At 72.2% G+C, this 55,397-nt stretch carries 55 protein-coding genes, 1 tRNA gene and 1 riboswitch (2 of these 57 only partly in view); of the genes, 16 read left to right on the top strand and 40 right to left on the bottom strand.

Going from position 1 to position 55,397, the window contains the following annotated elements:
• The 16 genes from IEZ24_RS13055 to IEZ24_RS12980 form a co-directional block, all read right to left on the bottom strand.
• Positions 1-564, bottom strand: partial view of a response regulator gene (locus tag IEZ24_RS13055; protein ID WP_129454273.1) — the 5' portion only. Its footprint begins 81 nt before the window's first position; only the first 564 of its 645 coding nucleotides appear in the window; it begins with the start codon at positions 562-564; the stop codon falls past the left edge of the window.
• The gene (locus IEZ24_RS22380) at positions 561-2,588 is read right to left on the bottom strand and encodes a histidine kinase (protein ID WP_129454272.1); all 2,028 of its coding nucleotides are present in this window, start codon (positions 2,586-2,588) and stop codon (positions 561-563) included. Before IEZ24_RS22380 ends, IEZ24_RS13055 begins: the two co-directional genes overlap by 4 nt.
• Positions 2,589-2,620: 32 nt before the next feature.
• Positions 2,621-3,343: a hypothetical protein gene (locus IEZ24_RS13045; protein ID WP_165356025.1), complete on the bottom strand. Its 723-nt coding sequence runs from the start codon at positions 3,341-3,343 to the stop codon at positions 2,621-2,623.
• Positions 3,344-3,817: 474 nt separating this feature from the next.
• Positions 3,818-4,507: a GAF and ANTAR domain-containing protein gene (locus IEZ24_RS13040; protein WP_129454271.1), complete on the bottom strand. Its 690-nt coding sequence runs from the start codon at positions 4,505-4,507 to the stop codon at positions 3,818-3,820.
• A 93-nt stretch (positions 4,508-4,600) separates the two neighbouring features.
• Entirely contained in the window at positions 4,601-5,233 is a 633-nt protein-coding gene (locus IEZ24_RS13035; RefSeq protein ID WP_129454270.1) for a hypothetical protein, read from the bottom strand.
• On the bottom strand, positions 5,230-5,880 hold the full coding sequence (locus IEZ24_RS13030; RefSeq protein WP_207206745.1) for a YsnF/AvaK domain-containing protein: 651 nt from the start codon (positions 5,878-5,880) through the stop codon (positions 5,230-5,232). Before IEZ24_RS13030 ends, IEZ24_RS13035 begins: the two co-directional genes overlap by 4 nt.
• A 303-nt stretch (positions 5,881-6,183) precedes the next feature.
• Complete coding sequence (locus tag IEZ24_RS13025) at positions 6,184-6,918, bottom strand: TetR/AcrR family transcriptional regulator C-terminal domain-containing protein (RefSeq protein WP_191192857.1); 735 nt, start codon at positions 6,916-6,918, stop codon at positions 6,184-6,186.
• Positions 6,919-6,946: 28 nt separating this feature from the next.
• On the bottom strand, positions 6,947-7,942 hold the full coding sequence (locus IEZ24_RS13020) for an aldo/keto reductase (RefSeq protein ID WP_129454269.1): 996 nt from the start codon (positions 7,940-7,942) through the stop codon (positions 6,947-6,949).
• A 45-nt stretch (positions 7,943-7,987) separates the two neighbouring features.
• A complete protein-coding gene (gene araD, locus IEZ24_RS13015) occupies positions 7,988-8,737 on the bottom strand; it encodes an L-ribulose-5-phosphate 4-epimerase AraD (RefSeq protein WP_129454268.1) in 750 nt (249 codons plus the stop codon).
• The gene (gene araA / locus IEZ24_RS13010; RefSeq protein WP_439116357.1) at positions 8,737-10,245 is read right to left on the bottom strand and encodes an L-arabinose isomerase; all 1,509 of its coding nucleotides are present in this window, start codon (positions 10,243-10,245) and stop codon (positions 8,737-8,739) included. The genes araD and araA overlap by 1 nt, the downstream gene beginning before the upstream one ends.
• Positions 10,242-11,981: a ribulokinase gene (locus tag IEZ24_RS13005; RefSeq protein ID WP_129454267.1), complete on the bottom strand. Its 1,740-nt coding sequence runs from the start codon at positions 11,979-11,981 to the stop codon at positions 10,242-10,244. Before IEZ24_RS13005 ends, araA begins: the two co-directional genes overlap by 4 nt.
• Positions 11,981-13,009 carry a LacI family DNA-binding transcriptional regulator gene (locus IEZ24_RS13000; RefSeq protein ID WP_207206744.1) on the bottom strand — a complete coding sequence of 343 codons (1,029 nt, stop codon included), beginning with the start codon at positions 13,007-13,009 and terminating at the stop codon, positions 11,981-11,983. The genes IEZ24_RS13005 and IEZ24_RS13000 overlap by 1 nt, the downstream gene beginning before the upstream one ends.
• A complete protein-coding gene (gene yjfF, locus IEZ24_RS12995; protein WP_129454266.1) occupies positions 13,006-14,019 on the bottom strand; it encodes a galactofuranose ABC transporter, permease protein YjfF in 1,014 nt (337 codons plus the stop codon). The genes IEZ24_RS13000 and yjfF overlap by 4 nt, the downstream gene beginning before the upstream one ends.
• Complete coding sequence (locus IEZ24_RS12990; RefSeq protein ID WP_207206743.1) at positions 14,016-15,068, bottom strand: ABC transporter permease; 1,053 nt, start codon at positions 15,066-15,068, stop codon at positions 14,016-14,018. The genes yjfF and IEZ24_RS12990 overlap by 4 nt, the downstream gene beginning before the upstream one ends.
• Positions 15,061-16,635, bottom strand: a complete 1,575-nt coding sequence (locus IEZ24_RS12985; RefSeq protein WP_224745254.1) for a sugar ABC transporter ATP-binding protein — start codon at positions 16,633-16,635, stop codon at positions 15,061-15,063. Before IEZ24_RS12985 ends, IEZ24_RS12990 begins: the two co-directional genes overlap by 8 nt.
• A 71-nt stretch (positions 16,636-16,706) precedes the next feature.
• Complete coding sequence (locus tag IEZ24_RS12980; protein ID WP_207206742.1) at positions 16,707-17,702, bottom strand: ABC transporter substrate-binding protein; 996 nt, start codon at positions 17,700-17,702, stop codon at positions 16,707-16,709.
• Between the two features lie 161 nt (positions 17,703-17,863).
• Between IEZ24_RS12980 and IEZ24_RS12975 the strand changes: the two genes are divergently transcribed.
• The gene (locus IEZ24_RS12975; protein ID WP_129454264.1) at positions 17,864-18,544 is read left to right on the top strand and encodes a helix-turn-helix domain-containing protein; all 681 of its coding nucleotides are present in this window, start codon (positions 17,864-17,866) and stop codon (positions 18,542-18,544) included.
• Here IEZ24_RS12975 and IEZ24_RS12970 read toward each other — a convergent pair.
• The 5 genes from IEZ24_RS12970 to IEZ24_RS12950 are packed head-to-tail and all read right to left on the bottom strand — an operon-like array spanning position 18,529 to position 25,189.
• Positions 18,529-19,566: a LacI family DNA-binding transcriptional regulator gene (locus IEZ24_RS12970; protein WP_129454263.1), complete on the bottom strand. Its 1,038-nt coding sequence runs from the start codon at positions 19,564-19,566 to the stop codon at positions 18,529-18,531. The two genes, IEZ24_RS12975 and IEZ24_RS12970, sit on opposite strands and share 16 nt — an antisense overlap.
• Before the next feature lie 9 nt (positions 19,567-19,575).
• Positions 19,576-20,340 carry a lipoate--protein ligase family protein gene (locus IEZ24_RS12965; protein WP_129454262.1) on the bottom strand — a complete coding sequence of 255 codons (765 nt, stop codon included), beginning with the start codon at positions 20,338-20,340 and terminating at the stop codon, positions 19,576-19,578.
• Positions 20,327-21,700 carry a dihydrolipoyl dehydrogenase gene (gene lpdA, locus IEZ24_RS12960; protein WP_129454261.1) on the bottom strand — a complete coding sequence of 458 codons (1,374 nt, stop codon included), beginning with the start codon at positions 21,698-21,700 and terminating at the stop codon, positions 20,327-20,329. Before lpdA ends, IEZ24_RS12965 begins: the two co-directional genes overlap by 14 nt.
• 20 nt (positions 21,701-21,720) lie before the next feature.
• Entirely contained in the window at positions 21,721-22,953 is a 1,233-nt protein-coding gene (locus IEZ24_RS12955; protein ID WP_129454260.1) for a dihydrolipoamide acetyltransferase family protein, read from the bottom strand.
• 58 nt (positions 22,954-23,011) lie between these two features.
• A complete protein-coding gene (locus IEZ24_RS12950) occupies positions 23,012-25,189 on the bottom strand; it encodes an alpha-ketoacid dehydrogenase subunit alpha/beta (protein ID WP_129454259.1) in 2,178 nt (725 codons plus the stop codon).
• Between the two features lie 104 nt (positions 25,190-25,293).
• On the opposite strand from IEZ24_RS12950, the gene IEZ24_RS12945 reads away from it, so the two are divergent.
• Positions 25,294-25,806 carry a VOC family protein gene (locus tag IEZ24_RS12945; RefSeq protein ID WP_129454258.1) on the top strand — a complete coding sequence of 171 codons (513 nt, stop codon included), beginning with the start codon at positions 25,294-25,296 and terminating at the stop codon, positions 25,804-25,806.
• A gap of 26 nt (positions 25,807-25,832) precedes the next feature.
• A complete protein-coding gene (locus tag IEZ24_RS12940) occupies positions 25,833-26,507 on the top strand; it encodes a GntR family transcriptional regulator (protein ID WP_129454257.1) in 675 nt (224 codons plus the stop codon).
• A gap of 3 nt (positions 26,508-26,510) precedes the next feature.
• Here IEZ24_RS12940 and IEZ24_RS12935 read toward each other — a convergent pair whose 3' ends face one another.
• The 9 genes from IEZ24_RS12935 to IEZ24_RS12895 form a co-directional block, all read right to left on the bottom strand.
• Positions 26,511-27,311, bottom strand: coding sequence for an SDR family NAD(P)-dependent oxidoreductase (locus tag IEZ24_RS12935; RefSeq protein ID WP_129454256.1), 801 nt, complete (start codon positions 27,309-27,311; stop codon positions 26,511-26,513).
• Positions 27,308-28,759 (bottom strand): NAD-dependent succinate-semialdehyde dehydrogenase, encoded by a 1,452-nt coding sequence (locus tag IEZ24_RS12930; RefSeq protein ID WP_129454255.1) that lies wholly within the window; start codon positions 28,757-28,759, stop codon positions 27,308-27,310. The genes IEZ24_RS12935 and IEZ24_RS12930 overlap by 4 nt, the downstream gene beginning before the upstream one ends.
• Positions 28,756-29,562 carry an SDR family NAD(P)-dependent oxidoreductase gene (locus IEZ24_RS12925; protein ID WP_129454254.1) on the bottom strand — a complete coding sequence of 269 codons (807 nt, stop codon included), beginning with the start codon at positions 29,560-29,562 and terminating at the stop codon, positions 28,756-28,758. The genes IEZ24_RS12930 and IEZ24_RS12925 overlap by 4 nt, the downstream gene beginning before the upstream one ends.
• 36 nt (positions 29,563-29,598) lie before the next feature.
• Positions 29,599-30,891 carry a M24 family metallopeptidase gene (locus IEZ24_RS12920; protein WP_129454253.1) on the bottom strand — a complete coding sequence of 431 codons (1,293 nt, stop codon included), beginning with the start codon at positions 30,889-30,891 and terminating at the stop codon, positions 29,599-29,601.
• Between the two features lie 82 nt (positions 30,892-30,973).
• Positions 30,974-31,957 (bottom strand): sugar ABC transporter substrate-binding protein, encoded by a 984-nt coding sequence (locus IEZ24_RS12915; protein WP_129454252.1) that lies wholly within the window; start codon positions 31,955-31,957, stop codon positions 30,974-30,976.
• A gap of 20 nt (positions 31,958-31,977) precedes the next feature.
• Positions 31,978-33,021 (bottom strand): ABC transporter permease, encoded by a 1,044-nt coding sequence (locus IEZ24_RS12910; protein WP_224745253.1) that lies wholly within the window; start codon positions 33,019-33,021, stop codon positions 31,978-31,980.
• The gene (locus IEZ24_RS12905; RefSeq protein WP_129454250.1) at positions 33,018-34,037 is read right to left on the bottom strand and encodes an ABC transporter permease; all 1,020 of its coding nucleotides are present in this window, start codon (positions 34,035-34,037) and stop codon (positions 33,018-33,020) included. Before IEZ24_RS12905 ends, IEZ24_RS12910 begins: the two co-directional genes overlap by 4 nt.
• Positions 34,034-35,563 carry a sugar ABC transporter ATP-binding protein gene (locus tag IEZ24_RS22375; protein WP_129454249.1) on the bottom strand — a complete coding sequence of 510 codons (1,530 nt, stop codon included), beginning with the start codon at positions 35,561-35,563 and terminating at the stop codon, positions 34,034-34,036. The genes IEZ24_RS12905 and IEZ24_RS22375 overlap by 4 nt, the downstream gene beginning before the upstream one ends.
• 148 nt (positions 35,564-35,711) lie before the next feature.
• Positions 35,712-36,440, bottom strand: a complete 729-nt coding sequence (locus tag IEZ24_RS12895; RefSeq protein ID WP_242498420.1) for a helix-turn-helix domain-containing protein — start codon at positions 36,438-36,440, stop codon at positions 35,712-35,714.
• 102 nt (positions 36,441-36,542) lie between these two features.
• Positions 36,543-36,652: riboswitch (TPP riboswitch) on the top strand.
• Between IEZ24_RS12895 and IEZ24_RS12890 the strand changes: the two genes are divergently transcribed.
• The 8 genes from IEZ24_RS12890 to IEZ24_RS12855 all read left to right on the top strand — a co-directional run bounded on the left by IEZ24_RS12890 (position 36,646) and on the right by IEZ24_RS12855 (position 42,917).
• Complete coding sequence (locus IEZ24_RS12890; RefSeq protein WP_129454247.1) at positions 36,646-37,239, top strand: thiamine phosphate synthase; 594 nt, start codon at positions 36,646-36,648, stop codon at positions 37,237-37,239. (Overlaps the previous riboswitch by 7 nt.)
• Positions 37,239-38,252 carry an FAD-dependent oxidoreductase gene (locus IEZ24_RS12885; protein WP_207206741.1) on the top strand — a complete coding sequence of 338 codons (1,014 nt, stop codon included), beginning with the start codon at positions 37,239-37,241 and terminating at the stop codon, positions 38,250-38,252. Before IEZ24_RS12890 ends, IEZ24_RS12885 begins: the two co-directional genes overlap by 1 nt.
• Positions 38,243-38,431: a sulfur carrier protein ThiS gene (gene thiS, locus IEZ24_RS12880; protein WP_129454246.1), complete on the top strand. Its 189-nt coding sequence runs from the start codon at positions 38,243-38,245 to the stop codon at positions 38,429-38,431. Before IEZ24_RS12885 ends, thiS begins: the two co-directional genes overlap by 10 nt.
• A complete protein-coding gene (locus IEZ24_RS12875) occupies positions 38,428-39,192 on the top strand; it encodes a thiazole synthase (protein ID WP_129454245.1) in 765 nt (254 codons plus the stop codon). The genes thiS and IEZ24_RS12875 overlap by 4 nt, the downstream gene beginning before the upstream one ends.
• On the top strand, positions 39,189-39,752 hold the full coding sequence (locus IEZ24_RS12870; protein WP_129454244.1) for a thiamine phosphate synthase: 564 nt from the start codon (positions 39,189-39,191) through the stop codon (positions 39,750-39,752). The genes IEZ24_RS12875 and IEZ24_RS12870 overlap by 4 nt, the downstream gene beginning before the upstream one ends.
• The gene (gene thiD, locus IEZ24_RS12865) at positions 39,746-40,555 is read left to right on the top strand and encodes a bifunctional hydroxymethylpyrimidine kinase/phosphomethylpyrimidine kinase (protein ID WP_165356023.1); all 810 of its coding nucleotides are present in this window, start codon (positions 39,746-39,748) and stop codon (positions 40,553-40,555) included. The genes IEZ24_RS12870 and thiD overlap by 7 nt, the downstream gene beginning before the upstream one ends.
• Complete coding sequence (gene thiC, locus IEZ24_RS12860; RefSeq protein WP_129454243.1) at positions 40,552-42,198, top strand: phosphomethylpyrimidine synthase ThiC; 1,647 nt, start codon at positions 40,552-40,554, stop codon at positions 42,196-42,198. Before thiD ends, thiC begins: the two co-directional genes overlap by 4 nt.
• 56 nt (positions 42,199-42,254) lie before the next feature.
• Positions 42,255-42,917 carry a hypothetical protein gene (locus IEZ24_RS12855; protein WP_207206740.1) on the top strand — a complete coding sequence of 221 codons (663 nt, stop codon included), beginning with the start codon at positions 42,255-42,257 and terminating at the stop codon, positions 42,915-42,917.
• 11 nt (positions 42,918-42,928) lie between these two features.
• Here the strand turns inward: IEZ24_RS12855 and IEZ24_RS12850 are convergent, their stop codons facing one another.
• From IEZ24_RS12850 to IEZ24_RS12835, 4 genes are read right to left on the bottom strand one after another with little or no spacing between them, the layout of a single operon-like run.
• Positions 42,929-43,513: a LutC/YkgG family protein gene (locus tag IEZ24_RS12850; RefSeq protein WP_129454242.1), complete on the bottom strand. Its 585-nt coding sequence runs from the start codon at positions 43,511-43,513 to the stop codon at positions 42,929-42,931.
• Entirely contained in the window at positions 43,510-44,988 is a 1,479-nt protein-coding gene (locus IEZ24_RS12845) for a lactate utilization protein B (protein ID WP_129454241.1), read from the bottom strand. Before IEZ24_RS12845 ends, IEZ24_RS12850 begins: the two co-directional genes overlap by 4 nt.
• Positions 44,985-45,752, bottom strand: coding sequence for a (Fe-S)-binding protein (locus IEZ24_RS12840; RefSeq protein ID WP_275938077.1), 768 nt, complete (start codon positions 45,750-45,752; stop codon positions 44,985-44,987). Before IEZ24_RS12840 ends, IEZ24_RS12845 begins: the two co-directional genes overlap by 4 nt.
• A gap of 21 nt (positions 45,753-45,773) precedes the next feature.
• Positions 45,774-46,235, bottom strand: coding sequence for a GbsR/MarR family transcriptional regulator (locus tag IEZ24_RS12835; RefSeq protein ID WP_129454239.1), 462 nt, complete (start codon positions 46,233-46,235; stop codon positions 45,774-45,776).
• Between the two features lie 54 nt (positions 46,236-46,289).
• Here IEZ24_RS12835 and IEZ24_RS12830 point away from each other — a divergent pair, with 54 nt between their 5' ends.
• From IEZ24_RS12830 to IEZ24_RS22555, 3 genes are read left to right on the top strand one after another with little or no spacing between them, the layout of a single operon-like run.
• A complete protein-coding gene (locus IEZ24_RS12830; protein ID WP_129454238.1) occupies positions 46,290-47,180 on the top strand; it encodes an ABC transporter ATP-binding protein in 891 nt (296 codons plus the stop codon).
• Entirely contained in the window at positions 47,177-48,793 is a 1,617-nt protein-coding gene (locus tag IEZ24_RS12825; RefSeq protein ID WP_129454237.1) for an ABC transporter permease, read from the top strand. Before IEZ24_RS12830 ends, IEZ24_RS12825 begins: the two co-directional genes overlap by 4 nt.
• 27 nt (positions 48,794-48,820) lie before the next feature.
• Positions 48,821-49,330, top strand: a complete 510-nt coding sequence (locus IEZ24_RS22555; RefSeq protein ID WP_129454290.1) for a GtrA family protein — start codon at positions 48,821-48,823, stop codon at positions 49,328-49,330.
• On the opposite strand, the gene IEZ24_RS12815 is transcribed toward IEZ24_RS22555, so the two are convergent.
• Positions 49,286-49,358 (bottom strand) — tRNA-Thr (locus IEZ24_RS12815). The genes IEZ24_RS22555 and IEZ24_RS12815 overlap by 45 nt on opposite strands.
• A gap of 137 nt (positions 49,359-49,495) precedes the next feature.
• Here IEZ24_RS12815 and IEZ24_RS12810 point away from each other — a divergent pair.
• The gene (locus IEZ24_RS12810; protein WP_129454236.1) at positions 49,496-49,939 is read left to right on the top strand and encodes an OsmC family peroxiredoxin; all 444 of its coding nucleotides are present in this window, start codon (positions 49,496-49,498) and stop codon (positions 49,937-49,939) included.
• Between the two features lie 35 nt (positions 49,940-49,974).
• On the opposite strand, the gene IEZ24_RS12805 is transcribed toward IEZ24_RS12810, so the two are convergent.
• The 4 genes from IEZ24_RS12805 to tmk are packed head-to-tail and all read right to left on the bottom strand — an operon-like array spanning position 49,975 to position 53,616.
• Entirely contained in the window at positions 49,975-50,181 is a 207-nt protein-coding gene (locus IEZ24_RS12805) for a DUF6767 domain-containing protein (RefSeq protein WP_129454235.1), read from the bottom strand.
• Between the two features lie 59 nt (positions 50,182-50,240).
• Positions 50,241-51,797, bottom strand: coding sequence for an alpha/beta hydrolase (locus IEZ24_RS12800; protein ID WP_129454234.1), 1,557 nt, complete (start codon positions 51,795-51,797; stop codon positions 50,241-50,243).
• Positions 51,797-52,981 (bottom strand): DNA polymerase III subunit delta', encoded by a 1,185-nt coding sequence (locus IEZ24_RS12795; protein WP_129454233.1) that lies wholly within the window; start codon positions 52,979-52,981, stop codon positions 51,797-51,799. The genes IEZ24_RS12800 and IEZ24_RS12795 overlap by 1 nt, the downstream gene beginning before the upstream one ends.
• Positions 52,978-53,616 carry a dTMP kinase gene (gene tmk / locus IEZ24_RS12790; RefSeq protein WP_242498419.1) on the bottom strand — a complete coding sequence of 213 codons (639 nt, stop codon included), beginning with the start codon at positions 53,614-53,616 and terminating at the stop codon, positions 52,978-52,980. Before tmk ends, IEZ24_RS12795 begins: the two co-directional genes overlap by 4 nt.
• Before the next feature lie 94 nt (positions 53,617-53,710).
• Between tmk and IEZ24_RS12785 the strand changes: the two genes are divergently transcribed.
• The gene (locus IEZ24_RS12785) at positions 53,711-54,616 is read left to right on the top strand and encodes a GNAT family N-acetyltransferase (protein WP_129454231.1); all 906 of its coding nucleotides are present in this window, start codon (positions 53,711-53,713) and stop codon (positions 54,614-54,616) included.
• Between the two features lie 17 nt (positions 54,617-54,633).
• On the opposite strand, the gene topA is transcribed toward IEZ24_RS12785, so the two are convergent.
• A protein-coding gene (gene topA, locus IEZ24_RS12780) for a type I DNA topoisomerase (protein WP_129454230.1) crosses the window boundary here: on the bottom strand, positions 54,634-55,397 show its end. Its footprint extends 1,960 nt past the window's final position; the window shows 764 of its 2,724 coding nt (coding positions 1,961-2,724); the start codon falls outside the window, past its right edge; the stop codon is at positions 54,634-54,636.

Here is a 55,397-nt window from a genome sequence, read left to right as displayed (position 1 = left end):
CACGTAGTTGCGGACCGTCTTGTCCGACAGGAACAGTCGACGGGCGATGTCGGTGTTCGACGCGCCCTCGGCGATGAGCCCCAGCACCTCGCGCTCCCGGTCCGACAGCGAGGGGAACGGCTGCGCAGAGGCGACGGCACCGCCTGCGAAGAACGTCCGGAGGCGCCGCGCGACCTCGGGGCCGTAGACGCCTTGGCCAGAGGCCACCGACGCGAGGGCACGGGAGATCTCCTCCTGCCCGGCCCCCTTGAGGAGGTAGCCCAGCGCGCCGGCCTGGATCGCCGCGAAGACGGCCTGGTCGTCCTCGACCATCGTGAGCACCAGGACCTTCACGTCGGGCATGAGGTCGGTCAGCCGTCGCGTGGCCTCCACGCCCGACACCCCGGGCATCTGGAGGTCCATGAAGACGACGTCGGGTCGGTGCTCGACGACGGCCGCGACGCCGGACTCGCCGTCGACGGCCTCGGCGAGGACGGTGACGCCCAGGTCCTCCAACAACGTCCGCAGCCCCTGCCGGAACAACGGGTGGTCGTCGACGAGCACGACTCGCAGGGCTTCGGTCATCGCTGCCCCACCTCCTGCAGGACGTCATAGGGCAGCCACGCCCGTACGGCGGTCCCGTCGGCCGTCGTCTCCACGCCGCACCACCCGCCGAGCTCGGCCGCGCGTTCACGCATCGACGCGAGTCCCACGCCCGGCGTCAGGTCGTCGGGCAGCCCGGCCCCGTCGTCGCGCACGTGCACCTCCAGACCGGCGTCGAGGGCCGCGATGCCGAGCTCGACCCGCCGCGCCCCGGCGTGGCGTACGGCGTTGGTCGCCGCCTCCGCGGCGATCCGGTAGGCCGCCACCTCGACGGCCGCGGGCAGCGCGTCCACCCTCCCCGTCGCGCGCACGTCGACCTCCGGTCCGCCGGCGGTCAACGTGGACACCAGCGCCTGCAGCGCCCCGACCAGCCCGAGGTCGTCCAGGGCCGGGGGTCGCAGGTCGGCGACCAGCCGGCGTACGTCCGTCACGGCCGAGCGCGCCTGCTCCGCCGCGGCTCCCGACAGCTCCGCCGCCCGGGCAGCGTCCCCACGGGCGAGCGCCGACCGCACGACGTCCAGCGCCATGACCACCCCGGCCAGCAGCGGGCCGAGCCCGTCGTGGAGGTCGCGGCGCAGCCGTCGGCGCTCGTCCTCGCGGGCCTGGACCAGCTGGGTACGGGACTCCTCCAGGGCACCGGAGAGACGCACGGCGTAGGCCGCCGACGCCAGCGGTCCCGCGACGGCCTGCAGGGCGCGCGCGTCCGCACCGGTGGGGGCGGTCGCGCGGGTGACCCGCAGCTCGCCGACCTGACGTCCGTGCAGCTCCAGCGGTACGGCGGCGAAGGTCGTCGCCACGTGACCCGCGCGCTCCTCCACCTCAGTGCCGTCGGGCATGCGGACCACGACGCTGACGCCTCGCAGCCGCAGCCCCGCACGCACCGCCTCGACGCCGGCGGCGAGCGCCTCCCGTGGCGCCGCGGCCTCGCGCAGGGCGCGGTCGACCTCCTGCAGCAGGGCGTACGGGTCGCCGCGCAGCCCGTGGAAGAGCCGGTCCACCAGGCGCTGCAGCCGGACCCGGGCAGGGTGGAAGGCGGTGGCGATGGCGAACGCGGCGACGAACGGCACCGCCCCCTCCGAGGTGCCCACGAGCGCGCCGACCCAGCCGACGACAGCGACGTACAGGACGGCGGCGCCGGCGACGAGCAGGGCGGCCACGATCGTGCGGTTGACGAGCAGGTCGAGGTCGTAGAGCCGGTAGCGCAGGGCGGCCACGGCGATCCCCGCCGGCACGAGCAGCACCACCAGGTTGGCCCACACCGACGGCGCGACGACGATCACGAGGACTGTGACGGCGAGGGCGTACCCCACCCAGCCGACCTGTCGCCGCTCGACTCCGTCGGCTCGGCGCACGCGGACGACGACCGAGGCGAGGGCCACGACGGTCAGTGCCGCCATGCCCAGCTGGACCGCCGGCTGGAGCACCTCGACGACCGGCTCGGCGCGCTGCGCACCGAGGGGGTTGTCGACGCCGGGGAAGAAGGCGAGCGGTCCGGGCGTGAGGGCGATGGCGGCCACACCGACCAGACCCAGGACGGCCGCACCCATGAGCGACCACCGCCAGCCCCGACCCGGAAGGGGGCGCCCGTGCGGCACCACCTGCGGGAGGACCGTGGAGACCACGAGCCAGGACGGCAGCCACGCCCAGCTCGCGACCCACGCGGTCCCGACCGCCAGGTCGGCACCCGGCGGCAGCGCGGCGGAGTCGTCACCGCCGAGGGCGTACGCCGTGCCGGAGAGGGCCGAGGTGTACACGGCCGACGCGAGGCCGACACCGAGCAGCAGCCAGCCCATCCGGCGCGCCGGCGGGTGCGCCACGAGGAGGGCGCCGGTGATCGAGAACGACGTGGCCACCACCACCTCGGGGGTCCCGAGCAGCTGCTCGAGGTAGCCGAGCCCGCTGACGAGCGGGAGCGCCACGGCGAGGGCGGCGAGGCTGACGGCGACCGCGGCGATGAGCCGGGCCGCCACCACGGCGCCCCGGCTCCCGTCGCGTCTCGCGGCCACCTGCTCACCGTAGGTGGCGCGGTCGAGGCGTGTCAGGCGTTCTTCCACGCCCGGCCACCGTCCCTCGTGACGTGGTGGGCCAGGCCCACCGCCCCGAGGAGGTACAGCCAGTGCGGGTCGACCGGGCCGACGGCGCCGATCGTGAAGTCGAGGACGATGAAGACCAGCCACACGCCCGGCACCCACCGGGGCACGCCGGCACCCTTGACGAGCAGCCCGACCGTCAGCACGAGCATGCCCAGCACGGTCCCGGCGAAGAACGGCAGGGCGAACAGCACGCCGAGGAGCGGGTCCGACTGGAGGTTCTGCATCCACGTCGCGGCGGCCAGCCCCGACTCCCCGTCGAGCAGGGCGCGGATCTGCAGCAGGCCGGTGAGCTGCAGGCCGAGGAAGCCCCACATGCCCAGGACGAGGAGCGTTCCCGCAACCCGACCCGTACGCCGGGCGCGGCGGGCCAGCAGGTGCGCGGCGGCGACGAACCCGAGCGCCATGAACGGCAGGGCGAGGGTCCCGCTGACCGACATGGCCGTCACGAGCGACGGGCTCCCGGCGGCCAGGGCCACCTGCTCCTCGATCGTCTCGGGTCGTCCGCCCAGGACCTGGGTCATGACCGCCTGGGCGGTGTTCCCCGCTGCCCCCAGCACGAGGGCGGCGGCGGCGAGGGCAGGCCCGAAGGGCCTGGGGGTGGTGCCGGCCGGAATGGTGCCGGCCGGGGTGGTGCTGGCCGACGCGGTGCCGGCGATGGTGCTCGTCATGCTGTCTCCTTGGTGTCTGCGGCGGTCGTCCGCCGGCAGGGAGACAGTCCCGCGAGCTGTGTCCTGGGCACACGGGAGCGGTGTCCTGACCTCGGTGGGACAACCGGTCGCGTCGATGCCGGACCGTGTGTGATTCTGGTGGTGCAACGGCACGTGCCGGGCGACCGCACCGAGACGGAGTGGCTGATGCTGCGTCGACACCGTCGTCAGGAAGACGACCGACACCACCCCGGGGCCCTCGAGGTGTTCGACATCCGGGTGGTGGACGAGCCGCGCCCGTCGCCCAGCCCTCCATCGCCCAGCCCTCCATCACGTGGCGCGCCGGCGCCGCTGGCGTGCCGCTGGCACCTGTGGCACCAGTGGGCGGCCGTCCGGGTGGACGCGCACACCACGTACGTCGCCTGCGCCGGGTGCGGGCGCCTGCCCACACCGACGGTCTTCGAGCCGCCTGCCCCCTAGGACCGGCTGGTGTCGTCAGGGAGCGTCGGGAAGGCGACGCGTCCGTGCGATCTCGGCAGCCACCGTCGCGACCTTCCGGTTCGAGTGGGACGAGACACGACGCAGGTAGTCGAACGCCTGGTCCGCGGTCATGTCGAGACGCTCCATGAGGATTCCCTGCGCCTGGCCGATGACGTTGCGATTGTGCAGTCCCAGTCCGAGCTGGTCGATCTGCCTCTCCGCCGCCATGATCACCGAGAGCTGGCCGGCCAGTGCCTGCGCGACGGCGACGTCGTCGGCATCGAACCGGCACCCGTCCTCGCAGTAGAGACTCAGCGCACCGAAGGACTGCTCGTCGGTGTACACCAGGAGCGACATCATGGAGTCCACGGCCAGCTCGGCGTGGACCCGCGGTGCCCAGGTCGGCCACCGCCGCTCCACGGCCAGGCTCGGGCTGACGAGCGTGTCCTGGTCCCGGCGGACATCGAGACACGGGCCCTCGGCCAGCTCCGTCTGGAGCGCGTTGGCCCGGGAGACCAGGTCGTCGCTGCTCGCCCGGGTCACCAGGCGACCGTTCTCGTTGACAGTGATCCCCGCGTGGTCACAGCGGGTCACCAGGTCCAGGGCGGCGTCCACCGCCACCTTGAGGCGAGTGCCCTCGTCGGGCGCGGCAGCCAGCGCCTGGGCCAGCTCGGAGAACCCGCCGAGCAGCTTCCTGGCGTCCATGAGCGCCTCCCCTCCGTGACCCTCATGATCGCGTTGCTTACATTGTAAACCGCCCGCCCTCCGGAGGGAGGACGGGCGGCTTCGTGAGATGCGTCAGGCCCCGAGGCCGGTGCGATCGACCTTCCGGTGGAACCGCATCCCGGCGAGTCCGCCGAGGATGGCGCCACCCAGGCTGGCGACGACCGCGGCCACGGCGGTGATGATGCCACCGGTGGCGAGGTCACCCTCGCTGATCGGCACACGGGGGAGGCTGTTCAGCTGCGAGAGCACGTTGTACTCGCTGCCCGCGACCGCGACGACGACCGCCACGACGATCGCGATGACCAGCGCCCACAACCACACGGCGATCCCCTGCTTGGCGCCGTCGAAGCGCGCCATCCGGCCCGCGACGTAGCCGCCGGCGTAGTAGGCCACGAACAGCACGACGAGCAGGGCGATCGCGCCGACGACCCCGATGGTCTCCGCGTTCTGCGTCGCCTCACGCTCGGCCTGCTGCGGTCCCGACAGTGCGCCGAGCCCGACGGCCGTGCCGATGGCGCTGAGCAGGGCGGTCACGAGGATGGCGGTGCCGGCGGCGGTGAGCCAGCCGAAGAACGCCGAGCCCCACTTGATGCCGCCGTGCTCCTCCTTCTCGCGCGCCACGACCGTGTGCCGGTCGGGTACGCCGTCGTGATCGGCGTCGCGCACGTCGTGCGCGTGTCGAGGCTGGTCCGCGTTCGTGCTCACACGGTGCCCCTGCGGTCCTGGACGTCACCCTCGGCCTCGATGTGCTCCTTGCGGACCTCTTCGTTGACGGTCTCCTCCTCGGTGACGGTCTCCTTGTCGAGGCGCACGCGCTCCACCGGCTCGGTGGTCTTGCCGACCACGGCGCGCTCCTCGTTGAGGACCACCTCGTGCTCCTCCTCCGAGATCGCCGGGCCGGACAGGGCCTGGTCGCGGTCGTCGCCGCTGATCGGCTCGGTCTCGATGACCGCGCGCTCCTTCTTGACCGGGACCGTCACCGTCTCCTGCTCCGTGGTGACGTACTTGCGCAGGCGGGCACGCCCGGCCTCCTCGCTCGTCGTGCCGACGTCGAGACGCTCCTCCGACCGGGTCATGGCGTCGTCGGTGGTGGGACCCGAGGTGTCGTGGCCCACGGTGCCGCGCGCGTCGCGCGTGTCGGTCGTGCCGCCCTCGGGCAGGCCCGAGTCGCTGGAGCGCTCCGAGTACGTCATCCCGTAGTGGTCGTACAGGCGACGCTCCTCGGACTGGTCGAGGTGACCGCTGTCGACGTCGACGTTCGGGGCGTCCTTGACCTGGTCCTTGGTGAAGGGGACACGGACGCCGTCATCGGTCACGTCCACGTCGGCGGCAGGGACCAAGGACTCGTTCATCCCGAACAGGCCCGTGTTGACGGTGAGGAACTCGGGACGGCCGGTCTCGTCGTCGAGGAAGACCTGACCGATCTTGCGATCTTGTCGTTGTCGCTGGCGTAGAGGGTCTGGCCGATCATGCGGCCGTGGTCGTTCGTGTTCATCGTGTTCTCCTCGTGGGACGGATGAGCAAGGTGACCTGGGGGCTCGGTGAGCGCTTGCGGTGAGGCCACGCGGGCTACGGGTTTACGTTGTAAGCCGTACCCAGGCCCGAAGCCGCCATACGACGCGGATCGGCGGAGGGCACCCCTGAGGAGGGGCCGGTCAGTCCGCGAGGTGCTCGTTGCGGGTGATGGTCAGACGGTCGAGGAGCGCCTCCAGCGCCTCCTCGAACTCCACGGCGGACCGGTCCTCCGACAACGGTCCGCGCAGCCGGGACACCGTCGGGTGGCGCGACGCGCCGGGCTCTCCGGTCTCGTCGTCGAGGACGTCCAGGGGTCCGAGGTCGGCACCGTGCACGGCCACCTCGAGGAGCAGGTGTCCGAGGAGGAAGCTGGTGTAGGCCCGGTACGCCTCGACGGCTGCCTCGTCGGTGAACCCCTCCTCCACCAGACCGGCGAGGAAGGTCTCGACCCAGTCGAGGCTGCGCAGGGGAGGCCTGAGCCACGGCGCCTCGGGGGGACGCGACGCGACCAGAGGGAAGGCCTTGGGATGGGTGAGAGCCGTGCGCCGCACGCCGTGGGCGAGTCGTTGCAGGAAGTCCTGCCAGCCGTCGCGGGGCGCGTCGAGGACCACGTCGTCCGCCCGGACCTGCGCGACCAGTGACTCCACGACCGCGTCGAGCAGCTCCTCCTTGCTCGGGATGTAGCGGTAGAGGGCCATGGCCTCGACGCCCAGCTGCTCGCCCAGACGTCGCATGGTCAAGCCCGGCAGCCCGTTGGCGTCGATGAACTCGAGGGCGGCGTCGACGACGCGCTCCCGGCTCAGCGGCACCCGGCTGGACGGCGGTGGCTCGTCATCGACCGCTGCGCGGTCGGCGTCCGGGTAGTCCTCGCTCATGTCGTCCCCCTCGCGACACTCACACTACTCACCAGCGGGCGTGGACGTGCTCCCGGATCCGGCGGTCGTACAGCTCGGCCACGCCCTCGAGGAACGGGGAGGGAAGCTCCCCGACCAGCCCGGCCGCGGCGTTCGCCTCGGCCTGGGAGACGTTCCGCGCCCCCGGGATCACCGTCGAGACCCCCGGTTGCTGCCAGATCCAGGCGATCGCGGCCTGGGCAGGCGTGACGTCGGAGAGACCGGACGAGGACACCAGCGCGGAGAACTCCCGCGCCGCCTCGACACCCGTGGCGTAGTCGACGCCGGAGAACGTCTCCCCCACGTCGAAGGCGCTGCCGTCGCGGTTGTAGGTCCGGTGGTCGTCCTCGGCGAAGGTCGTGTCGAGGTCGTACTTGCCGGACAGCAGGCCCGAGGCCAGCGGCACGCGGGCGATGATCCCGACCCCGGCGGCCTCGGCCGCGGGCAGGACCTCGTCGAGGGGCTTCATCCGGAAGGCGTTGAGGATGATCTGGACGCTGGCGACGTGGGGCCGGGCGATCGCGCTGAGCGCTTGGGCGCAGGTCTCGACGCTGACGCCGTACGCCGCGATGACGCCCTCGTCGACGAGGCGGTCGAGCACGTCGTACGTCGCGTCGTCGTCGATGACCTCGCTCGGCGGGCAGTGCAGTTGGACGAGATCGATCGTGTCCACCCCGAGGTTCTTCCGCGAGCGGTCCAGCCACTGGCGGAAGTTCGCCTCGACGTAGTTCGCCGGCACCTGGTCCATCCGGCGTCCCATCTTGGTGGCGACGGTGAAGCCGGCGTCCGGGTGGGCCGCGACGAAGCGGCCGACCAGCTGCTCGCTGCGGCCGTCGCCGTAGACGTCGGCGGTGTCGTAGAAGGTCACGCCGGACTCGGCGGACGCCTCCAGGACCGCGAGGGCGTCCGCCTCGCTGACGTCGCCCCAGTCGGCGCCGAGCTGCCAGGTGCCGAGGCCGACGACCGAGGCGGAGAACGGCGTACGTGGGAAGCGACGCTGCTGCATGGGGCTCCTTGGGGAGGTGGCGATCAGGGGGTCGGCCCCTCGAGCCTAGGCACGGGCCGCAGCGACCATGCGGTCCGGGTTGCCGTAGTAGGCGTCGGGCCCGTGCTTGCGGGTGAAGTGCCGCTCGAAGAGGTGGCCGGGCGACGTGGCCGCGGGGTTGAGCGCCAGCGTGTGCAGCGCCATCTGAGCGACCGCTTCGAGGATCACCGAGTGCTCGACGGCCTTGGTGGCGCTGGGGCCCCAGGTGAACGGCCCGTGGCCGGCGACGAGCGCCCCCGGCACGTCGAGCGCGTCGCCCCCTGGTCGACTGCCCATCGCCTCGACCAGCACCCGGCCGGTGTTGAGCTCGTAGTCGCGCGCGCACTCGTCGGCCGTCAGGTGGCGGGTGAGCGGCACCGGGCCGTTGAACGTGTCGGCGTGCGTGGTCCCGAGCACCGGGACAGGCCGGCCGGCCTGCGCGAAGGACACGGCGTACGTCGAGTGGGTGTGCGCGACGCCGCCCAGGCCGGCGTGCTCCAGGTAGAGCAACCGGTGCGTCTCGCTGTCGGTGGACGGCTTGAGGTCACCGGCGAGCACCCGCCCGGTCTCGACCTCGACCGGCACCAGGTGCTCGACGGCGAGCTCGTCGTAGGGCACGCCGGACGGCTTGATGACGTAGATGCCCCGCTCACGGTCCAGCCCGCTCACGTTGCCCCACGTCAGGGTGGCCAGGCCCTCGCGCGGGATGACGAGGTTGGCCTCCAGCACCTCGCGCAGCAGGTCGTCGGAGACGGGACCGCGGACGGGGCCGGCCATCACAGCCCCTCGGCGAGCCGGTGGTAGGCGGCGTTCCAGCGCAGCTCGCGCTTGAAGGTGCGCGGGGTGGTGTCGTCGTCGATGACGACCAGCTCGACGCCGGTCATCTCGGCGAAGTCCTCGAACACCTCGACGCCGACGGCCTTGGACAGCACCGTGTGGTGCGGGGCGCCCGCCATCAGCCACGCCTCGGCCGACGTCGACAGCGACGGGCGCGGCTCCCACACGGCGCACGCGACCGGGAGCAGCGGGAGGTCGGCGTCGGGCTCGACCACGTCGATGTCGTTGACCGTCAGCCGGAAGCGGTCGCCCAGGTCGGACAGGCCGGCCACGACGGCGCGGCCAGGGTCGGCGGTGAAGCGGAGGCGTACGGGGTCCTCGCGGCCACCGATCGACAGCGGGTGCACCTCGAGCGAGGGCCGGCTGGTCGTGATGGTCGGGCAGACCTCGAGCATGTGCGCGCCGAGGATCTTCTCCTGCCCGGGGACCAGGTGGTAGGTGTAGTCCTCCATGAACGACGTGCCGCCGGGGAGGCCCGCGGCCATCGTCTTGGTCGCGCGCAGCAGCACCGAGGTCTTCCAGTCGCCCTCGCCGCCGAACCCGTAGCCGTCGGCCATCAGTCTCTGGACGGCCAGGCCGGGGAGCTGGCGCAGCCCGCCGAGGTCCTCGAAGTTCGTCGTGAAGGCGCCGAAGCCCCCCGCGGTGAGGAACTCGCGCAGGCCGAGCTCGATCCGCGCGCCGTAGCGCAGCGAGTCCTCCCGCTCCGCGCCAGGCAGCAGCTCGGGCGCCACGGCGTACGTGTCGACGTACTCCTGGACCAGCTTGTCGATGTCGGCGTCGGCCACCTCGTCGACGACCGCGACGAGGTCGTTGACGCCGTAGGTGTTGACCGAGACGCCGAAGCGCAGCTGCGCCTCGACCTTGTCGCCCTCGGTGACCGCGACGTCGCGCATGTTGTCGCCGAAGCGCGCGAGCTTGAGGTGCGACAGCTCGTGGCGGCCCAGCGCGGCACGCGCCCACAGGGCCACGCGCTGGGCGACGACCGGCGAGTCGACGTGGCCGGCGACGGTCTTGCGGGCGACGCCGAGGCGCGACTGGATGTAGCCGAACTCCCGGTCGCCGTGCGCGGCCTGGTTGAGGTTCATGAAGTCCATGTCGATCGTCGACCACGGCAGCTCCATGCCGGCCTGCGTGTGCAGGTGCAGCAGCGGCTTGCGCAGCGCGTCGAGCCCGGCGATCCACATCTTCGCCGGCGAGAAGGTGTGCATCCACGCGATCACACCGACGCACGCAGGGTCGGAGTTGGCGTCGAGCATCTGCCGGTGGATCGACGCCGCGTCGAGCAGCACCGGCTTCCACACCACCGTCACGGGGAGGTCACCGTCGCCGAGCCGGTCGGCGATGGCCTGCGACTGCGACGCCACCTGGTCCAGGGTCTCCGGACCGTAGAGGCCCTGGCTGCCGGTGAGGAACCAGACCTCGGGGGTGGGGGCGGACGTCATGCTCATGCGGGTGTTCCTCCGTTGCTCGTGGTGGTGGCGTACGACCGGCGGGCCACGGCGTCGCGGCGGATCGCCTTGAGCCGCCGCATGGTCGTGGTGGCGCGGCCGAAGTGGTCGTGCAGCGCGACGTACTGCTCGAAGAGCGGGTCGTACGCCGCGGCGCGCGCCTCGTCGGGCACGAAGACGTGGCGCCGCACCTTGCCCATCTGCTTGGCCGCGGCGGGCACGTCGTCGTACGCCCCGGCGGCCACCGCGGCGTGGATGGCGGAGCCGAGCGCGGGGCCCTGCTCGGAGTCGATGACCGACAGGGGCAGCCGGGTGACGTCGGCGTAGACCTGCATCAGCAGCGCGTTCTTCTGGAGCCCGCCGGCGACGATGAACTCCTCGACCGGGACCCCGCTGTCGCGGAAGGTCTCGACGATGACGCGGGTGCCGAAGGCGGTGGCCTCGAGCAGCGCGCGGTAGACGTCCTCGGCGCGGGTGGCGAGCGTCTGCCCCACGACGAGCCCGGACAGCTCGTGGTCGACGAGCACCGAGCGGTTGCCGGAGTGCCAGTCGAGCGCGACCAGGCCGTGCTCACCGACCTCCTGCTGCGCGGCGAGGCGGGTCAGGTGCTCGTGCACCGACTCCCCCGCGGCGGCCGCGGCCTCGGCGTAGGACGCCGGCACGCCGTGCTCGACGAACCAGCCGAAGATGTCGCCCACCCCGCTCTGCCCGGCCTCGTAGCCCCAGAGCCCGTCGACGATGCCGCCGTCGACGACGCCGCACATGCCCGGCACCTCGCGCAGCACCTCGGCGTTCATCACGTGGCACGTCGAGGTGCCCATGATCGCGACCATCTGGCCCGACCCGACGGCCTGCGCCGCGGGTGCGGTGACGTGGGCGTCGACGTTGCCGACCGCGACCGCGATGCCCTCGGGCAGGCCGGTCCACGCGGCCGCCTCGGCGGTGAGCGTGCCGGCCCTCTCCCCGAGCGCGCCGATGCGGTGCTCGAGCTTGTCGGTGACGAAGTCGCCGAAGCCGGGCGAGAGCGCGGTGAGGAACTCAGGCGACGGGTACGCCCCGTCCTGGCCCTCGAACTTCTGGAACTGCCCCTTGTAGCCCGCGGTGCACGCGTTGCGGACGTAGGTCCCGCAGAGCTGCCACACGATCCAGTCGGCGGCCTCGACCCAGTGCTCCATCCGGTCGTAGAGGTCGAGGTCCTCCTCGAAGAGCTGGAGCCCCTTGGCGAACTCCCACTCCGAGGAGATCAGCCCGCCGTAGCGCGGCAGCCACGGCTCGGCGCGGTCGCGCGCGAGCTGGTTGATCCGGTCGGCCTGGGCCTGCGCGGCGTGGTGCTTCCACAGCTTGACGTAGGCGTGCGGCCGGTCGGCCAGGCCCTCGACCTCGTTGAGCGGGGTGCCGTCGGCGAGCGTCGGCACCATCGTGCACGCGGTGAAGTCGGTCGCGATGCCGATGACCTGCGCCGGGTCGATGCCGGCCGCCTCGACCGCGGCGGGCACGGCGACACGCAGCACCTCGCGGTAGTCCTCGGGCACCTGCAGCGCCCACTCGGGCGGCAGCGGACGCTCCGTGCCCGCCTCGTTGCCGGTCAGGTGCGCGGGCAGCGACCGCTCGAGCACGGCGTGCGGATAGGGGTGCACGCCGGTGCCGAGCTCGGCGCCGTCGGAGACCCGTACGACGACCGCACGGCCGGACAGCGTGCCGTAGTCGACGCCGACGACGTACTGCTCAGGTGACATCAGGAGGTCCTCTCGGTGCTGGCCCGCACGACCAGCTCGGGCTTGATGAGTCGTTCGGGGCCGGCCTCGCCGGCGAGGGCGGCGCGCAGGATCTCGATCGCGCGACGGCCCACGGCCTCGAAGTCCTGGCGGACCGTGGTCAGCGGCGGGATCAGGTACGCCGCCTCGGGGATGTCGTCGAAGCCGACGACACTGACCCCGCGGGGCCCCGTCGGCACCGCACGGCCGGCCTCGCTGAGCGCGCGCAGCAGGCCCAGCGCCATCTGGTCGTTGGCGCAGAAGACGGCCGTGACGTCCTCGCGCTCCGCGATGCCGCGGCCGAGCTCGAACCCGCTGGCGGCCGACCAGTCCCCGGTCACGTGCTGCGAGGGCCGCAGCCCCGCGGCGTACATCGCGTCCTGCCAGCCGCGCAAGCGGGCCCGCGCCTCGGTCCACTCCTGCGGGCCGGCGAGGTGGACGATGTCGGTGTGGCCGAGCTCGATCAGGTGGCGGGTGCCGAGCTCGGCGCCGGCGACCTGGTCGACGCCGACGGTCCAGCGGGCGTTGGCGGGGTCGCCCTCGACGACGATGACGGGGACGCCCCACTGCTCCTGCGCCCGCGCCACCTCGACGGCGTCGTTGGTCGCGTGGATGAGCACGATGCCCTCGACGCCCTGGTTGCGCAGGTGGTCGATGGCGTCGACGAGCTCCTCGCGCGTCATGCTCTGGAGGTTCACCGAGCTGACGAAGTAGCCCGCGTCCCGACCGGCGGCCTGGATGGTGCGGTGCACCGTCGACGGGCCCCAGTAGCCGCTCTTGGACCCGATCACGCCGATGGTCGCGGACTTGCGGGTGACCAGCGCGCGGGCGGCGGTGTTGGGGCGGTAGCCGAGCTGACGGATCGCCTCCTCGACCTTCTCGCGGGTGGCGGGGCGCAGGTTGTCCTGCCCGTTGATGACCCGGGAGACGGTCTGGTGCGACACCCCTGCCAGCCGCGCGACGTCGGCCATCACGGGCGTACGCCGGACGGTGGGCTCGGCCTCGATCATGCGCGTCGCCTGGTGGCGAAGCGCTGAACGATCACGAAGGCCAGGAGCAGCACGCCGGTGATGATGCGGATCCAGTAGGAGCTGAGGGTGCCGTCGAAGGAGATGAGGGTCTTGATGATGCCGAGCACCAGCACGCCGAGCAGCGAGCCGAGGACGTAGCCGCGACCGCCGGTGAGCAGCGTGCCGCCGATGACGACCGCGGCGATGGCGTCGAGCTCCATGCCGATCGCGTGCAGGCTGTTGCCGGAGAGGATGTAGAGGGAGAACAGCAGCCCGGCGAGCGCGGCGCAGAAGCCGCTGATGACGTAGACGCCGACCTTGGTCGCCGCGACCCGCAGGCCCATCAGCATCGCCGAGGCCTCGTTGCCGCCGATGGCGTAGACGGTGCGCCCGAAGCGGGTGCGCGCCAGGACGTACGCCGCGACGGCGACCGTGGCGAGCGCGATGATCGCGGTCCAGCGGATGTAGTAGTCGCCGATGTAGACGGTCCTGAACGCGAGCTCGGTGAAGGTCGGGTCCTTGATCGAGATCGACTCGACGCTGATCAGGTAGGTGATGCCGCGGGCGAGGAACAGCCCGGCGAGCGTCGCGATGAACGGCTGGATGTCGAAGTAGTGGATGAGCAGGCCCATCAGCAGCCCCAGCAGCGTGCCGGTCGCGAGCACGGCGGCCATCGAGGCGTACGGCGACCAGCCCAGCTCGAGCGTCTTCGCCGCGATCATCGTCGACAGCGCCACCACCGAGCCGACCGACAGGTCGATGCCGCCGGTGAGGATGACGAAGGTCATCCCGACGCCGAGCACGATGAGGAAGGCGTTGTCGATCAGCAGGGACATCAGCACCTGCGGGTCGGTGAGGCCGTCGTAGCGCATGCCACCGACCCCGAAGAGGCCGAGGAACAGCGCCGCGGTGGCGATGATCGGCAGGTAGCGGTTGGGCGGGCGGTAGGTCCGCACCCGGTCCCAGGTCGAGGCACGGTCCGAGGAAGGGGGGACGGTGATGGCGCTCATGCGGGGGAACCTGCCTTCACGAGGGTCGGGGCGCCCGGCCGGCGTACGCGCAGCAGGGCGCGCGCCTTCGGCGACTGGAGGAGGCACACGGCGATCACGACGACCGCCTTGAAGAGGTAGTTGACCTCCGAGGGGATCCCGATGTTGGGGATGGTGCGGGCCAGGGTGGCGATGAAGAGCGCCCCGATGAAGGTGCCGGCCAGCGAGAACCGGCCGCCCATCAGCGAGGTGCCGCCGATGACCACCGCGAGGATCGCGTCGAGCTCGATCCACAGGCCGAGGCTGTTGGCGTTGACGGAGTTGGTGTTGGCCGCGATGACCAGTCCGGCCAGGCCGGCGCACAGCCCGGAGAAGCCGTAGACGGTCCAGATGATGGTGCGCGCCCGGACGCCGGCGAGCCGGCTGGCCTCCGGGTTGATCCCGACCGCCTCGATGAGCATGCCCAGGGCCGTACGCCGGGTGAGCAGGGCGGTGAAGACCACCATGCCGACCGCGACGAGGAAGGCCAGCGGCAGCGTCAGCACGAAGCCGGAGGCGAGGTCGCTGAACCACGGGTTGTTGACGGTCGTGATCTGGCCGTCGGTGATCGCCATCGAGATGCCGCGCCCGGCGACCATGAGGATCAGCGTCGCGATGATCGGCTGGATCCCGAGGACGGAGACGAGCAGGCCGTTCCAGGCGCCGAGGACGATGCAGACGACGATCGCGTAGGTCATGGCCATCACGGCGGTGCTCAGCGCGGCCTCGTCGCCGGCGCCGATGATCCGGGTGCAGGCGACCGCGGCCGCGATCGCGGCGATCGCGCCGACGGAGAGGTCGATGCCGCGGGTGGCGATGACCAGCGTCATGCCGAGCGCGACGAGCATCACCGGTGCGCTGTTGCGCATGATGTCGATGACGTTGCCGTAGAGGTGGCCGTCCTGCATGCGCACGTCGAGGAACGACGGCTTGGCGACGACGTTGACCAGCAGCAGCACCAGCAGCGCGAGGACGGGCCACAGGAGCTGGTGCCGGAGCACGCGCTGGACGAGGGTCGGGTTCTCAGGCACGGGTCTCTCCCTCCCGGGCCTCGCCCGCGATGATCTCGAGGACGTCGCGGACGCTGACGTCGTCGTTGGTCTGCTCGTGGATCTTGCGGCGGTCGCGCATCACGACCAGCCGGTCGCTGAGGCGCAGCACCTCCTCGAGCTCGGCGGAGATGAACACGACCGAGAGGCCCTGTGCCGCGAGCTCGGCGACCTTGGCCTGGATCTGCGCCTTGGCGCCGATGTCGATGCCGCGGGTGGGCTCGTCGAGGATGAGGATCTCGGGCTCGGTGATCAGCCACCGGGCGAGCAGCACCTTCTGCTGGTTGCCGCCGGACAGGTTGCGCATGAGCGCGTTCGGGTCGGCGGGCCGGATGTCGAGGGCCTCGATGTAGTCCTTGACCAGGCGGGTGCGGGTCGCCTGCGGGATCGGCCGCAGCCAGCCCCGCGAGGCCTGGAGCGCGAGGAGCATGTTGTCCGCGACGGTGAGGTCGCCGACGACGCCCTCGGCCTTGCGGTCCTCGCTGGAGAACGCGATGTTGCGGTCGATCGCGTGGCGCGGGCTGCGCAACCTGCGACGGTGCGACCGGACCGCCAGCTCCCCGCTGTCGGCGGTGTCGGCGCCGAAGAGCAGGCGGGCCAGCTCGGTGCGGCCCGAGCCGAGGAGGCCGGCGATGCCGACGACCTCGCCCTCGAAGAGCTCGAGGTCGGTGGCCTCGAGCGTGTTCTTGCGGCCGAGGCCGACCGCCTTCAGCAGGGGGGTCCCGGACCCGGCGTCGGTCTGCGGAGCGGCCCGGTCGAGACGGTCGAGCACCTCGAGCTCGCGACCGATCATGAGGCGTACGAGCTCGAGCTGGGTCGTGTCGGCGACCATCCGCTCCTCGACCAGCCGGCCGTTGCGCAGGATGGTCATCCGGTCGGCGATCTCGTAGATCTGGTCGAGGAAGTGGGACACGAAGACGATCGCCACGCCCTCGTCGCGCAGGCGGCGCATGACGGTGAAGAGCTTCTCCACCTCGTCGGCGTCGAGGCTCGAGGTGGGCTCGTCGAGGATCAGCACCTTGGCCTCGACGTCGACGGCGCGGGCAATGGCGACGAGCTGCTGCACCGCGATCGGGTGCTCGTCGAGGACCGTACGCGGGTCGATGTCGATGCCGAGGTGGAGCAGGGTGCGGCGGGCGCGCCGGTTCATCTCGCGCACGTTGATCGAGCCGAACCGGCGCGGCTCGCGGCCGAGCAGCATGTTCTCCGCGACCGTCAGGTTCGGGACCAGGTTGACCTCCTGGTAGACGGTGCTGATGCCGGCTGCCTGCGAGGCGGCCGGGGAGTGGAACTCGTGCTGCTCGCCGCCGATCGTGATGACACCCGAGTCGATCGTGTAGACGCCGGTGAGTGCCTTGATGAGGGTCGACTTGCCGGCACCGTTCTCGCCCATGAGGGCGTGCACCTCGCCGGGGAACAGCCGCACCGAGACGCCGTCGAGGGCGCGGACGGCTCCGAAGGTGATGGAGATGTCACGCATCTCGATCACCGGCTGCGTCTCCGCCCCGGGCGGGGAGACGGTCTCCGGCTGCGTCCTCATCTGGGTCATCTCGTTCCTCTCTGGCTGGCGCCGCACCCCCGGGGTGCGGCCCGGGGGTGCGGCTGATCCGTGGGCAGGGATCAGTACTGCCGCTCGGGCAGGACCTCGGCGGCCTGCTCCTGGGTGAAGGTGGTCTCCTCGGTCACGACGCGCTCGGGGACCTCCTCGCCGTCGAGGACCTTCTTGGCCAGGTCCATCAGCTGGGGACCGAGCAGCGGGTTGCACTCGACGATGAAGTTGATCTTGCCGTCGGCGAGGGCCTGCATGCCGTCCTTGACCGCGTCGATCGTGATGATCTGGATGTCCTTGCCGGGCTCGAGGCCGGCGGCCTCGATCGCCTCGATGGCGCCGAGGCCCATGTCGTCGTTGTGGGCGAAGACGACGTCGATCGAGTCGTCGGACTGCAGGAAGGACTCCATGACCTGCTTGCCGCCGTCACGGGTGAAGTCGCCGGTCTGCGACGCCGTGACCTCGATGCTGTCGTCGGCCGCGATCTTCTCGGCGAAGCCCTCGGCGCGGTCGATCGCGGGAGCGGCACCGGTGGTGCCCTCGAGCTGGACGACGTTGACGGTGCCGTCGCCGTCGACGTCGGCCTCCTTGGCGTTCTCGACGAGCCACTCGCCGGCCTTCTCGCCCTCGAGGACGAAGTCGGAGCCGAGGAAGGTCTCGTAGAGGGAGGTGTCCTCCACGTCGACCGCGCGGTCGGTGAGGATGACCGGGATGCCGGCCGCCTTGGCCTCCTGGAGGACGGCGTCGAAGCCGGTCTCGACCACCGGGCTGAAGGCGATGACGTCGACCTTCTGCTGGATGTAGGAGCGGATCGCCTGGATCTGGTTCTCCTGCTTGCCCTGGGCGTCGGTGAACTTGAGGTCGATGCCCTCGGCCTCAGCCGTCTCCTGGATGGACTTCGTGTTGGCCGTGCGCCAGCCGCTCTCCGCGCCGACCTGCGCGAAGCCCATCGTGATCGTGCCGTCGTCGTTGCCGCCGGAGCCCGACTCGGCGTTGCTGCTGCCGCAGCTGGTGAGAGCGAAGGTGCTCAGAGAGATCGCCGTTGCAGCGACCAGGGTCTTCTTCACCACTGTCTTTCCTCCACATCAAAGGGGCTGTCTCGCCCGTGTGACCGGTGTCACGTGCCATGAGTGTGAGCGCTAACATTCCGCTCGTCAAGCCTTCCCAGCAGAATCTCTCACACCAGATGTGAACGTTCACCCAGAACGGGCACGAGGCAGGAGCCGTGATGGACACCCTCCTCCCCGGCGTACGCGGCCACGGCCTGCGCCCGCTTCGCCGCGGCGCCGGGCTGCCGGTCCGGCGCATCGCGCAGCACCTCGGCGTGCGGGAGTCGACGGTCTACAACTGGGAGTCCGGCCGCGTCCGGATCCCCGGCGACCACCTGCCCGGGCTGGCGTCGCTGCTCGGCACGTCGACCCCCGTCCTCGTGCCGGTCCTCCGCTCGTCTCCCCCGCCCGGCGCGCGCGGACCGGTGCCGCCGCTGCGGCGGCTGCGGCGGCGTACGGGGTTGTCGCAGGAGGCCGTCGCCCGCCGGATCGGCACCACCCGGCACCGCCTCGGCGCGTGGGAGCGCGGGCAGGTGCCGCCGCTGTGGGCCGTACGCCGGCTGGCGCGGGCGTACGGCGTGCCGGTCGCGCAGGTGGCCCACCTCGCGGGGGTGCCCGCGCCGCGCCTGCTCGACCCGGCACGGTGGCGCCCGGGCGACCTGCCGGGGGTGCTGGCGACGCTGCGCGCCTGGAACGGGCTGACCCAGGCGGAGGTCGCGCGGCGGTGCGGCCTGCACCGCACCACGGTCCGCGGCTGGGAGAACGGGCGCGGCGTGCCGAGCGCGCGGTCGCGCGAGCGGCTGGAGGAGCTCCACGGCCTGCCTGCCGGGTCGCTGCGGGGGGCCTACCCCGCCGGCTGAGCGGGCGCGGCGGTGGACCGGCGCACGGTCAGCGTCGGCACGATCGGGTCGAGGGTGGACTCGTCCTCACCGCGCACCGCAGCGAGCGCGAGGCTCAGCGCGCGGCGGCCGAGCTCGGCGAAGTCCTGCGACACCGTGGTGAGCGCCGGCCAGTAGAACGCCGACTCCGGCACGTCGTCGAAGCCCACGACGCTGACGTCGTCGGGCACCCGCCTCCCGCGCCCGTGGAGGGCGTTGAGCAGGCCGAGGGCCATCGAGTCGTTGCCCGCGAAGACCGCCGTCACGTCGGGGTCGTCGGCGATGAGCAGCCCCGCGCGGTGGCCGCTCGCCGGCGACCAGTCGCCCTCGAGCTCGGGACCAGGCAGCAGCCCGCGCTCCTCGTGCGCCCGGCGCCAGCCGGCCCGGCGCTGCTCGGCCTCCACCCAGTCGGACGGACCGGCGACGTGGGCGACGTGGCGGTGGCCGAGGTCGAGCAGGTGGCCGACGGCGAGCTCGGCGCCCGCCTGCTGGTCGATGCTCGCGGAGAGGGGCGTGCCGGCCAGGACGCCCTGCACCGTCACGATGGGGATCGACAGCTGCAGGGACTGCGTCATCTCGGCTGCCTCGCGGTGGGCCACCGCGACGACGATGGCCTCGACGGCCTGGTCGAGCAGGCGCTCGACGGCGTTGTCGAGCATCTCGGCGGAGAACTCCGGGAGCCCGACGAGCGACACGTCGTAGCCCTCGGCGTAGCCCGCCTCCTGCACGCCGAGCGCGATCATGCTCGGCCCGTGCAGCCCGAGGTGCGCGGTGACCATGCCGATGCGGCGCGAGCGGTTGGTGGCGAGGAGCCGGGCGGCGAAGTTGCGGCGGTAGCCGAGCTCCTCGATCGCGGCGAGCACGCGCAGCCGCGTCTCCTCCTTGACCAGCGAGGCGTCGTTGAGCACGCGCGACACGGTCTGGTGCGAGACGCCCGCGAGCGCGGCGACCTGCGCCATGCTCGGCGACCTCCCCGCTCCTCGCCGGCTGCCGTTGTCCCCCATGCGCGCATCCTAGGGTGGCGGACCGTCGGTCATGTGGTCACGCACCAGCGCGGCCGCCAGGTCGAGGGTGCTCGGGTCCACGGCGGTGGGCGTCGACGCCGCGGCCCCGCCTGCGGCGAGCAGGACCTCGCCCGCCTGCCACGACGTGATCGAGTCGCGTTCGGCGACGAGCGAGCCGACGGACGCCGGGTCGTACGGCAGCTCGAGCCGCGCGTACACGTCGGCGAGCACGGCACGGACGGCGTCGAGGTCGTCGACCACCGCCAGCGCGCTGAACAGCCAGGCGTCGCGGACCACGCGTTGGGCGGTGCCGACGAGCTTCGCCACGCCGCGTGCGTTGACGCTGTGCTCGCCCGGGCAGTACTCGCCGGGCACGGGGCCGACCCGCGCGTCGACGCCCAGCCCGGCGAGGCCGGCCGCGCAGCGTCGGCCGTACGACTCGAACCGGTGCTGCATGTGGTCGCCGGGCTTCGGCTCGCGCCGGACGTGGTCCACCACGACACAACGTGGCGTGTAGGCCACGGCGCGGCCGCCCACCGCGCGCACCGCCGTGTCGAAACCGTGGTCGCGCGCCGCGGCGACGGCCGCCGCGAAGCCGGGGAGCCTGGTGTCCCGGCGCCCGAACACGACCGTGGGCGTCGCGGGGCTGTAGACCCGGTGCGCGGCGAGCAGCTCGCCCGTCGAGGCCTGACGCAGGAGCGCGTGGGTGATGGCCAGCTCGTCGGCCTCGTCGTGCCCGAGACGCCCGACGTGGAGCGGCTCAGCTCCGTCCATGGGCGTGGAGCGGCTTCCCGGCGAGCGCGAGGGCCGCTTCACCCAGCGCTTCGTTCTGGGTGGGGTGGGCATGGACGAATTGTGCGACGTCCTCCGGGAAGGCCTCCCAGTTGACCATCAGCGAGGCCTCGCCGACCTGCTCGCCCATCCGGGTGCCGAGCAGGTGGACGCCCACGATCGGACCGCCGGCCTGTCGGACCACCTTCACGAACCCCGTGGTGCCGAGGATCTGGCTCTTGCCGTTGCCCGCGAGGTCGTACTCGTACGTGGTCACGTCACCGTGGATCTCACGGGCCCGGGGTTCGGTGAGACCCACCGAGGCGATCTCGGGCTCGCAGTAGGTGACGCGTGGGATGTCGGCGTCCTCGACGGGGTCGGGCGAGAGTCCGGCGACCTCCTCGGCCACGAAGATGCCGTGGGCGAAGCCGCGGTGCGCCAGCTGGAGCCCGGGCACGAGGTCGCCGACGGCGTACACGCCCGGCACCGAGGTGCGGAGCCGGTCGTCGACGACGACCCAGCCGCGGGCGAGCTCGACGCCGTGGTCCTCGTAGCCGAGCCCGGCGGTCACCGGCCCCCGCCCGACCGCCACCAGGACGAGGTCCGCGGTGAGCACGTCGCCACCCTCCAGCGTCACGGCCACCTCGGAGGCAGAGCTCGAGACCCCGCGGACCATCGCGTCGGTCCTGAACCCGATGCCGCGCCGGCGGAAGGCCCGCTCGAGCTGCCGGCCGATGGCCGGGTCCTCGAGCGGCACGAGGCTGGGCAGGCCCTCGACGATCGTGACCTCGGCCCCGAACGAGCGCCACACGGAGGCGAGCTCGACGCCGATGACGCTGCCGCCGATCACGACGACCCGCTCCGGCACCTCGTCCAGCCGCAGCGCCTCGTCGCTCGTGACGACCCGCGAGCCGAGCTCGACCCCCGGGATCGAGCGCGGGCGGGAACCGGTGGCCAGGACCAGGCTCGTGCCGGTGTGGACCTGCCCGTCGACCTCGACCGACCTCGGAGCGACCATCCGCCCCTCCCCCTCCACGTAGGTCGCTCCGCTGGCCTTCACCAGCCCCTGCAACCCCGTGTGGAGGCGCTCGACCACCCGGTCCTTGTAGGCGTGCACGCCCGCCATGTCGACGCCGTCGAAGGAGGCCAGGACGCCGTGCGCCGGGGCCGCCCGGGCGGCGTCCGCCAGCTCCGCGGCGTGGAGCAGGGCCTTGGTCGGCACGCAGCCCTGGTGCAGGCACGTGCCGCCGAGGCGGTCCCGCTCGACCAGCGTGACGGACAGCCCGAGCTGCCTGGCGCGCAGCGCGGTCGCGTACCCGCCACTGCCTCCGCCGAGGATGACGAGGTCGGTCTCGGTGCTCATGCGGGTCTCCGGGGTCGGGCTCAGACGAGCAGGGACAGGGGGTGGTGGAGCGCCTCGACGAGGGCGCCCATCCACTGGGCGGCGAGGGCTCCGTCGATGGCGCGGTGGTCGGCCGAGAGCACCAGCTCCGCCACCGTGCGGACCACCACCCGGCCGTCCTCCACGACGGCCGTGGGACGACCGGCCCCGACGGCGAGGATGGCGGACTGGGGCGGGTTGATGATCGCGGAGAACTCGTCGACGCCGTGCATGCCGAGGTTGGAGATGGTGATCGAGCCGCCCTCGAGGTCGCGCTGCTGCAGCGTCCCGGCGTTCGCCTGCTCGACGAACGCCTTGACCTGCCGCGAGATCGCGGAGAGCGAGCTGGTCTCCACGTTGCGGAGCACCGGCGTCACCAGGCCCCGCTCCGAGGCGATGGCGACCGAGATGTCCACGTGGTCGAAGCGACGGATGGCCTCGTCGGTCCAGATCACGTTGGCGTCGGGGACCTGCTGGTGGGCCGCGGCGATCGCCCGGACGAGGAAGTCGTTGACCGAGACCCTGGTCCCGGTGGACTCGACCAGCTGCGTGCGCAGCTCCAGCAGCGGGTCGAGGGTGACGCTGCGCTTGACGTAGAAGTGCGGGACGTCCTGCTTGCTCTCGGTGAGGCGTCGGGCGATCGCCCGGCGGAGCCGGCTGTGCGGGACGTCGGTCCAGGCGCCCTCGGTCGGGGCCGGGGCCGGCTCCACGCCCGGTGCCTCCTTCGGCGTCTCCTCCTCCTTGGCTCCGGACGTCGCGCCGCTGCCCGCGATGAGGCCCTCGACGTCACGGCGGCGGATGCGTCCTCCCGGCCCCGTGCCGACGAGACCCTCGGCGGTGAGGCCGGCGTCGCGGAGCAGCTTGCGCGCGATCGGGCTGACGAAGACCCGGCCGGACGGCGCAGCAGCAGGTGGGGCTGCCGGCGCGGGACCGGCGGCAGGTGCGTCGCCGTAGCCGAGCGCGGCGAGTGCGGCGTCGAGGTCGGTGCCGACGTCGGAGGACGAGCCGACGAGCGCCATCGGCAGGCCCACCTCGATGGTGGTGCCGGGTTCGACCAGGGCCTTGAGGAGGGTGCCGCCCTGCGGCGCCTCCATCTCGACCACGGCCTTCTCGGTCTCGATGACGGCGATGGCGTCGCCGGCGGTGTAGTCGGCGCCGGGCTGGACGAGCCAGTCGGCGATGACGACCTCGGTCGCGCCAGCGGCGACCTCGGGGACCAGCAGGAGCTCCGGCATGGGTCTGTGTCCTTCGGGAGTGGGCGTGAGTGGGCGCGAGTGGGCGTGAGTGGGGTGGTCAGGCCTGCGCGATGCGCCTGAGGGCGTCGACGACCTCGTCGGTCCTGGCGATGGCGGCGCGCTCGAGCACCTTGCTGATGCTCGGCGAGGCCTCGGCGCCGGTGACGCGCTCGACAGGGGCGTCGAGCCAGTCGAAGAGGCGCCGCTGGATCTCGTCGGCCAGCCAGCCGCCGTACGACGTGCCGACGGCGCCCTGCTCGACGATGAGGACCTGGTTGGTCTTGCGGACGCTGGCCTCGATCGTCTCCCAGTCGAGGGAGGCGCGGTCGAGCCAGCGCAGGTCGATGAGGTCGGCGGAGACGTCGACCTGGTCGAGCGCCTCGAGGCAGTGGTTGACCATGGTCAGGTAGGAGATGACCGTCAGGTCCTCGCCCGTGCGCCGCACGGCAGCCTTGCCGACGGGCAGCAGGTAGTCGAGGTCGTCCACGGGACCGGGGCCGGTCGAGGTGTAGAGGTCGACGTGCTCCAGGACGACCACCGGGTCGTCGCACGTGAGTGCGGTGTTCATCAGTCCCACGTAGTCGAAGGGCGTCGACGGCGCGACCACGCGCAGGCCGGGGGCGGTGGTGAGGATGCCGGCCGGGTCCATCGAGTGCTGGGATCCGTAGCCGGTGCCGGCCGCGAGCTTGCTGCGCAGCACGAAGGGGACCGACGAGTCCCCGCCGAACATGTGACGGGCCTTGGCGACCTGGTTGAAGAGCTGGTCGGCCGCGACCCACATGAAGTCGGCGTACATGAACTCCACGACGGGACGGAAGCGCCCGTCGAGGGCCATGCCGCCGCCGAGGCCGGCGAAGGCGTTCTCGCTGATGGGGGTGCCGAGGACGCGGTCGGGGAAGAGCTCGAGGGGCTTCTTGGTGGCGCCGTTGGTGCCGCCCTTGAGGCCGTCGACGTCCTCGCCCATGACGACGATGCGATCGTCGGTCTCCATGCGACGCGCCATCACGTCGCTCACGACGTCGATGAAGCGACGTTGCGCGAGCTCGCCCGCGAAGGTGTCCTCGTCCTCGAAGCGGCTCCCCTCGAGCTCGGAGAGGTCGCCGCGCACGCCGACGTCGACGAAGTCGGTGTCGGGCCAGAGCGAGCCGATGATGCGACGCTCCCTGGGCTTGCCCCCGGGCACGGGCTCGAGGAGCTGGTCGCCGATCTCCTGCATGGTCGTGTCGATCGCGTCGGTCATCGCGTCGATGTCGGCCTCGGTGGCGAGCCCGCGCCCGACGACCTGGCGGCGGAGCTGCGCGATCGGGTCGCGCGCTCGCCAGGACGCCTCCTCCTCCTTGTCGCGGTAGCCGAAGGCGGAGCCGGGGAACGCGCCGTTCTGGTGGAAGAAGCGGTAGAGGTCGGCCTCGAGGATCGTGGGGCCCTTGCCGGCGCGCATGTGGTCGACCGCCTCGGTCATCGCCGTGTGGACGGCGAGGGCGTCCATGCCGTCCACGCGCCAGCTGGGGATGCCGAAGCCGGCACCGCGACCCGAGAGGCGGGGCTCGCCGGTCGCCTTCGCGACGGGGGTCGAGACGGCGTACTGGTTGTTCTCGATGAAGAACATCACCGGGAGCTTCCACGCCGCGGCGAGGTTGAAGGTCTCGAGGACCGATCCGATGTTGACCGCACCGTCGCCGAAGTAGGTCACCGACACCGCGTCGCTGCCCGAGTGCAGCATGTTCCACGCGAAGCCCGCGGCCTGCGGCACGCCGCCACCGACGATGGCGTTGGTGCCCATCGCGCCGGCCTCGCGCCACTGCAGGTGCATCGACCCGCCGCGACCGCGGCAGTAGCCGTCGGCGAGTCCGCAGATCTCGGCCAGCGTCCTGTGCAGGACCTCGCGGACCTCGGTCGTGATCTCCGGCAGGCCCGTGGACTTCGCCTCGAGCACGTGACCGAAGGCCTTCGCGAGGAACTGGTGGTGACCGCGGTGCGAGCCGTTGACGAAGTCGTCGGAGCGCAGCGGCAGCACCGACCCGACCGCACCGCCCTCCTGGCCGACGCTCGAGTGCGCGGGGCCGTGGACCAGGCCCTGGTTGGCCAGCTCGAGGACGTACTCCTCGAAGGATCGGATCCATTGCGCGCGCCCCAGGAGCTGGAGGAGGACCTGGGGGTCCGCCGCGTCCCAGTCGTCCTGGTCCACGGTCAGCTCCACCCAGGGCGCCGCCGGCGTGAGTTCGTGCCGCTTCGTCATTGGTCCTCCGACGATTGATCCATTGAGGATGGTTGCGCACGATGGGTACGCGGTACAGACTGACCGTACGGCACTGAATGGATACATTGCAAGGAGTTCACGAGATGCGCGTCACACCTGTCCTCGCGGTTTCGCGGGTCGACCACATCGGGATCACCGTCCCGGACCTCGCCGAGGCCCACGAGTTCTTCGTGGGTGTCCTGGGGTGCGAGTACATGTACCGGCTCGGCCCCTACCGCGACGACGACGGACCATGGATGCGCGAGCACCTCGACGTCGACGAGCGGGCCGTCATGGAGCGCCTGCACTTCTACCGGCTGGGGGGCCAGGCGGTCTTCGAGGTGTTCCAGTACGCCGCCGCCGGGCAGAGGCCCATCCCGCCGCGCAACAGCGACGTCGGGGGCCACCACGTCGCGGTCTACGTCGACGACCTGGACGCCTCCGTCGCGGCCCTGCGCGACGCCGGGATCCGCGTCCTCGGCGACCCGACGACGAGCCGCGGCCCGAGCGAGGGCCAGCGCTGGGTCTACTTCCTCAGCCCGTGGGGCATGCAGTTCGAACTAGTCTGCTACCCCGACGGCAAGGCGTACGACCGCGACCCGTCGGCCTTCCCCTGATCCAGCCCACCCGACGAGGAGCGTTGATGTCCGAGACCGCCGGCTCCCGGGTCGCCAGCCAGCGGGTCGCCGAGGTGCTGCGCGAGCGCATCCTGTCGGGACGGCTGCGTCCCGGCACCCGCATCAAGCAGGACGAGCTCGCCGAGGAGCTCGACACCAGCCGGATCCCGGTCCGTGAGGCGCTGCGCATCCTCGAGACCCGCGGCCTGGTCGAGGTGCGCTCCAACTCCGGCGCCTGGGTCGGGCAGATGGACCTGCACGACCTGACGATGAGCTACCAGATCCGCGAGCGCATCGAGCCGCTCCTGCTCGCCGACAGCATGCCCAGGCTCGGCGAGGAGGACGTCGCCGAGCTGCGCGACCTGCAGGCACGCATCGAGGCCAACGACGACCTGGAGACGTTCATGGTCCTGGACCGCGAGCTCCACTGGCGCACGTACGCCGGGCACCGCACGCCCCAGCTCGCCAGCATGGTCGAGCGGCTCTGGGACACCACCCAGCACTACCGGCGGGAGTTCGCGAGGCTGATGGGGGCACGGGGCGCCTGGGCGGTCAACGCGGAGCACCGCCTGCTCGTCGACGCGATCGCCGCCCGCGACGAGGACACCGCGAGCCGCGTCCTGGCGCTCCACATCCAGCGCACCCGCACCGAGCTGATGCGGCACCCCGAGGTGTTCACCGACTGGTCGGCGGACGTCTGAGCGTCAGTCGAGCGCGAACCCACCGCAGACGTTGAGCGCCTGCCCGGTGATGTTGTGCGCGAGCGGGGACGCGAGGAACGCCGCGGCGGTGCCGATGTCCTCGGGGGTCTGCGGCCGGCCCAGCGGGATCTGGTCAAGGACGCCCTGCCAGGCCTCCTCGGTGCTGATGCCCTTCGCCTCCGAGATCTCGGCGAGCTCGGCCTCCCACATGGCCGTACGGACCATGCCGGGGCACACCGCGTTGACGCGGATGCCGGTGGGGCCGAGCTCGAGCGCGAGGGCCTGGGTGAACCCGATGACGGCGAACTTGGTGGCCGAGTAGTGGGTCATGTGGGCCTTGCCCTGGCGCCCGGCGACGGAGGAGATGCTGATGATGCTGCCGCTCCCCTGCTCCTCCATGACCCGGACGACCGCGCGGGTGGTGCGATGCACGCCGGTGAGGTTCACCGCGACCATCGAGTCCCAGGTGCGGTCGGACATGTCGACCAGCGGCGTACGCCCGGACAGGCCCGCGTTGTTGACGAGGACGTCGATGCGGCCGAGCTCGGACGTGACGTGCGAGGCGAGCGCCTCGCTGGAGTCGGCGCTGGTGACGTCGTGCCCCACGCCGATGGCGCGGATGCCCTCGGCCACGAGGCTGGCAGCCGTCTCCCGGGCCTTGGCCTCGTCGAGATCGGCGATGACGACCTGCGCGCCGAAGCGACCGAGGGCGGTGGCGATCCCCTCGCCGATGCCCTGGGCGGAGCCGGTGACGATGGCGACCTGGTCCTCGAGGAGGGGCAGGCCCTGCAGTGGTGTGCTCACAGGTCCACCGCCAGGTACTTCGTCTCGAGGAACTCGTGGATGCCGGCGAACCCGCCCTCGCGACCGAGACCGGACTCCTTCATCCCGCCGAACGGTGCGGCCGGGTCCGAGGCGACGCCGCGGTTGACGGCGACCATGCCGCTCTCCATCCGCCTCGCCACCCGGATGCCCTCGCCCGCGTCGGCGGCGAAGACGTAGGAGATGAGCCCGAAGTCGGTGTCGTTGGCCATCGCCACCGCCTCGTCGGTGCTCTCGACCGTCACGATCGGAGCGACGGGGCCGAAGATCTCCTCCCGAGTCAGGGTCTGGCCGTGGACGACGTCGCGCACCACGTAGGGGGAGATGAAGGCGCCGGTGGCGGGCGCCTCGGAGACGGCGCCGGGGCGACCGCCCTCATCGGCCGCCTTCGCGACGAGGGCGAGGACCTTGTCACGCTCCTTGGTGCTGACGAGCGCGCCGAGGTCGTTGGCCGGGTCCAGACCGCTGCCGATGCGGAGCGCGCCGAGCGCACGCTCGAAGGAGTCGGTGAACTCGGTGGCCAGCGACTCATGGACGTAGAAGCGGTTGGCTGCCGTGCACGCGGAGCCGCCGTTGCGCATCTTGGCGACCATCGCGCCCTCCACGGCCTTGTCGACGTCCGCTCCCTCGAGGACGAGCAGGGGCGCGTTGCCACCGAGCTCCATCGACGAGGGCAGGGCACGGGTCGCGGTCTGCGCGAGCAGCAGCTTGCCGATCGGGGTCGACCCCGTGAAGGACAGGGTCGCCGTACGCCGGTCCGCGAGGACCGCCTCTGACACGGGGCCCGGTTCGGACGTGGTGACGACGTTGACCACCCCGGCCGGGACGCCCGCCCGCCGCAGGACCTCGGCCACCCACAGCGCCGTGAGCGGTGTCTCGGCGGCCGGCTTGAGCACCGCTGTGCACCCCGCCGCGAGGGCGGGCGCGAGCTTGCGGGTCGCCATCGCCGCGGGGAAGTTCCACGGCGTGATCATGTAGGCGACGCCCATCGGCTGGTGGTCGACGATGATCGTCTTGTCGCCGTTGGGCGCCAGCCGGAAGTCGCCGGGCACCCGCGAGGCCTCCTCGCTGAACCAGCGGAAGAACTCGGCGGCGTACGTCGCCTCCCCCATCGCGTCGCTCCACGCCTTGCCGTTCTCGAGCACGATCAGGCGCGCACACTGCTCGAGCTCGGCCGACATGATCTCGTAGGCGCGACGCAGCACCTCGGCCCTGGAGCGGGGTGCGGTGGCGGCCCACTGGCCGAACGCCTCGTGGGCGGCGGCGACCGCCGCGAGGGCCTCGGGGACGGTGGCGTCGGAGACCTCGGCGAGCAGGGTCCCCGTGGCCGGGTCGTCCACCTCGAGCGTGCGGTCGGTGGAGACCCACTCGCCGTCGATGAGCAGCCCGGTGGGGACCCCGGCCAGGGACGGGTCCTGCAGCTGGGTCACTGGATCACGATCCCGCCGTCGATCATCAGGAGCTGGCCGGTCATGTAGTCGCTGTCGTCGCTGGCGAGGAACGAGGCCGTGCCGACGACGTCCTCGGGGTAGGAGTAGCGCTTCATCAGGATCATGTTCTGGGCGAGCGTGTCCATGGACTCGCCCTCCTTGTCGAACTTGCCGATGGCGACGAGGTCCTTGTCGAGCTGCTCCCAGAGCTCGGTGCGCACGACGCCGGGGCCGTAGCCGTTGACGGTGATGTTGTGCTGCATCAGGGACTTCGCACCGCCCTTGATGAGCGCGAGCACCGCGTGCTTGGAGGCGCCGTAGACGACGACGTCGTCGAAGGTCTCGCGCGAGAGGATCGAGCCGACGTTGATGATCTTGTAGGGGTGGTCCTGCTTGCCCTGGGCCACCATCTGGCGGGCGGCCGCCTGCATGCAGTTGAGGGTGCCCCAGGCGTTGACGTCCATGATGCGCTGCCAGTTCTCGCGGGTGATGTCGAGGAAGAACAGCGGCTTGTTGATGCCGGCGTTGTTGACCAGCACGTTGATGCTGCCGAACGCCTCGACCGTGTGGGCGACCGCGGCCTCCGCGTCCTCCTGGCTGGTGACGTCGAGCTTCACGTGGGTCGCCCGGCCCCCGTCGGCGGCGTTGATCTGCGCAGCCACCTGCTCCGCGCCGTCGACGTTCACGTCCCCCAGGCAGACGTTGGCGCCCTGGGCGGCGTAGTCGATGGCGACGGCGGCGCCCATGCCCTGGGCGGCGCCGGTGATGAGGATGTTCTTGGCGGCGAGTCGTGCGGTGTCCACGAGGGCTCCTAATGGTGGGGGTGATCAGCGGGGTGGTCAGTAGGGATTGGTGACGAAGAGCTCCTGCGCCGGGAACAGCGTGAGCACGCGAGGCCCGTCCTCGGTGATCACGATCTCCTCCTCGATGCGCGCGGCGGAGAAGCCGTCGGCGGCCGGGCAGTAGGTCTCCAGCGCGAAGACCATGCCGACCTGCAGCTCGACCGGCTCCTTCATCGAGTTGAGCCGGGAGATGATCGGGCGCTCGTGGAGGCCGAGGCCGAGGCCGTGGGCGAACTGGAGACCGAAGGCCTCCATCTCGCTGCCGAAGCCGAAGTCCTCGGCCTTGGGCAGCAACGCGGCGACCTCGTCGGTGCCGACGCCGGCCTTGATGCCGTCGATGCCCCGGTCCATCCACTCGCGGGCGCGGGTGTACGCGTCGCGCTGGGCCGGCGTCGAGCTGCCGACGGCGAAGGTGCGGTAGTAGCAGGTGCGGTAGCCGTTGAAGGAGTGGATGACGTCGAAGAACGCCTGGTCTCCGGGCCGGATGATGCGGTCGGTGAAGTTGTGGGGGTGCGGGTTGCACCGCTCGCCGGAGATCGCGTTGACGGCCTCGACCTGGTCCGAGCCGAGCTCGTAGAGCCGCTTGTTGGCCATGGCGACGATCTCGTTCTCCCGGACGCCGGGCTTCAGCGCCTCGGTGATGTCCTGGTAGACCCCGTCGACCATGGCGGCGGCCTGGTTGAGCAGCAGGATCTCGTCGAAGGACTTGATGCAGCGCGCGTCCAGCATCGACTGCTGGGCGTCCACCACCCGCAGGCCCTGGCGTTCCATCTCGAAGAGGAACGGCGGCTCGACGATGTCGATGCCGACCGGCATGTCCGCCACGCCGGCCTCGACGAGGAGGGACCTGATCTCCTGGACCGCCGACTCCATCAGGCCGACCGACGGGGCGACCGCGCCGCGGAAGCCGAGGAAGCCCGCGCGGTAGTTGTCCTCCGGCGTCCACTGCGAGTGGAGCTTGTGGTGCTTGACGGCGGACCCGAAGTCCCAGAGCACCGGCTCCTTCCCGCGGGCCAGGAGCGCGTACCTGATCATCTTGTCGCCCAGGGCGCCGCCGATCCAGGTCTGCGTCGTGTAGCGGATGTTGTAGAAGTCGAAGAGCAGGAAGGCGCCGCACTCGCTGGCGTCGAGGGCCGCCCGGGCCCGGTCGAGCCGGTAGGCCCGGAGCCGGTCGAAGTCGACGCGGGCCTCGTAGTCGACACCCATGTGGCCCGGTGCCGGGACGGGGCCGCCGAAGTCGAGGCGCGGGACCTCGATCCCGGGAGCCTGCTGGGGACTGATGATGCTCACTGTGGTCTCTCTCCGAGCTGGGGGCACGAGGCCGGGGGCGGCACGGGGGAATCCAGCCCCCGGCCTCGTACGGATGGGGCGATCACCAGTTGGGGGTGACCTCGGCGTCGGACGCGTTGGCCTCGGTGACCTTCACCGACGGCATGAACAGGTCCTCGTCGACCTCCTCGCCGTCGAGCACCTTGGCCGCGAGGGTGACGGCGTTCTGGCCGTCCCAGGCGGAGGACTGGAAGACGGTGCCGTCGAGCTCGCCGTTGACGACCAGCGGGTTGCCCAGCTTGGTGTTGCCGATCGAGGTGATGAGCATCTTCTTGACGTCGAGGCCCTGCGACTTCAGCGCGTCGATGGCGCCCGCGACCATGGTGTCGTCGGCGGCGTAGATGCCCTGGATGTTCTTCGCGCCGGCAGCGGTGAGCATCTCGGACGTCACCGTCTGTGAGTCGTCCTTGTTCCAGTCACCGGGCTGCGAGGCGATGATCTTCACGTTGGGGCAGTTCTCGTCGATGGTCTCCTCGAACCCGGCCTTGCGGTTGATCGCCGTCGTGTTGCCGGTCAGGCCCTCGACCTGGAGGATGTTGATGTCCTTGCCGTCGGCGAGCTCGCACATGATCTCGGCCGATGCGGCGCCCTGGCCGTACGTGTCCGGGCCGGAGTAGCCGGCGGTCAGGCTCTTGTCCTCCTCCTTGACGTCGGAGTTCGTGACCGTGACCGGGATGCCGGCCGCCTTGGCGCGCTCGAGGCAGGGCCGCACGGTGTCGGCGACGGCGGGCCACAGGATGATGAGGTCCGGCTTGGCGGCGACGGCGACCTGGCAGTCGCTGGCCTGCTTGTCGGCGTCGTACTGCGAGTTGGTGATGGTCAGGTCGAGGCCCTCCTTCTCGGCCTCGGCGTTCATCGCCTTGAGGTACTCGGTGCCGTACGGCTGGTCGGTGCCCTGCGGCAGGAGCGCGTAGACCTTCGTGCCGTCACCGGACGCGCTGCTGGCGCTGTCGGAGCCGCAGGCGGAGAGTGCCGACGCGGCGAACAGGAGGGTCATCACGGCGGCTGCGGTGCGGGTGCTGCGCATGGGGGTGTTCCTTTCGTTGGTCACGTGAGCCCACGGTCGGTCGACCGGGCACGGACTCCGTGGAGGGACGTGCGGAGGGAGGAGCGGGCGGCCCTGAGGCTGGCTGGGTCGGTCATGACCGCGAGGAGCAGGACGCCGCCGATGTAGATCTGCTGGATGTCGACCTGCACGCCGGTCAGGGTGAGGCCGACCTCCAGGGTTCCGAGAGAGAAGGCCCCGATCAGGGTGCCGAGGATGGATCCACGCCCTCCGGTGAGGGCGACGCCGCCGATGATGGCTGCGGCGAAGCTGGAGAGGAGCACGGTCGATCCGGCGGTCGGGTCCGCCGCGGTGCGCTCCAGGGTGTCGATCGCGCCGGCACCAGCAGCGATGACGCTGCACATGACGAAGCCGGTGACCAGGCGGCGGTCGACGGGGATGCCCGCGTCCCGCGCCGCCTGTCGGTTGCCGCCGACCGCGTAGAACTCGCGACCCGCCCGCATCCGGGTCAGGAAGAGGTGAAGGAGCACGAAGGCGAGGACGAAGATCACGATGCGCGGGGTGAGCGGGCCCACGATCGGGAGCCCGAACTGGATGGCGAACGTGATGTTCTCGAGCGGGATCGGCTCGGAGCGAGAGATGACGATCGCGAGCCCCTTCAGCACGAACAGCATGCCCAGGGTGGCGATGAAGGAGTTGATCCCGACCTTCACCACGAAGAAGGCGTTGACCAGCCCGACGGCGACACCGGTGCCCAGGGCGAGGAGCACCCCGAGGGCGACGTTGTCGGTCTGCGCCATCATGACGCCGGCGAGGACGACGGTGCTGGCCACGCTGAGGTCGAGCTCGCCCATGAGGATGACCACCGTCAGGCCCAGGGCGACGAGGCCCACCAGCGCGACGCGGCTCAGGGTGACCGGGTAGGCGGAGAAGACCAGCGGCTCCATGACGAGCGCCACGACGAGGACCACCGCGAGCAGCGCCACCGCGCGACCTTCGGTGCGACGCCCCAGCGTGCGGCGGAGCTGGTCGACGCGGGTGCGGGCCGGGGCCTCACCGAAGTTGATGCCGTGGGGGGTGCTCATTTCTTGCTGACCTTCCGGGCGAGGGCGTCGACGGACACGGCGAGGACGATGAGGGAGCCGATGGCGACCTGCTGCCACCCGAAGCCGACGCCGGAGAGGACGAGGACGTTGGTCAGGACACTGACGAAGACGACTCCGAGGACCGTCCTCAGCACGCTTCCCTTGCCGCCGAAGACGCTGGTGCCGCCGATGATGATGGCCGCCAGGGCGCCGAAGTCGTAGCCGTCGGACATGGAGCTCACGGCGGTGTTGGAGTAGGCCGCGAGCACGAACCCGGCGATGGTGGCGGCGAACGACGTGATGAGGAACGCGCCGAGAACGACGACGGGGGTGTTGACCCCGCTCAGCCGGGTCGCCTCCTTGTTGCTGCCGAAGGCGCGCACCACGAAGCCGAAGTTGGTGCGGCTCAGCAGGAAGCCCAGGACGAGCGCCACCACGACCAGCACGATCGCCGAGATGGGGACGGCGCCGAGCTTGATGTCGCCGAACGACTCGATCGTGCCGTCCCTGGGGCCGAAGAAGATGCTGCCGCCCGAGAGCCAGCGCAGCAGGCCGAGGCCTATGTAGGTGGTCGAGAGCGTGACGATGACCGCGTTGGCCTTGAAGTAGCCGACGGCGACCCCGTTGACCAGCCCGTAGACGACCGAGACGGCCAGCGCGACGAGGATCGCGATCGGGATGCTGTGGGAGTTGCTGACACCGATGAGGATGACGGCGCCGGTGGCCACCTGGGCGACCACCGACAGGTCGAGGTAGTTGCCGCTGATGACGACGAAGGTCATGCCCACGGCGACGATCCCGATCGGGGCGGCCCGGTGGAAGACGTCCGCGACGTTCACCGCTGACGCGAAGCCGTCGACGAACAGGACGGAGGCGAGGATGAGGACGACCGTGAAGACCACGATCCCCCGCTCGGCCGCCCACAGCAGCGCCTTGGCGGCGATGGAGGGGCCGTCGGCTCTGGGCTCGGCGGCCGTCGGCGCAGCCACCGTGGGGGACTCGGCTAGCTGGTTCATGACGAGGTGACCATGCTTTCTCCGGCGGCGAGGGACATGACGCTCCGCTCGTCGGCCTCGTCGCGGGCGAGGGTGCCTGCGATCTGGCCGTCGCGGACCACGTGGATGACGTCCGAGAGGTCCAGCAGCTCGGGAAGGTCGGAGCTGATGACGAGGACGGCGGTGCCCTCGTCCGCGAGCTCGCGCACCAGGCGGTGGATCTCGGCCTTCGCGCCCACGTCGACTCCGCGGGTGGGCTCGTCGAGCACGATCACGCGCGGACGGAGCCCGAGCCACTTGGCGATGACGACCTTCTGCTGGTTGCCACCGCTGTAGTCGCCCGAATCGCGCTTGACGTTGGGCGGGCGCAGCCCGACGGTGTCCGCGAGCGTGCTGGCGAAGGCCTGTTGCCTGGCCGGGCTGGTCACGCCGGCCCGGGAGATCGAGCGACGGTTGGGAAGGGCGATGTTGTCGCTGACCGACATGCTCAGCGCCAGGCCGTCCTGGCGTCGTTCTTCCGGGACGAACGCGATGCCGTGACGAACCGCCGACGTGTAGCTGCCGACGCGGCGCACCTGGCCGTCGACGACGACGGTGACGTCGCCGCCCGTACGCGGGTCGACGCCCAGCATCGCGCGGACGAGCTCGCTGCGGCCGGCGCCGACGAGGCCCCCGAGGCCGACGATCTCGCCGGCGCGTACGTCGAGGTCGATGCCGCGGACCTTGGGTGCGGTGATCCCGCGGGCCGAGAGCACCACGTCGCCGGGGTTGCTCTCCCGGACCACGCCGAGGTCCTGCTTGAGCTCGCGGCCCACCATCTTGTCGACGAGGACGTCGGGGGTGGTGTCCGCGATGTCCGCCGTGTCGATGTGCCGTCCGTCGCGGAGCACGGTGACGCGCTCGCAGATGGCGAAGATCTCGGGCAGCCGGTGCGAGATGTAGACGATCGCCAGGCCACCTCGGGCCAGCCGCTGCAGCATCTCGAGCAGGTAGTCGGTCTCGGCCGGGGTCAGCGTGGCAGTGGGCTCGTCCAGGATGAGCACCCGCGGCTTGCGGGCCACGGCGCGGGCGATCTCGATGAACTGTCGCAGGGACACCGAGAGCCGGGAGACCGGCTCGTCGAGGTCGATCGCCACGCCGATCTCCTCGAGCGCCGCCCCGGCGTAGCGCTGCATCTCCTTGCGGCTGATCGCGCCGCCACGGGTCGGGAACGCACCGAGCATGATGTTCTCCGCGACGGTCATCTCCGGCACGAGGCTGAGCTCCTGGTGGACCAGGGCGATGCCGGCGTCGAGCGCCGCGCGGGTGCCGCCCTCGAGGGGCCGTCCGTCGACCAGGACGGTGCCCTCGGTGGGCGCCAGGATCCCGGCCAGGATGCGCATCAGGGTCGACTTGCCGGCGCCGTTCTCACCGACGAGCGCGTAGATCTCTCCTGCGCGCACCGAGACGCTCACGCCGTCGAGTGCGACCGCGCCGCCGAACCGCTTGACGATCGAGTCGGCCTCGATCACCACGGGCCCGACTGTTGAGGACTGGTCGTCGCTCACGCCGTGCTCCTTCCGTCTGGAACGTCATGACCACCGTCATGTGGTCGACGTCACAAACGAAGAACGTACACTAGGAGTGCACGCTAGGGAACCCCCGAAGAGAACACTTCTCCCCTAAACGTTCTCTGCGACAGAACAGTGTGCGGGATCAGTGACCCCGCCGGCCGCCATCGAGGGACAGGTGGGCGTCGTCTGCGGACTCCGCACCCGAGCGGGGTGAGTCGAGGATGAACCACACCGCTCGCACCTCCTCGGGCGTGCTGTTCCAGAACCGGTGCGGGACGACGGAGTCGAAGGCGATCGAGTCGCCCGCGTGCAGCACCGTGGTCTCGAAGCCCACCTGGACGGTGAGGCTGCCCGACACGACGAGGCCGTACTCGCGACTCGAGTGCTGGATGAAGTCGATCTTGCGATCGCCGTCCTGCGGCGCGGGCGGATAGACCACCTCGATGAACTCGGCGCCGTTCTCCGGCCGCGGTGTGAGCCGCTCCCACCGCGTGCCTCCGGCCAGCGGAAGGGTCGGACGCTCCGGTGCTCTCAGGACGATCCCGCCCGACACCAGGGGATCGAACGTCCCGTGGCTGCCCCTGCCGTGGCCGGCGCCGCCCGCGGAGGGGTCCGACGCCGACGGTGCCTCGGCGACGGGTGACACGTCGTCGAACAGGCTGTCCATGGAGATCTCGAGCTCGCTGACCACGTTGTAGAGGGCACGGACGCTGAACGACGCCAGGCCCCTCTCGACCTGGGAGACGTGGCTGGCGGACACCTCGACGCGACGCGCGAGCTCGCGGACGCTGATCCCAGCCGCCTCACGTGCCGAGCGGATGCGGTCCCCGATCGCGATCCACTCCGCGGTCGATGCCTGGTTCTCTGTCACGTCTGCACCTTCTGGCCTGTTCTCGCTCAACGTACGGTCAGTGTGCACACACCATACGCGCGAACGGGGACTGTGCACACCGAGAGCCTCTGCTAGCGTCACCGCCGTCCACACGGGAGTCCGCGGAAGCGGGCTGAGAGGGAGCTGGAACCGCTCCGACCGTCGTACCTGATCCGGGTCATGCCGGCGAAGGAAGTGAGTTCCCATGGCTCTGCCACGCATCTTCTGCCTGGTCTCGTCGACCGACGACCTGTCCCTGCTGTCCGACCTCGCCGAGGTCGGCATCGACGGCTTCCAGGTCCGCGACAAGGTGGTCACCACCCGCGAGCTCGTCGAGCTGACCCGGGTCGTGCAGGCGGCCGTACGCCCCGCCGGCGCGACGGTCGTGGTCGACGACCGGCTCGACGTGGCACTCGCCACCGGGGCCGACGGCGTGCACCTCGGTGCCGAGGACCTGCCCGTCGAGCTCGCGACGCGGGCGGCACCGCACCTGGTGGTCGGCGCGACCTGCCGGGACCGGGCGGACGTCGAGCGTGCCGCGGCGGCCGGGGCGGCGTACGCCGGCTTCGGCCCGGTGTTCGCGACCACGAGCAAGGCGGGCCTGCCGGATCCCCTGGGACCGGGCGCGGTGACCGCCGCGTGTGGGGTGCTTCCGCTGGTGGCCATCGGCGGCATCTCCGCCGGCCGGGTGGCGACCGTCCTCGACGCTGGGGCGTACGGCGTCGCGGCCCTGGGCGCCATCTGGCGCGAGCCCGATCCGGTCCGCGCGGCGAAGGAGCTGGTGCGGGAGCTCGGCTGATGCGCGTGCACGTCCTCGGCGCCGGCATCGTCGGGCTCGCCTGCGCCGACGAGCTCGTGACCCGCGGCCACGACGTCGCGGTCGTCGACCCTGCGCCCGGCAGCGGTGCGTCGGCCGTCGCGGCCGGGATGCTGTCGCCGGGCGGGGAGGCCTGGTACGGCGAGCCGGACGTCCATCGGCTCGGCGTCGCGAGCGCGCGCCTGTGGCCGGCGTACGCCGCGCGGCTGGGCGTCCCGTTGCACGACCGCGGGACCCTGGTGGTGGGCCACGACGCGGCGGACCGGCACGACGTCGAGCGGCAGGCCGCGGTCCTGGCGACGCTGGGCGTCGACGTCGACGTCCTCACCTCGGTGCAGGTGCGTCGGCTCGAGCCCGCGCTGGGGCGGGTCGCCGGCGGCCTAGCGCTCCGCGATCGTGCCGTCGATCCGAGGGCCGCGGTCGCCGCGCTCCTCCGACGCCTCGGCGAGCGGGTCCGCGCCCGTCCGCCGCTCGCCGGCGCGGACGCCGTCGTCGTCGCCACCGGCTCCCGCCTGCCGGCGCCGTGGACGACGCTCGTGAGAGGCGTACGCGGCGAGGTGGTCCGGCTCCGGACCGACGACCCGCCCCGTCACGTCGTGCGGGGCTGGGTGGGCGGCGAGCCGGTCTACGTGGTGCCGCGTCCCAGTGGCGAGGTGGTCGTCGGCGCCACCGTCGAGGAGCACGACGCCGAGCCCGTGCCGACGGCCGGCGGCGTGCTGCGGCTGCTGCGGGCGGCGCGCGTCCTGCTGCCGTCGCTCGACCGGGCGGAGCTGCTGGCCTGCGAGGCCCGCGACCGGCCCGCGACGGCAGACCACCTGCCGCTGGTCGGGCCCACCGGCGACCCCGGGACCTTCCTGGCCGCTGGCCACTTCCGCCACGGAGTGCTCCTCGCTCCCCTCACCGCACGGCTCCTCGCCGACGCGGTCGAGGGGGCCGACCCCGATCCCGCCGTCGACCCCCGACGGCTCGACCTTGGAGGACCGCAGTGCACCTGACCCTCAACGGCGCCGCCCACGTCGCCGACGTCACCACCCTGCTCGAGCTCGTCGGGCCGCTCCCGGACGGCCATGCCGTCGCGGTCAACCACGAGGTCGTGCCCCGCGCCGAGCACGGCACCCGGCCGCTGGTCGACGGCGACGTCGTCGACGTGGTGACGGCGGTGGCCGGCGGATGAACGACCTGGTGATCGCCGGCCGGACCCTGTCGTCCCGCCTCTTCCTCGGCACGGGCGGGCTGCCGCGCCCCGACCTCGTCGCGCCGGTACTGGAGGCGGCGCGGCCCGGTCTGGTGACGGTCAGCGTGCGGCGTACGTCGAGCTCCGCGCCCGGCGGGCTGCTGGCGCAGCTGCGCGAGGCCGGGATCCCGGTCCTGCCCAACACGGCGGGCTGCCTGTCGGCGCGCGAGGCGGTGACGACCGCCGAGCTGGCCCGGGAGGCGCTGGGCACCGACTGGGTGAAGCTCGAGGTGATCGGCGACGAGACCAGCCTCCTGCCCGACGTCCTCGAGCTGGTCGAGGCCGCTGCCGAGCTCGTCGCACAGGGTTTCACGGTGCTGCCCTACGCCACCGCCGACCCCGTACTCGCCCGCCGCCTCGCTGACGTCGGCTGCGCGGCGGTGATGCCCCTCGGGTCCCCGATCGGCTCCGGGCTGGGCATCCTCGACCCGCACGCGATCGAGGCCGTCGTGGCGGCCGTCGACGTCCCGGTCGTCCTCGACGCGGGGATCGGCACCGCCTCCGACGCGGCGCTGGCGATGGAGCTCGGCTGCGACGCGGTCCTCGCCGCCACGGCGGTGACGCGCGCGGCGGACCCGGTCGCGATGGCCCGCGCCCTCCGCCTGGCCGTGGAGGCAGGCGCCGCGGCCCGGGGCGCCGGCCGGATCCCGCGGCGCGCCATGGCCCGCTCGGCCAGCCCGCTCGAGGGGAGGATCGCGTGATCCCGCGCCTGGTCCTGCTGACCGACCGTTCCCAGCTGCGGCTCGGCCGCGGTCTCGTCCGCACCGTGCGGGAGTGCGCCGACGCCGGGCTGGGAGCAGTCGTGGTGCGCGAGCACGACCTCGACCCGGGGCAGCGGCAGGCCCTCGTCGCCGCCCTCGCGGCGATCGATGGCCTCACCGTGATCTCCTCGCGGATCCCGGACGACTCCGCCGACGGCCTCCACCTCGCGGCCCACCAGCACCCACCGGCCGGCGGCGCCTGGGGCCGGTCGTGCCACTCCCGCGCCGACGTCGCCCGCGCGGCCGAGCAGGGCGCGTCGTGGGTGACCCTGTCGCCGTACGCCGCCAGCGCCAGCAAGCCGGGCCACGGACCCGCGTTGCCTGCCTCCGACTACGCGGGGCACCCGCTCCCGGTCCTCGCCCTGGCCGGGATCGACGCCACCAACGCGGCGTCCGCGGTCGCCGCCGGCGCCCACGGGATCGCGGTGATGGGAGCGGTGATGCGGTCCGCCGAACCGGCCGCCGTCGTCACCGCCCTGCTGCGGGAACTCCCATGCTGACCCCGCCCGTGGTGCTCGCCGTGGCCGGCACCGACAGCGGCGGCGCCGCGGGACTGGCGGCCGACCTGGCGACGGTCGGGCACCTCGGCTGCCACGCCGCCTGCGCCGTCACGGCGGTGACCGCGCAGGACACCACCGGCGTCCACGCGATCCACGCGGTGCCCGTCACGGCCGTCGCGCAGCAGGTGGACGCGGTCGTCGGCGACCTCCCGGTCGCGGTCGTGAAGACCGGCATGCTCGGCACGCCCGACGTCGTCCGCCTGGTCGCCGACCGGCTCGGCCACCTCCCTGTCGTGGTGGATCCGGTCCTGGCCGCCACCAGCGGAGCGGCGCTCGGGGACGACGTCGTCGCGGCGGCGTACGTCGACCACCTGCTCCCGGCGGCACTGGTCGCGACCCCCAACCTCGACGAGGCCCGCACCCTCGCGGGCCGTGACGCTCCCGCGCCCGAGCTCGCCGCGCGGCTCGCCGACCTCGGCTGCGCGGTCGTGCTGACCGGCGGCGCGGAGTGGCGGCCCGGGGCGCTCACCGCCACGTGCACCGACTGGCTGTGCGAGCCGGGCGGCACCGCGACGGCCCTGCGGCACCCGGCCGTCGCCACGACCGCCGACCACGGCACCGGCTGCACCTACGCCAGCGCGCTCGCCGCGCGGATCGCCCACGGCGAGGCCCTCGCGGATGCGGCCCGCACCGCCGCGGCGTACGTCTCGGCCCGGCTCGCCGACAGCAGCGGCTGGCGGCTCGGCCGCGGTCGCGGCCCCGTCTCCCACCTGTCCCCCACCATCCAGGAGGAACCCGCATGACCGTCCACCCCGCCCACGAACGCGTGCTCACCGGCCCCCTCGACGTGCCCGTCACGCGCGTCCGGCTCACCAACGGCGAGACCTTCGACCGCTACTGCACCTCCGGCCCGGGCTCCGACCCCGCGACCGGCCTGGCGCCGCTGCGCCGCGAGTGGATCGTGGCCCGCGACGACACCGAGGAGTACGCCGGGCGGGCGACCGAGCTGCTCGACAACGGCCGCTCCGCCGTACGCCGGGGCAGCGCGCGCGAGGAGTGGCCGGGCAGCCGCCGCCCACCGCTCCGGGCGCGCGCCGGCCGCACCGTCACCCAGCTCCACTACGCCCGCCAGGGCATCGTCACGCCGGAGATGGAGTACGTCGCCGCACGCGAGGGCTGCGACGTCGAGCTGGTGCGCAGCGAGGTCGCGGCCGGGCGGGCGATCATCCCCGCCAACGTCAACCACCCCGAGAGCGAGCCGATGGTCATCGGTCGCCGCTTCCTGGTGAAGGTCAACGCCAACATCGGCAACTCCGCCGTCACGTCCTCGATCGCCGAGGAGGTCGACAAGCTCACCTGGGCGACCACGTGGGGGGCGGACACCGTCATGGACCTCTCCACCGGCGAGGACATCCACACCACCCGCGAGTGGATCCTGCGCAGCTCGCCCGTCCCCATCGGCACCGTCCCGCTCTACCAGGCGCTGGAGAAGGTCGGCGGGGAGGCGGACCGGCTCACGTGGGAGGTCTTCCGCGACACCGTGGTCGAGCAGTGCGAGCAGGGCGTCGACTACATGACCATCCACGCCGGGGTGCTGCTGCGGCACGTGCCGCTCACGGCCCAGCGGGTCACCGGGATCGTCTCGCGCGGCGGGTCGATCATGGCCGGCTGGTGCCTCGCGCACCACGAGGAGAACTTCCTCTTCACCCACTTCGACGAGCTGTGCGAGATCTTCGCGGCCTACGACGTGGCGTTCTCCCTCGGCGACGGGCTGCGGCCCGGCAGCGTCGCCGACGCCAACGACGCGGCCCAGCTCGCGGAGCTGCGCACCCTCGCCGACCTCACGACGCGGGCGTGGGAGCACGACGTCCAGGTGATGGTGGAGGGCCCCGGCCACGTGCCGCTCGACCTGGTGGAGGAGAACGTACGCCTCCAGCAGGAGTGGTGCCACGGCGCGCCGTTCTACACGCTCGGGCCCCTCGCCACCGACGTCGCGCCGGGCTACGACCACATCACCAGCGCCATCGGCGCCGCGGCGATCGCCATGCACGGCACGGCGATGCTCTGCTACGTCACGCCCAAGGAGCACCTCGGCCTGCCCGACCGCGACGACGTGAAGACCGGCGTGATCACCTACAAGCTCGCGGCCCACGCCGCCGACGTCGCCAAGGGCCACCCGGGCGCACGCGAGTGGGACGACGCGCTGAGCCGGGCCCGCTTCGAGTTCCGCTGGCACGACCAGTTCGCGCTGTCGCTCGACCCGCAGACCGCGGAGGCGTTCCACGACGAGACGCTCCCGGCCGAGGGCGCGAAGACCGCGCACTTCTGCTCGATGTGCGGGCCGAAGTTCTGCTCGATGCGGATCAGCCAGGACGTGCGCGAGCGCTTCGCCGAGAAGTCGGCGGAGTTCCTGGAGCTCGGCGGGACTGTGTACGTCGAGGGGTGAGGTCCTCGAGCGGTCGGGGCCTACGGTGGGAACCCCGTCGACCGGAGGTGACGACCGTGGCCCGTCCGATGCCCCTGCCCGAGCCGCGACCGCTGCTCCACCCGCTCCGCACACCGGGATCGGCCCGCAGCGCGATCCGCCGGCTCCCACACCACCGCATGCGAGTGACGATCGACCACCAGCCACTGGCCGGCATCACGCCGCCGATGCTGCTGTGGTGGTTCCGCCACATCGGCGACGAGGTCCACTACGCGGGGGAGCGGATGTCGGGCTACCTGGCGTGGCACCCGCTCGACCACATCGCCTGGGAGCTGGCTCGGCCGGCACCGGGAGGCGGGGCCGACGAGGGGGCGAGATATCGCATCGTCGAGGCGTTCGGCCGGGACGAGCGCTTCCGCGTCGACTCCGTCGAACGCGTCGAGCGCCTCGACGAGACCGGCATCCGCCTCGTGCGCCGGGTCGCGGGGACGAAGGTCTTCCAGCTCGAGCACACGTGGTCGTGGGGACCGGACGGTGCGCACTACGTCAGCGTGATGGACCTCGGCGCACGTCTCCCGGTGTTCGCGCCGGTCAACCACCACCTCACCACCCGCGTCTTCCCGCTCGCGATGGCCGAGGCATGGGTCCGACACAACGTCGAGGAGGTCGGTGTCCTCGAGCACCTCCTTCCCGACATCCTGCGCCAGCGCCCCGACGAAGCCGAGAGGCTCGGCGTCTAGGTCCGCCTCCCTCAGCCCACCAGCACGACGTGGAGCGTCCGCGGCCCGTGGACGCCCTCGACCCGGTCGAGCTCGATGTCGCTGGTCGCGGACGGGCCGCTGATCCAGGTGAGCGGGCGGGCGGGGTCGAGCAGGGCGATCGCGTCGGGCACGTCGGCGACGACCTGGCTCGCGTCGACGATGCACACGTGCAGGTCGGGGACGAGGGTGATCGCGCGGCGGCCCTGGTCGTCGGCGTGGTCGAGGACGATGGTGCCGGTCTCCGCGATGCCGACGGCCGCGCGGGTCACGACCGCGTCGAGGTCGTCGAGCTCGGCGGCGGTGAGGCCGTCATCGATCAGCGCGCCGGGCACGTCCAGGCCGAGACCGGGAGGTACGACCGCCCGCGCTGACCCGAGGACGTCGCGGACCACGCGCTCCACCTCGTCGGCGGCACAGCGGGTCACGACCGCGCGGTAGTCGGCGACCCGCTCGGCGAAGAGGTCGGCGAGGTCGCCGCGGTCCGGGGCGCGAGGGGCCGGAGGAACCTCGACCACCGGCGACACGCCGTCCAGTGCCGAGCGGACACGCCGCAGGATCTCGTCGCGGGCGCTCACCTGCGGCCCCCGTCCGTACGGTCCCACCACGCGCGGAACGACTCTTCGGGTGGCGCGGGCAGGTCGCGTGCACCGGTCCACCCGGCCGCGGGTCCGGGGAGCCGGCCGGCCGCGGCGCGCCCGCCCGGGAGGGACGTACGGGAGAAGCGGCCGATCACCCGACCGGCCAGGCCGGAGGCGCGCTCGGCCCACGCGAGGCGACGGGCGTCGGAGAACGCCCAGGCCGCGGCCTTCATCGCCAGCGCCTCCGGCTTGGGGAGGCGGTCGCCGCGGTGCTGGTCGACGACCGCAGCGCGCTGGTCGACCAGCACCGAGGGGATGTCGATGCGCACCGGGCAGACGTCGAAGCACGCGCCGCACAGCGACGAGGCGTACGGCAGGGAGGCGGTCTGCTCGTCGGCGACGCCGTGGAGCAGCGGGTTGAGGATCGCGCCGATCGGGCCGGGGTAGACCGAGCCGTACGCGTGCCCGCCGACGCGCTCGTAGACCGGGCACACGTTGAGGCACGCCGAGCAGCGGATGCAGCGCAGCGCCTGGCGGCCGACATCGTCGGCCAGCGCGCGAGTGCGGCCGTTGTCGAGCAGCACGACGTGCACCTCCTGCGGGCCGTCGCCGGGAGTCACGCCGGACCACGTCGAGGTGTAGGGGTTCATCCGCTCCCCGGTCGACGATCGGGGCAGCAGTCGCAGCAGCGGGTCGAGGTCGGCCCAGGTGGCAACGACCTTCTCGATCCCGACGACGCTGACCAGCACCTCGGGCAGCGTCAGGCACATCCGCCCGTTGCCCTCGGACTCCACCACCACCAGCGTGCCGGTCTCGGCGACCGCGAAGTTCGCGCCGGACACCGCGACCTTGGCACGCAGGAACTTCTCGCGCAGGTGCGTGCGCGCCGCGGCCGCCAGGATCGCCGGCTCGTCAGTCAGGTCCGCCGGCGCGGGACGGCCCACGTCACCCATCCGCCGCAGGAAGATCTCGCGGATCTCCGCACGGTTGCGGTGGATCGCGGGCACGAGGATGTGGGAGGGCAGGTCGTCGCCGAGCTGCACGATGAGCTCGGCCAGGTCGGTCTCCCAGGCCGCGATCCCCTCGGCCTCGAGCGCCTCGTTGAGGCCGATCTCGGCGGTGGCCATCGACTTGACCTTGACCACCTCGTCGACGCCGTGGGCCTTCGTGACCGAGGCGACGATCGCGCACGCCTCCTCCGCGTCACGCGCCCAGTGCACCGTCGCACCGGCACGGGTCAGCGACGCCTCGAGTGTCTCGAGGTGCGTGGCGAGGTCGCGCAGTGCGACCTCCTTCACGGCCGCCCCCGCGAGCCGCAGCTCCTCCCAGTCCTCGACCTCCGCGACCACCTGGGCGCGCTTGTCACGGATCACCCGGGTCGCATGCGCCAGGTTGCGGCGCAGCTGGGTGTCGCCCAGCGCCTCGCGCGCGGCGGTCGGGAACGCCGGCATGCCGACGAAGGTGCCGCTCATGCGTCCATCCCCTCGTCGTCCTCGGTCGCGGCAAGGACCTCGGCCAGGTGCATGACCCGTACGCCCGCGCGCTGGCGCGAGAGCATCCCGCCGACGTGCATGAGGCAGGAGTTGTCACCCGCGACCAGCACCTCGGCGCCGGTGTCACGGACGTGGCGCGCCTTGTCGGCGCCCATCGCGATCGAGGTGTCCGCGTTCTTCAACGCGAAGGTGCCGCCGAAGCCGCAGCACTCGCTCGCGTGCGGCAGGTCGACCAGCTCGACCCCGCGTACGGCCTCCAGCAGCCGTCGCGGCCGGTCGCCCACGCCGAGCATCCGCAGGCTGTGGCACGTCGGGTGGTAGGTCACCCGGTGCGGGAAGTAGGCCCCCACGTCCGTCACCCCCAGCACGTCGACCAAGAACTCGGAGAGCTCGTGGGTCCGCGGGCCGGTCTCCGCGACCGCCGCCACCAGCGCCGGGTCGCCCGAGCGCTCCGCCACGATCGAGTGCTGGTGCCGCGCCGAGCCCGCACACGACCCCGACGGCGTCACGATCGCGTCGTAGCCCGCGAACGCGTCGACGAACGTCCGCACCACCGGCACCGCCTCGTCGAGGTAGCCGGTGTTGACCATCGGCTGCCCGCAGCACGTCTGCGCACGCGGGAAGTCGACCTCGACGCCGAGACGGCGCAGCAGCCTCACGACCGCCTTCCCCGTGTCGGGGAACATGGCGTCGTTGACGCAGGTGACCTGGAGGACGACCCTCACGCCTCGGCATCCTGCCACGCGACGTCCGCTGCCACGTCGTCACCGGTGCGCGGCGCGCCACTCCCGCCACCGGCGGTCGAGGTCCTGGGCGTCCTCCTGCAGGAACCGGAAGTAGTCGCGGGTCTCCTCGACCCGCTCGCGCCCCGGGGAGCCCTCGGGCAGCAGGTCGACGGCCTCCTGGACGGACTCGATGATGACGTCGAGGACGGGCAGCCGCGCGGCCTGGATGGTGCCCCAGATGTCACCGTCGCGGACCCGGAACAGGTCACCACGACCGGCCGGGTTGCGCTCGCGTACGACGAGGTGGGTGTCGGAGAGGTACCTGACGGCGCCGGAGATCGCAGCCGGGGACACGTCGAGCCCCTGGGCCAGCTCGGCGGCGGTGTAGACGGACTGGTCGTCGGCCAGGATGAAGGCGAAGACGCGGGCGGGCATGCGCTGCAGGCCCATCGTCTCCAGGGTCTGGCCGAGCCGTTCGACGGCACGCGCTAGGTCGCTCACACCGCTCACTATATAGTCTTCACAAGTTTGTGAAAGTTGTGCCACACTCGGGACATGTCTGTCATCGAGCTGCACGACGTCGTCAAGACCTTCGGTGCCACCCACGCGCTCGACCACCTCGACCTGACGGTCGAGCAGGGCGAGGTGCACGGGTTCCTCGGCCCCAACGGCGCTGGCAAGTCCACCACCATCCGCGTCCTCCTCGGCCTGCTCAAGGCCGACTCCGGCACGGCGACCATGCTCGGCGGCGACCCGTGGCACGACGCCGCGACCCTGCACCGCCGGTTGGCCTACGTGCCCGGGGACGTGTCCCTCTGGCCGAACCTGAGCGGTGGCGAGGTCATCGACGTGCTCGCCCGGATGCGCGGCGGCCTGGACGAGGCACGCCGCAGGGAGATGCTCGAGCGGTTCGACCTCGACCCGACGAAGAAGGCGCGCACCTACTCCAAGGGCAACCGCCAGAAGGTCGCGCTCGTGGCCGCGCTCGCCAGCCGGGCCGACCTCTACCTGCTCGACGAGCCCACCTCCGGGCTCGACCCGCTGATGGAGGCCGAGTTCCAGGAGGCCGTCTTCGAGCTCAAGGACGAGGGCGCGACCATCCTGCTCAGCTCCCACATCCTGGCCGAGGCCGAGGCGCTCGCCGACCGCATCAGCATCATCCGCGCCGGACGGGTCGTGCAGTCCGGGACCTTGGCCGAGCTGCGCCACCTCACCCGCACCACCGTGATCGCCGAGACCGACCGGCCCGCCACCCAGATCGCCGCCGTGCCGGGAGTCCACGAGCCGGAGCTGCACGGCAACAGGGTCACCTTCGACGTCGACTCCGACCACCTCGACGCGGCGGTGACCGCGCTCGCCGGCCTCGGCGTACGCTCCCTCGCCGCGCACCCGCCCACGCTGGAGGAGCTCTTCCTGCGCCAGTACGGCGAAGACGTGCCCGCATGAGCACCTCCCCAGCAACCAGCTCGGTGACCGGCGTCGGCCACCTGCTGCGGCTCATCCTGAGGCGCGACCGGGTGCGGCTGCCCGTCTGGGTGGTCGGGCTCGGCGGCACCATCGTCGCCAGCGCGCTGGCCGTGCCCCCGCTCTACGACACCCCCGAGAAGATCGCGGGGTACGCCAGGATCGTCGGTGCCACCCCGGTCAGCTACCTCATGTCCGGACGCCAGGTCGGGCTGGACACCCTCGGCGGGATCGTGGCCAACGAGATCTCCCAGGTCGCCCAGCTCGGCGTCTGCCTGATGGTCGTGTTCCTCGTCGTGCGGCACACCCGCGCCGAGGAGGAGTCCGGGCGGGCCGAGCTGCTCCGCTCGACCGTCCTGGGCCGGCACGCCGCCACGCTCGCCGGGCTGGCCTACGGCTTCGCCGCGGCGCTGCTCATCGGTGCCATCACGGCGATCTCGATGCTGGCGGCCGGGCTTGACCTCGCCGGCACCCTCACCTACGGCACCGGGCTGGCCCTGCTCGGCGTGGCGTACACCGCCGTCACGCTGGTCGCCGTCCAGCTGTCCACGTCGGCCCGCGGTGCGCTCGGCCTGGCCGGTGCCGCCGTCGCCGTCGGCTACCTGGTGCGCGGGCTGGGTGCGGTGGAGGACAACGCGCTCGTCTGGCTCTCCCCCTTCGGCTGGGCCCAGGGCATGGACGCGTTCGGCGACGAGCGTTGGTGGCCCGCCGGGCTCCTGCTCGGGTTCACCGCGCTCCTGCTGGCCCTGGCGGCCCGGCTGATGGCGCACCGCGACTTCGGCGGCGGGCTGCTCACCACCCGGCCCGGCCCCGCGCGCGCCGGGTGGCTGCTGAGCACGCCGTTCGGGGTCGCGACCAGGATCCAGCGCGGCCTGCTGATCGGCTGGGCCGTCGGGCTGTTCCTGCTGGGGATGCTGTACGGCGCGGTCATCCCCACTGTCCCGGACCTCATCGCGTCAAACCCGGAGATGGCCGACTTCGTCGGCGCGTCGGGCCAGGCCGCCGAGGACGCGCTCGTCGACGCCTTCCTGGGCTACATGTTCCTGTTCATGGCCGTCATCGCGTGCGGCTTCGTCGTCTCGTCCGTGCTGCGTCTGCGCTCCGAGGAGGAGGCGGGCCGCGCCGAGGTCGTCCTCGCGACCCCGGTCAGCAGGACCAGCTGGATGGCCGCGACCACCGGTGTCGCGCTCGTCGCCGCCACCAAGCTGACCGTGATCATGGGGCTCGGCCTCGCCGTCGGCTACGGCCTCGCCAGCGGCGAGTGGGACCAGGTCGTCCCCCAGGTCGCCGGCCAGCTCGCCTACCTCCCCGGCGTCCTCGTCGTCGGCGCGCTCGCCGCGGCGCTGTACGGCCTGATCCCCCGCGGGACCGGGCTGGCGTGGGCCGCGGTCGCGCTCATCGCCGTGCAGGTCATCCTCGGCCAGCTCCTCGGTCTCCCCGACGCCGTCCAGGCGGTCTCGCCGTTCTGGCACCTGGCCGCGGTGCCGGTCGACGACTTCGAGGTGGTCCCGTACGTCTCCCTGCTCCTGCTCACGGCCGCGCTCGTCGCGGCGGGACTGTGGGGCTACCGGCGGCGGGACGCGGTCGCGGGCTGACTGGGCGGTCGCCGGTAGCGTCGCCGCATGGGTCGAGACCAACGCGCGCCGCGGTGGCGCGCCATCCTCGTCCAGCTGGTCGTCTTCGCGTGCGTGGGCGGTGCGTTCAACGTGCTGTACGGACTGCTCTACGTCGTCCTGCGGGAGGGGCTCAGCGCGCAGCCGGCCAACGCCCTCGCGCTCGTCCTGTCCACCATCGCCGGCACCCTGGGGCACCGCAGGGTCACCTTCGGCGTACGCGGGTGGGACCGGACCGTGGACCACCAGGCACTCGGGCTGGGACTGCTGGCGTTCAGCCTCGCTGTCACGGCCGGCTCCCTGTGGCTGCTCCAGGCCGGCGTCGACACCCCCTCACGGACGCAGGAGGTGGCGGTGCTGGTCGCGAGCAACCTCGGCACCGGGTTGGTGCGGTTCGCTGCCTTCCGGGTCGCGATGGTGACCGGACCGGACGCAGAAGACTCCCCCGGGGTCTCGGGTCCCCGGGGGAGTCGGAGCCGCCTGTCGGAATCGAACCGACGACCTAGTCATTACGAGTGACTCGCTCTACCGACTGAGCTAAGGCGGCGTGGCCTGCCGAGCACGCTCGGTGGACCGCGGGCGAGTATACGGAGCGCCCCGGCCGGGACCGAAATCACGGGTGGGGACGTGTGGGACGGCTGGCTAGTCTCGCGGAGACCGATCGTCTTTCAACCAGGAGGATCCATGCCCACTCGCACCGCACGCACTGCCTGGAACGGCGGCCTGCAGGACGGATCCGGCAAGGTCGAGCTCACCAGCTCCGGCGCCGGCACGTTCGACGTCGACTTCCCCAGGCGCGCCGCCGACGACGCCGCCGGGACGACCAGCCCCGAGGAGCTCGTGGCGGCCGCGCACTCGGCGTGCTACGCGATGTCGCTCTCCAACCTCGTGACCGAGGCCGGCGGGACGGTCCACGCACTCGACGTCTCTGCCGACGTGACGCTCGGCCCCGACAAGGAGGCCGGCGGTTTCAAGCTCACCGGCATCACGCTGACCGTGCGGGGCGAGGTCGAGGGGCTCGACGAGGCCGGCTTCTCCGAGGCGGCTGACAAGGCCAAGGCCGGCTGCCCGATCAGCAAGGCGCTCGCCGGGGTCGAGATCACGCTCGACGCCGCGCTGGAGGGCTGAGCACCCGACCGCTCCAGCGTCATACGGACCCGCCCCTATGGGTGCGGGTCCGTATGACGCTGGGACAGGACTTCCGGCGCCTCGGCGGCCTCGCGCCGCAGCTCCGCGAGCCGCTCGCGCAGCTCGGGGTCGCGCATCACCTCCGCGACCGTCGGGCAGTCCTGCGGGCCGGTGGCGCCGGGCACGCACAGGCTGCACATGTCACCCGGCCGCAGCGGGCAGCGCGCGTCGACGTACGCCATGCCTGCACGCTAGGCAGCGGTCGACCGCCCACCACAGGGCCGAAGGTCCCGCCAGCCGATCAGCAGGCGGTGCCGTCCTCCGGCACCTCGCCGTCGAGGAGGTAGTCCTCGACGATCGAGTCGATGCACTCGTTGCCGGCGTTGTAGGCCGTGTGGCCGTCGCCGTCGCGCTCGACGAGCACGCCGGAGTCGAGCTGCGCCGAGAGCGCGCGGGCCCACTTCAGCGGGGTGGCGGGGTCGCGGCTGGTGCCGAGGACCAGGATCGGCGCGGCGCCCTCGGCGCGGATGTCGAGCGGCTCCTCGCTGGAGGCCACGTCGATGCCGCGGCAGCCGGTCATGCCCCAGGCGAAGATCCGGCCGAAGGTCGGCGAGGCCTCCTCGAACTCGTCGAACAGCGACGGCACCTCGGCGAACGGCACCGACGTGGGGTCGTCGAGGCAGTTGATCGAGTAGTTGGCCTCGATCGTGTTGTCGGCGTAGGAGCCGTCGGGGTTGCGCGAGGCGTACGCGTCGGCGAGGTCCATCAGCGCCGAGCCCTTGCCCTCCAGGGCGGAGGCCAGCGCGGTGCTGAGCAGGAACCAGTAGTCACGGTTGTAGAGCGGCGTGATGATCCCGTAGAACGCGTTGCCGACCGTCAGCTCGCGGTCGCCCGCGGGGAGCGGCTCGTCCTCGATCTCCTCGAGCAGGCCGGTGATCGTGGCGAGCCCCTCGTCGACGCTGTCGCCGAGGAAGCAGTTGTCGGTGGAGTCGAGGCAGTTCTGGACGTAGGCCCGCAGGGCGGTCTCGAAGCCGGTGGCCTGCTCGAGCGCGAGCGACTGCGAGTCGAGGCCGACGTCGACGGCGCCGTCGAGGACGAAGCGGCCGACCTTGTCGGGGAACAGCTCGGCGTAGGTCGCCCCGAGCTTGGTGCCGTAGGAGGCGCCGAAGTAGCTCAGCTGCTCCTCCCCCAGCGCCGAGCGCAGCACGTCCATGTCGCGCGCGGCCTCGGCGGTGGTGACGTGACCGACGATCGGCCCGGACCCGGCGACGCACTTCTCGCCGAACGACAGCACCGAGGCGCGGTAGGCGGCCTGCTCCTCGGCGGTGTCGGGAGTCGGGTCGCCACCGAGGTAGGCGTCGAGCTCGGCGTCGCTGAGGCAGTCGACCGGCGCGGACCGCCCGACGCCGCGGGGGTCGAAGCCGACGATGTCGAAGCCGTCGAGCAGCGGCTCGCGGAAGACCTGGCTGCCGGCGGCGGCGTACGTCGTGCCGCGCGCGCCGGGACCACCGGGGTTGACCACGAGGGAGCCGACGCGCGACCCCCGCGCCGGGACCCGCAGGAGCGCCAGCTCGACGGTCTCCCCCTCCGGCTCGGCGTAGTCGATCGGCACCGTGAGGAGGCCGCAGTCGTGGTCGTCGTCGGTCTCGCAGGGCTGCCAGTCGATGCGCTGGGCGTAGAGGTCGGCGAGCGACGGGTCCGGCGCCTCGGTGACCGTCGCGGGCGGCGGCGTGGTCGGCGACGGCGTCGGACGGGTGCGCGGCTCGTCGGGCGTCACACCCTGGATCGCGAGGCCGACGGCGACGAACGCCGTGAGCGCGAGCGCGAGCACTGCCACGACCGCGACGACCCGGCGCATCAGCGGCCCCCGGGCAGCCGCAGGGCGACCGTCATGGACTCGAGGGCCAGCTGTGGGGGCACGTTGAACTCCAGCATCTGCTCGCGGGCGGTGAAGATCGCGTCGATCATCCGCAGCAGCTCCTCGGGCGACGCCGCGCGCGCGACGAGCTCGACGTCGCCGCGCAGCTCCTCGTTGACGAGCATCCCCGGGGCGCCGACGGACAGCGCGATGGCGTCGCGGTAGACCGAGACGAGGTCCATGAGGGCGCGGTCGATGACGTCGAGCACGCGCCGCTTGGCCTTCTGCTTCTGCAGCTTCTCCAGGCCGCCCAGGGCGGCGCGGTAGGACCGGCTGGTGGTGTCCTTGCGCTCGCTGCCGAAGATCGCCTGGAGCTCCTCGAGCTCGCGCTTCTCGGCGGCGGCGGTGATCGCCTCGGTCTCCTCCTTGGCGAGCTCGGCGAGGTTGGTCGCCGCGGTCATGCAGGAGCCCAGCGACGTGAGGCGGGCCGGGATGCTGATCACCTCGCGACGGCGCGTACGGGTCTCCTCGTCGAGCGCCAGCGCGCGGGCGCGGCCGATGTGGCCCTGGCTGGCGCGCGCGGCGAAGCCGGCCACCGTCTCGGAGATGCCGTCGTTGCGGTGCAGGAAGGCGGCCACGTCGTCGGTGCCGGGCGTCGAGAGCGTGAGGGTGCGGCAGCGGGAGCGGATCGTCGGCAGCACGTCCTGCACCGTCGGCGCGCACAGCAGCCAGAGGGTCTTGGGCGTCGGCTCCTCGATCGCCTTGAGCAGGGCGTTGCCGGTGCGGGGGTTCTCCGGGGTGCCGAGGCGGTCGGCGTCCTCGATGACCACGATCTGCCAGCGCCCGATCGCGGGGAACTTCGCCGCCGACTGCACCAGGTCGCGCATGTCGTCGACGTAGAGGACGGAGGTCTCGGACTTCACCCAGGTGATGTCGGGGTGCGATCCGCTGATGCCGAGCCGGCACGCCTCGCACGCGCCGCAGCCCGTCCGCGTCTCGCACTGCAGCGCGGCCGCGAAGGCACGCGCGACGTTGGAGCGACCCGACCCGGGCGGCCCGGTGAAGAGCCAGGCGTGGGTCATGCCGTGGCCGGCGGCGGCCTGCTGGAGCACCTCGATGGTGGGGCGCTGGCCGACGAGGTCGGACCAGACCGTGCGGGTCGGCTGGGTGGTCGGCGTCGTCATGAGCGCCCCAGCATCGGCTCGACCCGCGCCCGGATGGCCGCGGCGATCTCGGCGATCGGCGCCCGCGCGTCGAGGACGACGTAGTGGTCGGGGTCGGCGGCGGCGAGGTCGAGGAACCCTTGCCGCACGCGCTGGTGGAACTCCAGCGACTGGCCCTCGATCCGGTCGCGGCCGTCGAAGCGGCCCAGCCCCGCCTCCGGCTCGAGGTCGAGGACGACGGTCAGGTGCGGGCGCAGGTCGCCGGTGGCCCACCGGGCGACGGCCTCGACCTCGGCGACGTCGAGGGTGCGGCCGGCGCCCTGGTAGGCCAGGGTCGAGTCGACGTAGCGGTCGGTGATCACGACCTCGCCCCGACGCAGGGCGGGCAGCACGACGTGGTCGACGTGCTCGGCCTTGTCGGCGGCGTAGAGCAGCGCCTCCGTGCGGTCGGAGAGGTCGCCGGTGGCCGGGTCGAGGACGATGCGGCGCAGCTCCTTGCCGACCGAGGTGTCGCCGGGCTCGAAGGTGAGCAGCACGGTCTCGCCGCGCTCGACGAGCCAGTCGTGCAGCAAGCGGGACTGGGTGGACTTGCCGGCCCCCTCGCCGCCCTCGAAGCACACGAAGAGCCCGGACTCCGAATACACGCCTGCGTCCACGCAGCACACCCTACGGGCGGGGTGGGACAGGCACCGCCGTACGCCGGGCATCGGCCGCAAGCCAATCGCAAGGTCGGCCGCGCAGACTGCCGCCATGACCACCATCGACGGCCTCCCGCCCGGCCTCACCACGCGCCCGCTGACCCTCGCCGACGCCGAGGCGGTCCACGCCGCGATCGCCGCCGAGGAGGTCGTCGACCTCGGTGAGAGCGAGATGACGCTCGAGGACGTCGTCGCCGACTGGCAGCGACCGAGCTATGACATCACCGCCAGCACCGTGGGCGTCTTCGACGACGGCCACCTGGTGGCGTACGCCGACCACTCCGACACCGACGTCGCCTACACGGCCGTGCTGCCGACCCACCAGGGCCGCGGGATCGGCACCGCCCTCGCGGGCTGGCTGCAGGCCAAGGCGCGTGCGGCCGGGTCCACGAGGATCGGGACCCAGGTCCCCGAGGGCAGCGCCGCCGACCGGCTGATGCGCGACCTCGGCTACGAGGTCCGCTGGACCGCCTGGGACCTCGAGCTGCCGCCCGACCGCGAGGTCGACGCCCGCCCCCTCCCGTACGGGTTCGCGATCCGTGACGCCGAGGTGGCCGACCGCGAGGCCGCGTGGACCCTCGTCGAGGACTGCTTCCTCGAGTGGTCCGAGCGCGACCGGATGAGCCTCGAGGACTTCGGCGCCCGCGTCTGGGACCGCCCTGGCTACGAGCCGTGGAACCTCCGCCTGCTCGTCTCCCCCGGCGGCGAGGTCGTCGGCGCCACCCACGTCTTCCTGTCCGGCGACGGCGCGTACGTCGCCCGCATCGCCGTCCGGCCCGACCACCGCGGCCGCGGGCTGGCGCCGGCGATGCTCGTCGACGCGTTCGGCCGCGCGCGCGAGCACGGCGCCGTCCGCTGCTACCTCTCCACCGACACCCGCGCGGGCGCCCGCGGGCTCTACGAGAAGGTCGGCATGGAGGTCGCCTCCACCTGGGTCAACCGGGCCGTCACGCTCTGACCCGCCGTGGATAGGGGTCAGGCCTTCTTGGCGGTCTTCTTCGCAGCGGTCTTCTTGGCCGTCGTCTTCTTCGCGGTCGTCTTCTTCGCCGCCGCCTTCTTGGCCGGGGCCTTCTTCGCGCCCTTCTTGGCGGCCTTCTTGGCGGGGCCGCGCTCGCGGCGCTCGGCGAGGAGCTCGGCCGCGCGCTCGAGGGTGATCGACTCGACGGTGTCGTCCTTGCGGAGCGTGGCGTTGTACTCGCCGTCGGTGACGTACTCGCCGAAGCGGCCCGCCTTCACGATGACCGGCTGGCCGGAGACGGGGTCGTTGCCGAGCTCCTTGAGCGGCGGGGTGGCCGCGCCGCGGCCGCGCTGCTTGGGCTGGGCGTAGATCGCCTTGGCCTGGTCGAGGGTGATGTCGAAGATCTGGTCCTCGCTGGTGAGCGAGCGCGAGTCGGTGCCCTTCTTGAGGTAGGGACCGTAGCGACCGTTCTGCGCGGTGATCTCGGTGCCGTCCTCGTCGGTGCCGACGATGCGGGGCAGGTCGAGCAGCTTGACCGCCTGCTCGAGCGTGACCGTGTCGAGGGTCATCGACTTGAAGAGCGACCCGGTGCGCGGCTTGGCGCTCTTGGGCGCGTCCTCGGGGAGCACCTCGGTGACATACGGACCGAAGCGGCCGTTCTTGGCGACGATCTGCAGTCCGGTGTCGGGGTGGTTGCCGACGACCTGCTCCTCGCCGGCGGGGTTCGCCAGCAGCTCCTTGGCCTTGGCGACGGTGAGCTCGTCGGGCGGGAGGTCGTCGG

It is taken from the genome of Nocardioides ganghwensis (genome assembly GCF_014779655.1).
Taxonomy (GTDB): domain Bacteria; phylum Actinomycetota; class Actinomycetes; order Propionibacteriales; family Nocardioidaceae; genus Nocardioides; species Nocardioides ganghwensis.
Note: the sequence above shows the minus strand (reverse complement) of the source record. Positions and strands in the feature narration are given on the sequence as shown.

Excerpts from the sequence above, each read along its gene's own strand:
- IEZ24_RS12910 (WP_224745253.1), bottom strand. The coding sequence starts at position 33,021 with ATGAGCACCCCCCACGGCATCAACTTCGGTGAGGCCCCGGCCCGCACC.
- IEZ24_RS13040 (WP_129454271.1), bottom strand. The coding sequence starts at position 4,507 with ATGGACGCCAGGAAGCTGCTCGGCGGGTTCTCCGAGCTGGCCCAGGCG.
- IEZ24_RS13025 (WP_191192857.1), bottom strand. The coding sequence starts at position 6,918 with ATGAGCGAGGACTACCCGGACGCCGACCGCGCAGCGGTCGATGACGAG.
- IEZ24_RS12785 (WP_129454231.1), top strand. The coding sequence starts at position 53,711 with ATGACCACCATCGACGGCCTCCCGCCCGGCCTCACCACGCGCCCGCTG.
- araD (WP_129454268.1), bottom strand. The coding sequence starts at position 8,737 with ATGGCCGGCCCCGTCCGCGGTCCCGTCTCCGACGACCTGCTGCGCGAG.
- IEZ24_RS13030 (WP_207206745.1), bottom strand. The coding sequence starts at position 5,880 with ATGAACGAGTCCTTGGTCCCTGCCGCCGACGTGGACGTGACCGATGAC.
- IEZ24_RS22555 (WP_129454290.1), top strand. The coding sequence starts at position 48,821 with ATGGGTCGAGACCAACGCGCGCCGCGGTGGCGCGCCATCCTCGTCCAG.
- yjfF (WP_129454266.1), bottom strand. The coding sequence starts at position 14,019 with ATGAGCGCCATCACCGTCCCCCCTTCCTCGGACCGTGCCTCGACCTGG.
- IEZ24_RS12970 (WP_129454263.1), bottom strand. The coding sequence starts at position 19,566 with ATGGGGGACAACGGCAGCCGGCGAGGAGCGGGGAGGTCGCCGAGCATG.
- IEZ24_RS12955 (WP_129454260.1), bottom strand. The coding sequence starts at position 22,953 with ATGCCGGAGCTCCTGCTGGTCCCCGAGGTCGCCGCTGGCGCGACCGAG.
- thiD (WP_165356023.1), top strand. The coding sequence starts at position 39,746 with ATGCTGACCCCGCCCGTGGTGCTCGCCGTGGCCGGCACCGACAGCGGC.
- IEZ24_RS12905 (WP_129454250.1), bottom strand. The coding sequence starts at position 34,037 with ATGAACCAGCTAGCCGAGTCCCCCACGGTGGCTGCGCCGACGGCCGCC.
- lpdA (WP_129454261.1), bottom strand. The coding sequence starts at position 21,700 with ATGAGCACCGAGACCGACCTCGTCATCCTCGGCGGAGGCAGTGGCGGG.
- IEZ24_RS12975 (WP_129454264.1), top strand. The coding sequence starts at position 17,864 with ATGGACACCCTCCTCCCCGGCGTACGCGGCCACGGCCTGCGCCCGCTT.
- IEZ24_RS12800 (WP_129454234.1), bottom strand. The coding sequence starts at position 51,797 with ATGCGCCGGGTCGTCGCGGTCGTGGCAGTGCTCGCGCTCGCGCTCACG.
- IEZ24_RS12945 (WP_129454258.1), top strand. The coding sequence starts at position 25,294 with ATGCGCGTCACACCTGTCCTCGCGGTTTCGCGGGTCGACCACATCGGG.
- IEZ24_RS12985 (WP_224745254.1), bottom strand. The coding sequence starts at position 16,635 with ATGACCCAGATGAGGACGCAGCCGGAGACCGTCTCCCCGCCCGGGGCG.
- IEZ24_RS13045 (WP_165356025.1), bottom strand. The coding sequence starts at position 3,343 with ATGACGAGCACCATCGCCGGCACCGCGTCGGCCAGCACCACCCCGGCC.
- IEZ24_RS12965 (WP_129454262.1), bottom strand. The coding sequence starts at position 20,340 with ATGGACGGAGCTGAGCCGCTCCACGTCGGGCGTCTCGGGCACGACGAG.
- IEZ24_RS12940 (WP_129454257.1), top strand. The coding sequence starts at position 25,833 with ATGTCCGAGACCGCCGGCTCCCGGGTCGCCAGCCAGCGGGTCGCCGAG.
- IEZ24_RS13020 (WP_129454269.1), bottom strand. The coding sequence starts at position 7,942 with ATGCAGCAGCGTCGCTTCCCACGTACGCCGTTCTCCGCCTCGGTCGTC.
- IEZ24_RS12875 (WP_129454245.1), top strand. The coding sequence starts at position 38,428 with ATGAACGACCTGGTGATCGCCGGCCGGACCCTGTCGTCCCGCCTCTTC.
- IEZ24_RS12830 (WP_129454238.1), top strand. The coding sequence starts at position 46,290 with ATGTCTGTCATCGAGCTGCACGACGTCGTCAAGACCTTCGGTGCCACC.
- IEZ24_RS12890 (WP_129454247.1), top strand. The coding sequence starts at position 36,646 with ATGGCTCTGCCACGCATCTTCTGCCTGGTCTCGTCGACCGACGACCTG.
- IEZ24_RS12810 (WP_129454236.1), top strand. The coding sequence starts at position 49,496 with ATGCCCACTCGCACCGCACGCACTGCCTGGAACGGCGGCCTGCAGGAC.
- IEZ24_RS12825 (WP_129454237.1), top strand. The coding sequence starts at position 47,177 with ATGAGCACCTCCCCAGCAACCAGCTCGGTGACCGGCGTCGGCCACCTG.
- IEZ24_RS13005 (WP_129454267.1), bottom strand. The coding sequence starts at position 11,981 with ATGTCACCTGAGCAGTACGTCGTCGGCGTCGACTACGGCACGCTGTCC.
- thiC (WP_129454243.1), top strand. The coding sequence starts at position 40,552 with ATGACCGTCCACCCCGCCCACGAACGCGTGCTCACCGGCCCCCTCGAC.
- IEZ24_RS12915 (WP_129454252.1), bottom strand. The coding sequence starts at position 31,957 with ATGCGCAGCACCCGCACCGCAGCCGCCGTGATGACCCTCCTGTTCGCC.
- IEZ24_RS12845 (WP_129454241.1), bottom strand. The coding sequence starts at position 44,988 with ATGAGCGGCACCTTCGTCGGCATGCCGGCGTTCCCGACCGCCGCGCGC.
- IEZ24_RS13000 (WP_207206744.1), bottom strand. The coding sequence starts at position 13,009 with ATGATCGAGGCCGAGCCCACCGTCCGGCGTACGCCCGTGATGGCCGAC.
- IEZ24_RS12805 (WP_129454235.1), bottom strand. The coding sequence starts at position 50,181 with ATGGCGTACGTCGACGCGCGCTGCCCGCTGCGGCCGGGTGACATGTGC.
- IEZ24_RS12885 (WP_207206741.1), top strand. The coding sequence starts at position 37,239 with ATGCGCGTGCACGTCCTCGGCGCCGGCATCGTCGGGCTCGCCTGCGCC.
- IEZ24_RS12950 (WP_129454259.1), bottom strand. The coding sequence starts at position 25,189 with ATGACGAAGCGGCACGAACTCACGCCGGCGGCGCCCTGGGTGGAGCTG.
- araA (WP_439116357.1), bottom strand. The coding sequence starts at position 10,245 with ATGAGCATGACGTCCGCCCCCACCCCCGAGGTCTGGTTCCTCACCGGC.
- IEZ24_RS12795 (WP_129454233.1), bottom strand. The coding sequence starts at position 52,981 with ATGACGACGCCGACCACCCAGCCGACCCGCACGGTCTGGTCCGACCTC.